This is a genomic window from Brenneria roseae subsp. americana (assembly GCF_003115815.1).
GTDB lineage: Bacteria > Pseudomonadota > Gammaproteobacteria > Enterobacterales > Enterobacteriaceae > Brenneria > Brenneria roseae.
Map to the genome: position 1 here is coordinate 1 of NZ_QDKJ01000019.1, position 53,976 is coordinate 53,976.

A 53,976-nucleotide genomic window follows, 5' to 3' on the forward strand; every position below is an offset into this window, starting at 1 on the left:
TAACGAACGGTTCATCATCGTCTGGAATTGCAAGTTCATTATTACAGTCTACAGCTGTAGTAAGCGCGCCGTTCAGGTTAAGAGTCGCCTAATCTGTGGCCCTGCCAGGCCACAATTAAATACATCGGCGCAATCAGCTATAGACCGCCGAATACACAGAAATCAATCACTGTCGCATCTGCATAAACATCAGTATTATTATCAAGCAATATGATATCAAATCCCAACTCCGTGCCTATTTTTGTTCCGAAAACGCGAGCTAGCGCTGCACCATCAGCCTGATCATTAAATGCTGTGCCTATTACAATGTATTTATTGCTATTCATAGGGCTTGAAAATTTCACACTGTACCGCCCAGCCGCAGATTTTGTAATGCTGCCAATATTAAACGACGATATTATCGTGGGCGCTGATGGCGCTCCATTAAACCGCCCCCAGGCCGCACTAATGCGTTCTGTAAAACCGAGGTTTTTAGTGGTGTTGGTTGTTGTTAATTTTGTCAAAATCGCCATTTTACTATGACTAGGAACGCAGCAAAAATGGCAAAAATTGGTTACATGAGGGTGTCAACAAATGACCAAAACAGCGATTTACAACGGAACGCGTTAATTAGCGCAGAATGTGAGCAAATTTTTGATGATAAAATGAGCGGGAAAATAGCAAATCGTCCAGGTTTAAAACGAGCCTTAAAAATCATGAATAAGGGCGATACTCTTGTTGTGTGGAAATTGGATCGGCTTGGTCGAAGCGTAAAAAATCTGGTTACGCTAATAGCAGAACTACATGAACGTGGCGTTAATTTTCGCTCCCTGACAGATAGTATTGATACAGGAACGGCGATGGGGAGGTTCTTTTTTCATGTTATGTCTGCACTTGCTGAAATGGAGCGCGAGTTGATAGTAGAACGAACATTGGCAGGCTTGGAAGCCGCCAGAAAAAAAGGCCGCATAGGCGGAAGGCCCAGGGCCCTAACACTGGAAGACAGGGAGATGATCAGCAAGTTACTGAATAACGGGCACAGCAGGCGCCATCTGGCAATCATTTATGATGTTGGTATATCGACCATCTACAAGTATTTCCCTGCCGTGTCGCATGAGTGAAGCAACGCGGCATAGATAGATTCATCTATCTCAGCTGTGTCGTCAGTAATCAGGGAAACAGCCCGCCAACCGCAGTGCTGACCGAGTTAAATGCCTCTGTCGCACTGCTGCGGATGTTCGTCAGCATGTCGCTGAATGACGATGATTGCAACCGTTCGCGGTAGTCCTCGTCAACACGTTGCAGACTGATAGAAAACTCTATCTTTTTCGGGTTGCCGTAGCGGTCAAGTTCCTCATTGGTGCGCTGCAAGCCGGTTAAAACATACATCCCGTAAATTTTCCCCGTCCCTTCAATCAGCGGCCAGGGGCGCCCCATATACCCCATAGTCGTTAATGCCGAGAGCGCCAGGTTGCCGCCGGTAATTTCCGGGTAGAGAACGCCGCTAAGCGTGATCTGAGACTCACCGGCGCCGATATATTGCCAGCTTGCTGATTTGTTAATACGATCATTCTTGACGTGGCGCCATTGTTGGGAATGCTGCAATTGCTGGTACGGTACGGTTTTGAGGGCAAACACAAACATGCCGAATACCATCATCATAATATTTTCTCCTTAATCCTGGTCGCGGAATGAGCCGCGATTATTGCGATCTCTTTCGTTGAGGATTTGTCTTATTTTCTGTTCAATAAGTTGCGCAAGTTCACGCGGATCTTGTTTGCCAACATCGTTAAACACCAGGTTGAACGATGGCGCCGCGCCAGGCGAGGCGGAAACGGGGGCCACTGACCCCTGGCGGATGGGCTGCGTAGTAATGTCCTGCATTTGCTGAGAAACAACGCGCGGCACCTTCTGTGCGGAAACGCGCGTTTCCTGCCAGGCACCTTGCACGGTAAAAGCGCGGGGAAGGTTTTTGAAAACGATATCCCCCGGCCCTATCCGCTTTTTGGTTTCATCCAGCAACCCGCCGGTGTTGTCGGCGATTTTCTGTAGGCGCCGTTGTGTGCCTGTCTCCCCTGTTAATACCGGCGCCGGGGTTGTCACTGCTGGGGGGTTGTGGCTACCGTCGCTTTTAGGTGCCCAATCCCATCCCTTTTTAACCATCTTTCCTTGCTTTTCGTCCCATTCCCACATCACGGGATCTTTCTTGAGGCTTTCGGCTTTGAGGCGCGCGGCTTCCAACCCGGAGGGGATAAGATCAAGTTTTTCCAGTACCCAGCCGATCCCCTCCATCAGTTTTTGCAGCGGCCAGAGAAGCACATTAAGCGCCGTACCCAGCACGCGCCCAAAGGTTTCCCCTGCACTGGTACATTTTTCAAGAGATTCGCGGGAAGATTCTATCGGGGTAAATAGTTGCTTAAACCAATCCCAGACGCGGGAAACAGCGGCGCCGATGGCATCAAAAACAGGTGATAGCGAAGCGAAAGTGTCACGGAGTGGTTGCAGCGCCTGCATCACCCCGGAAAAGAACCCGCTGAAAAACGCCTTGATCGGCTCCCAATACTTCCAAATAAGCACACCGGCAGCGACAAAGGCCGCGCCAATCAGGCCGATAGGGCTAAGGAGCAATGATAGCGCCCCGCCTAAGATGGATGCCGCGCCGCTAATCAGCCCCCATAACGCCGGGAGGCCGGTTAACCGCAACAACAACATGCCGATGCTCTTACCCAGCGCCATGAGAGACGATAGCGGAGACGTGAAAGCAGCAAACAGTATGCCGCGCAACGGCGTTAACAGCGCAGGCAACCGGCCAAATCCTGCGGACAGTGACTTCATAACCTGCGACCAGCCGCCGATACGCGTCATAGAACTGCCAGCCACGCCGCCGAGCGTTCGGAACATGGCGATCGTGCCGCCAATACCACGCCCGCCGGTTAACAAAGTAAAGCCAAGTTGCAGTTTTGCCAGCGGCCCCATCAGGATTCCCAGCGCCAGCGAAGTCGCGCCGATTACTGCCGTGAGCGCCAGGGCGCCGCCGCCGACTAGTAGCAATGTTTGCGTGAGTTCGGGGTTTTCCTTTGCCCACTCCATCATGCTGTTAATTACGTTACTGAGACTTTGTGTCAGTGATCGCAATGGGCCGTCGATAGTTTCTTCAATCTGTATGCGAAATCCTTCCCAAGCGCTATCCAGCTCTTTCAGATCGCCGCTCAGGTTATCGGCCATTTTTTTAGCGACGGCGGTTGCCTCGCCGTTGGCATTTTTCAATTCACCGGCAAGTTTTCCTAATGCGCCGCTGCCCGCCGCCTGGACTAAGGTTTGCAGGCCAACGAATGCTTGTCCTCCGGCAATATCTTTGAAAAAGGATACTTGATCGGCTTCCCCGTATTTCGTGGTCGTTTTATACAGATCCAGTAACACGTCCTGCATTGGGCGCATTTTCCCGTGTGCGTCTGCAACAGATACACCAAGTTCTTTCAATGCGTCAGCAGCGGCCTTGGGGGGAGATGCCAACCGGGAAAGGCTGGCGCGCATTGCCGTGCCTGCATCACTACCGCGTATCCCATTATTAGCCAGCATGCCAGCCATTGCCGCCGCATCTTCAAGACTAATACCCAACGTGGATGCAACAGGGCCCGCATACTTCATTGTCTCGCCCAGACTGCGTAAATCGGTGTTGGTGCGGGTGAAAGCAGCGGTCAGAGTGTCACTGACGCGATCCATTTGGCTGGCGTCAAGTGAAAACTGAGACAAAACGTTAGATCCAATGTCAGCGGATTCACCCAATTCCATGCCGCCCGCCAATGCCATGCTCAGAACGCCGGGTAACGCTGCCTGAATGGATTGCGGTGTAAAACCTGCCATCGCTAAAAACGCCTGACCGCTTGCGGCATCCTGCGTAGTAAATGCCGTCTCGGCGCCGAGTTTTTTAGCTTGGGCGCGTAATGCGCCCATTTGCTGATCGCCTTTATCAAGTCGGGTTAGTGCCTGAACGCGCGACATTTCCTCATCAAAGCCAACGGCGGGCGCCAGAAATCGCCCGCTGGCATAACCCGCCGCCGCCGCGCCAAATACGGCGCCGGTGCCGGTGCTGCGCAAGTTACCGGCGGTCTGCTGCATCTTGTCGTAACGGGATCGCGCCTGGGTGACAGCGGCAAGTTGCCGCCGTTCTCGTTCAAGCGTCTGGTTATACTGCTCTGTGCGCCGGATTGCGCTTTGAATCGCACCGCTGCCGCTGGTCAGCGTGATGCCGTGTTGGCGTAATACCTGTGCACCCTCTCGGAGTTTGGCTGTTTGCGCGCTGTAGGCGGTGGAAAGCGTGGTTATTTTTGTGCGCAAGCTGTCAAGTTTTGCACGCTGCGCATCAGACAATGTGCCAGTTTCTTTAAGTCGCTGGCTTAGCCCTGCTGCTTCACGCTGGGCCTTATTGAGTTTCTGTGCTGTGTCGTTGGTGCTGTTGCGCAGTTTTTGAAAAGAGGTGCTTTGCGACTCAAGGCTTTTGATCGCGGCCTGGGTTTTTTTGATGGATTCGGAAAGACCACCCGCGCTATTGCGGGCGGCATTGACGGGGCGGGTAAATTTATCAATAGCGCTGAATGCGACACGGATATCAAGGCTCGTCATTCTTAGTAGCTCCACTTCTGACAGCCGCCCGCTCACGCCAGGCTATCAGCTCGCAAAGCTCCATGCCGTACATTTCCGAGAGCGGCCAGTGAAAAATTGTGGCGATATCTGCAATCAGATCCTCCACGCGGTCAAATAGCAGGACGGTTACTGATTCTCCGTCGCCGCCTCGCTCTGTTCGGCAGGCGCCTGCGGCGCTAAAAAAGGCACTAACGCCTCATTCAGTCGAACAAAATCGGAAGTCGGCAGGCTGGCGATTTCGGGCAGGGTAAGCGCTGGCGCAGTGACGCGGGTTAGCAGCGTTGACACTGCGTCAAAGTCCAGATTGATTACGTCACTCAAACGCAGGCCGCGCAGCGATCCGGCCTGCTTGATGGCGTCGGTAATTTCAACCTGATTAACGTCGCCGCTTTTGCGCTTAATTGGCGCCGACAGAACGATTGTTTTTGCAGTCATGTTTTTCTCTCCTGGCGGTTATCGCCGCCATTTAAATATTGAAAGTTGGCCGGAATAGTCAGCAATGACTATATTTGCCGGCGTTATGGGTTAGCTACCGAGGCCCAGCGCGGAACGGACGCGATCCGGGTAAAGGTTTTCACCGTTGCGCTTGTAGATGAAATTGAGCAGGTCAAATTCCAGCAGCGGCTGATCGTCAATAGACAGCTTGTAATAGGTGTTTTTAATGGCGTAAGTCTGGTTGGTGTCATCGCCCTGCTTTGAGTCGCCGCCGTCGATTTCCGTAATGCGACCGCGCATCTCAACCTCAACGATGGAACTGGTGCCGTCGGTATAAAACTCGCCGACAAAGCGCAATTTCAGCTCGTCAATATCGCCGCCGTATTTTAGGATCAGTTGTTCCTCAAATCCGCCAACCTGCATCGACGCATCAAGCGCGCCAGATTCAAGGCTGAGATCGACGGCTGCGGCGCCAATCATCCCGCCACCCTGGAAATCTTCCGTTTTGCGCGTCAATTTCGGCAACGTCACGCTGGGGATCTTCCCAATATAATTGTCGCCATCCACGAAACAAGTGAACAGCCGGAGCTTTTTAGGTACGGCCATTTACGCGCCCCCCAATGAAGAAAAAGCGGTTTCAAAATACTGATCGGTAAAGGTCTGATACAGGCTCAGATCTTCCAGCGGCGGGACTGGCGTATAGTTGTAACGCACAATGCACTTGCCCTGGCGTAACCCGGTTGTTGGGTTATCAACGATATCGAACCAGCACGCCGCACCGATCAGTTTCCCGGCAGTGACCAGCGCCTGCAATTTGGCGTTGATGCCGCTCACTACGTCTTTAACGTTGGCCGGCGTCAGCGGCTTATCAACGGTAGTGAATTGCGCCTCTGCGATACTGTCGGCCAGGATCTGCGCGGTGCGTGTGTACACTTCAAAGATGTACTCTTCATCGGGATCGGTGGTGCGGTTGCCCCAGAACCGGAAACCGTCGCGCTTAATCAGCGTGGTGATTTCGTGCGCGTTCAGTTCGTTGGCGTCGGAATCTTCCGCCTGTAGCGCCCAGAACACATCTTTTGCAATCCCTAGCACATTGTTGACAGCAACGTTAGACAGTGATTTGTGCCAACCCTGCGTGTTATCAATCGACGCACGCAGGCCGCAGGCATATGCCACGGCGGGGAATTCCTCGTTTTGCCCGGTCAGCGAGTTATACGCGATGAAGTTGGGCCAAATAGGCATCACTTCCCTGTAGTTCAGCGTCGTGCGGTATTCTTTCGCCTCCGAGATGGTTTCGCAGCCGTGACAATATGCATAAACGAATGCCCGCAGCTTCTGTGCGATGACACAAAGCTGGGTGGCAACCTCGATCGTATCGTGGTCGGGAACGGCTAAGATACGCGGACGGTAGCCGGTTTTCTGTTCTGCCGTCAAAAACGCATACATACCGGTATAACTGCCATCGGCAGCGGTGCCGCCGATCACCAGCTGTGATTGCGTTTGATTGCCTTCACCCTCAACCGCCGCCGCCACGCGCACCACGATTACTTTAGGGCTGCATTGGTCGGAAATGGCTTTCAGGCTTTTGTAAAGCGAGCCGGTTTTCCCCGCTTTACCCAGCACGTTATTTACGCGCGTGATAAGTACGGGGGTATTAAGCGGGAACGCGTCCGGGTCTGCATCGTCAGCAACGCCCACAATGCCAATGACCGTTGAGTCAATGTCATTGATGGCCGTTACCAGATCAGTGTTTTCCCGAACACGCACGCCGTGAAAAAAAGCGTCAGTCATGTTTGCAACCTCATAGTGAGTTCGGGGTGATGTTCCACGAAAACAGCAAGGCAGACACGCGCTTACGGTTGTTACAGGCAGGCGACAACAAACGCCTGTTTGACACCTCACGCGCGCATGAAACTATCAGCGCCGGGGGTGAAAAATGGCATTCAGTAATTTGACGGATATTCAGCAAACGCTGAAATCGGGGCTTTCAGATCTTGATAACGCACTGACGGAAGCCGTTAAGGTTCCAGGCTTTAACATCACAATGGGAGGGAAAACGCTGCTGTTGCTTGATGAGCGACTGATTTCGCTTTCAATGACGGACAATCGAGGATTTGAGGCCGATCAGATCACGCTTTCCGTTGACGATACGGACGGGCGCATTAATCTGCCGCCGCGTGGCGCCGAGTTATCCGTATCAATGGGATGGAAAGGCGAAGCGCTGGTCTATAAAGGGCTTTTTATTGTTGATGAGGTGGCGCATTCTGGCCCGCCGGACACCATCGAGATCACCGCGAGAAGTGCTGATTTTCGCGACGAGTTTAACGTCAAGCGTGAGGTGTCATGGCATGACGTGACAGTAGAGCGCGTGGTATCAGTAATCGCCCATCGTTACAGCCTTAAGCCCTACATCAGCACGCAACTGATGGATTTAGAGATCGATCACGCCGATCAGACACAAGAAAGCGATATGTCATTCTTAACCCGCATGGCGGAAATGCTGGGCGCTATCGCCACGGTGAAAAATGGGTGTCTGCTGTTTATCCTGCCTGGCGGCGGCGTGAGCGCATCAGGTAAGCCATTGCCGACCGCTGAAATCACCCGTTCAAGCGGTGACCGTCACAGCTTCCGCATTGCGGATCGTGATGCTTATACCGGCGTGCGGGCGTACTGGCTGGATCTGAATTTTGGGAAAAAGAAAAAGGTCAGTGTAAAAAAGAGAACAACCAGGGCAACAAAAAAGAAACAGGAAAAAAGCAGCAGCAGCGAGGGGGATTACATGGAGGGCGCAGACGGGAACGTCTATGTTCTCAGGAAAACATATCAGAACGAAACCGCCGCCAGGCGTGCGGCGGCAGCGAAATGGCAACAGCTTCAACGCGGCGCCGCGCAATTCTCGATCACCCTGGCGCGAGGCCGTGCTGACCTTTACCCGGAAGTGCCGGTCTCTGTCAGTGGATTTAAATCAGACATTGATAATCAGGAATGGATAATATCACGTATAGAACATGTCATTGATGGGAGCGGTTTTACTTCCCGTCTGGAACTGGAGGCAAAGATTGCTGACTGGATAGCAGAAAGTGACTAGAATGGAATTAAGTCAAACCCCGCCGGGGATTCAGTCATGTTTATTTGCCCTCACTGCGGCGCAGTCGCGCGCACGCGCACCAGTCGCCAGCTTAGCGAAATGACCGTGCGTCAATATCATCAATGTCAAAATCTGGAATGCAGTATAACGTTCACCACGCTTAACAGCGTTGAACGCCTGGTTACAGCCCGCACCAAATGCGAGGATGTACCGCCAGACTTTGTACCGAAAGATGCATTTCCTTCATCACATTATGGTCGTGATCAGCTTAATTTGTCGTTGTAATCTTCTGCCCCGCAACTATAAATTGTGGGGTATTTGTTTTCGGCCCAAAGACTTTGTTTACCATTGATAATGGTAAGGAAGCTATGAAGAAACTGATATTTTATTCTTTGATTATTTACTGTTTCTCTCCTTTCGTACACGCTATTAGCTTGAAGGGAGAGTACCCCGTTTGCGTCTCAAAAAGTGCCTTTGATAGATTGTCGGCTATGGCAGAACATAACGATATTGAATCTATAGAAAAGATACTTAAGACGGAGTGCTTTATGCCTCAGAAAGGGCAGGAGGTAGATAAAATAGTGTCACGTGAATCTGGCGGTGTCACGCAGATAAGAATATATCATAAAGGTGATCTTTATGACTTATGGACAAGCAAATACAACCTTAGCGCAAATTAGCCAATTTAATTAAAAGCCCGCCGAGGCGGGCTTGTTTGTTCGATGTGGTCAACGTGTGGACATTGAAAGAAATAAATCCTTTTATTTCATATCGATACAGGGATAAATTCTACACCATCCCTGTCTTTTCGCCCTCCATGATGGAGGGCTTTTTTTTGGGGATTCTCAGGTAAATGGGTTGAGTGTAATAGCATTTTGCAAGTAATCCGGTGCAAGGTGCGCATAAATCATGGTCTACCCGCCAGAAATGTACGATCGCATGCTGCCTGGATGGCGGTGATGAGTGAGCTAACCAAAATAGATAGCACACTTTGACTTCATAATTTGATGTCACATAAAGAATATATATAATGACTTCAAAAGATGACTTCATGGAACCGGCAATGCAGGGAAAAATAGCCAGTCTGAGAAAAAAACAGCGGGAAACGCTGAATCAGATTTTCAAAACGCCGGTACTTTCTGGTGTTAAATGGTCGAATATTGAGTCACTTATCATTGCGTTAGGTGGTGAGATTAAGGAAGGAAGCGGCTCAAGAGTACGATTTTTACTGAACGGGAGCATTGCCCGATTCCATCGTCCTCATCCGTCACCGGATACTGATAAAGGCGCGTTGGTCAGCCTGCGTGAATGGTTGGAAAGTATAGGGGTAAAACCATGACTAAAGCACTTAATACACCAAATACGATGGTTGTTGCCGGGCAACCGGCCATCATTAGTTATGTGCCTGAAATTGGCATGTTTCGTGGTAAGTTTATTGGTTTATCAGGCTATTGTGACTTTGTCGCCGATAGCATTGATGGGCTAAGGAGTGAGGGAGAAATCTCACTACGTGAATATCTGGCAGATTGTCAGGAAAGCGGAATCGATCCCTATGCGCGTGAAGAGAAAGTGAAAACGTTCACCCTCCGCTACCCTGAATCGTTCGGAGAACGGCTGACCATTGCCGCCGCTGAACGCCAGGTTTCAGTGAATGCGTTTATCGTCGAAACGCTTAACGAACGAATGAAGCTCACTTAACGATCTCCCGCTCCGGCGCTGAGGGATCCCTCAGCGCCGGAGCGGGCTTTTTTTACTCAGTGCTCATTATTCAACGGTTACTTTTGAGTTAAGTCGGAAGTGATTTTCTCAAACGCGCTGAACGAACAGAATCCGTCGGCATTAACCGGGCAATCTTGCAGGGCCAGCGTAACCCGCTGTGGTGGATTGTTGCGATTCAGTGGAGCCAGCGTTTTGATTTGATCGGTGGATTGATAAACATATTCCATTTTCAGGAAAGACTCACCGCTGGTTTTATTCTTCCAGCGCTCAAAGACAACTTTGCCGCCAATGGGGGTGGTTTCAAACTGGTTCGGCAATTTATAGGGCTTCACACCCAATGCGGAGAACAGTGAGGCGACGTTTGAGTCATGCCCGACGAGGAAAGTGAATTTGGGTTTATCTTGCCCGAATGAGTTTTTCAGTTCCTTGACCAGATTCCCGGAGACTTCCCTGGCGATGACCGGCGCGCTGAATACGACGCTGTTGTAATACTCTTTTATCGCGACCAATGACTCGAACTGCTTATCATCTTTGATTCGTCCCCAGCCGACATTTTCAATCGGCGCGCCTTCATAATATTGCAGAATAAACGCATCTGAAATTGAGGTGCCGGTTCTCAGCGGACCCGAAACGCCGGGTTCCTGATCGGCAACGATGTTCACTGACGTCGGGATGGCGGTGAGATCACATTGTTTGTCTTCTTTGCAGGTTGCCGATTCGGTATAGCGAATGATCTGCGCCATTTGCTGATAGGTCGGTTTCAAACGTTCGTTCAGCCCCTCAAGGCCGTTTTCTCCCGCGGTTTGATTAATGGATTCAATGGCGCGTTGTTTAAACGCCGGGCTGCCGTCGCGGATGATAGGGTTAAAAGTGGCGTCCATGGTGCCCAGTTTTTCTTTATGGACCACGGGTACGATACAACCCGGAAACGCGCCTACAGAGAAATACTGTGCGGTTGCAATCGTGCGTTGCAGGCTGTTGGCGTAGAAATAGACATCTTTGTCGGTAGGGCAGGTGTCAGCGGCAAGCAGATGGTTATCTACCAGCCATTCACTGAAATAGTGACCAAAATAGGCTTCCAGTACGCCGCCCCGGGTGGTCAGCCAACTGCTGGGCGTATCCCACTGTGGCCAGGCATCGGGCGTCAGCTTGCCTAATGCGCTGCTGGGGCTTGCAAGTGGCGCTCTCAATCCATGACGGCTAAATACGACGACTTGCTCCAATGCCAATTCATCATTACTGCTGGCGAAGGTCTCCGTCGAAAACGGCAACAGTAGCGGCAGGCAAAACAGTGCTTTCATTTTCAGGGACATCATGCACTCTCCTCGTTGGTTGGAGTTATTTCTTTCATAAAAAAAAGAAAAAACTGAAAAATTTATCCGATATTTTGGTTGTGAGCATCCGTTACAGCTTGTGCTTAATGCTTCATTAATTACAGCTTGATGTAAAAAGAATAGTCAAAATGTGATTCAAGCCACGTAACTCCCTGCCGAGGGTGGCCTCTATTTTTACGATAGTGGATGGATTTTACGATGGTTTGCTCATTTTTTATGCTTTTAAAGTGATGTTATTTTTCTTTGAAAATTATGTTTTTTGTCTTGTTTTCATAAAAAATTAATTTAAATCATAATATGGCGCTTGAATTTTGAGCTAAATAGAGAGGCGATACTTATTACTACAACATCATTCATTCTGGCGGAAAATATGAGCATAAATGTCAAACGTGCGTTGGTATTGGTACTGACTTTGTTCCCTGCGCTGGTGTTCGCACACACCGGCAACGATGGCGGTACACATCATGTGCTGGGCTTTACGGAAGGATTCACCCATCCCCTTACGGGCCTGGACCACTTGTTTGCAATGACGCTGGTTGGCGTATGGAGCGCAATGAATACCCGCAAGTGGTGGGTGGCCCCGCTGTCGTTTGCATCCTTGCTGTTAGTGGGCGCGCTGATTGGCATGGCGGGTGTGACCATCCCTGCGACGGAGCATATCGTTGCGGCCTCGTTACTGGGCATTGGTCTGATGGTGGCGATGCAATTGAAGCTGTCTTCGGCGGTGGGCGCATTGAGTATCGGCGCCTTTGCGATATTTCACGGTCTGGCTCATGGGGCGGAACTTTCCCATTCGGTGGGGGCATTATCAGGGATGGTGATCGCGACCGCATTGCTGCACGTATTGGGATTAGGCATTGGATTTTTGCTGATCTCTTCAAAAAAATCGACGGTGTGGTGGCCACGTTTGATCGGCGGCTGTTCCTCCGTACTGGGTCTTGGTTTACTGGGTGGTTTGATTTAGTCCATTCCCGTGGTCTGCGAGACGGTCGGTTTACCGTGAAACCCGTCTGTGCAGGCGAAATTTAAGGTTAGCGATACCTCGGGCGGCGACCGCGGCGCGAGGTATCCCCTGCGAGAACCTCATCGCCGTGTTTTCCCCTTGTAAAACGCTCCCGTTGTTGTTGTATCGTGCCGTCGTCAAGGGCGAAACAGGCGATACGCAAGTTTGAAATTATTGATAAAATGGCACGAAAAAAAGACAGCGCAGGAGAGCGGTAAAGCGTAGAATGCGATCATCAAAAAATGATGCTCATGAGTGTTCCCTCACCTGTCCTCAGGCTTCTGGCTGACATCCTCATAAAAGCACGCTGAAACACCGTTGACCGCAGGTCTTACACGGTGATGTCATACTTTCTCTGTATCATCGCTCCACCGCGCAGGCCTTGCCAGAACAAGGCGGTGCACTTTTTTATTTTAACTTTTGATATCAATACCATGACCCGTTCTCCCAGATCGACCGCTTGGTTGAGAGTGATTAGTCTCTCTCTCGCTGCTTTTATTTTTAATACCGCTGAATTTGCTCCGGTTGCTTTGCTTTCTGATATCGCAGCCAGTTTTTCAATGAGTGCCGCGCAAGTTGGACTGATCATTACCATCTATGCCTGGGTTGTCGGGGTGATGTCGTTACCCTGCATGTTGCTGTCCAGTGATATGGAGCGGCGTAGCCTGCTGATCAAAATCTTTATTCTATTCACCGTCAGCAACATATTGTCCGGTATGGCCTGGAATTATTGGGTTCTGGTGCTGGCCCGCATCGGCGTGGCGCTGTCCCACGCGATTTTTTGGTCGATAACCGCCTCTCTGGCGGTGCGTCTGGCGCCGGCGGATAAAAAGGCGCAGGCGTTGAGCCTGCTGGCGACGGGCACGGCTCTGGCGATGGTGCTGGGACTGCCGCTGGGGCGTCTGGTGGGCCAATATCTGGGCTGGCGTGTCACGTTCGTGATTATTGGCGTGCTGGCCTCCGCGATTATGCTGGTGATGATGAAGCTGCTGCCGGAATTGCCCAGCAGTAATTCCGGTTCGCTGAAAAGTTTGCCGTTGCTGCTTAAACGGCCCGCATTGCTGTGTATTTACGGCCTGACCGTGATGATTGTCACCGCGCATTTTACGGCTTACAGTTACATAGAGCCGTTTGTTCAAAAAGTGGCTCTGCTGAGTGAGAATTTCACCACTATGCTGCTGCTGATCTTCGGCGGCGCCGGCATTATCGGCAGCATGCTGTTTAGCCGCTACAGCAACAGATATCCTTCCGGCTTCCTGGTGACGTCATTTGCTTTCCTGACGATGTGTCTGCTGCTGTTGCTGCCGCTGTCATTCAGCGGTTGGAGCATTTCGCTGTTATGCGTCGCCTGGGGGATCGCCATTATGGCATTGAGCCTGGCGATGCAGGTCAAAGTGCTGACGCTGGCTTCGGATGCGACGGATGTCGCGATGTCGCTCTATTCCGGCATTTATAATCTTGGTATTGGCGGCGGCGCTTTATTGGGCAATCAGGTGATTACGCACCTGGGGCTGGCTGACGTCGGCTTTATTGGCGCGGCGCTGGGATTGATGGCGTTGGCATGCTGTATTTTTACACTTATCCGTTATGTCCGTGAGTTAAGTAATGTGTCGATGAACTAATACGGGTATCCACCAAGCGTTTCTGTCCTGAGTGAGGGCGTTATGAATTCACACTATGCCCGTCTGGTTACGCTGGCGGCATTGAGTGCGACCGCCGTTGCAGTAATATTGTTCGTCATGAAGGTCTTCGCCTGGTGGCATACCGGTTCGGTGAGTCTGCTGGCCTCATTGGTGGATTCTCTGGTTGATATCGCCGCCTCGCTGGTTAACCTGCTGGTGGTTCGCTATTCGCTTCAGCCTGCGGATTTTGAGCATACTTTCGGCCATGGCAAAGCCGAATCTCTGGCTGCGCTGGCGCAGAGTATGTTTATTTCCGGTTCTGCGTTGTTTCTGATATTGACGGGGTTGCAGCATACATTGGAACCCCAGACGCTGCGCGCCCCGGAGGTGGGGATATGGGTAACGGTGATTGCGTTGCTGTCAACGTTGCTGCTGGTGTCATTCCAGCGCTGGGTGGTCAAGCGCACGCATAGTCAGGCGGTGCGCGCGGATATGCTGCACTATCAGTCTGATGTGCTGATGAACGGTGCGATTCTGGTTGCGCTGGGATTGAGCTGGAAAGGCATCACCCGTGCCGATGCGCTGTTTGCGCTGGGCATCGGTGTCTATATTCTATACAGTGCCCTACGTATGGGTTATGAAGCCGTACAATCGTTATTGGATCGCGCCTTGCCAGACGAAGAACGGAACATGATCGTCGGGATTATCTCCAACTGGCCGGGCATTCGCGGCGCTCACGATTTACGAACCCGGCGTTCCGGGCCGACCCGCTTCATTCAACTGCATCTGGAGATGGATGACGCTTTGCCGCTGCTGCAATCGCATCAAATTGCCGATGACATAGAGCAGGCGCTGCTGAAGCAATTTCCAGACTCCGATATTATTATCCACCAGGATCCGGTTTCGGCTGTGCCGGAAGAGCAGAAAGGGCAACTCAAGGAGCGGTAACATCCTGAGTCCGGTGTTGTTTGTTGCCTGTTTATGTTTAAAACGTGATATGTCGTGAAAATTTATGCACAATCTAGCCTGACCTGAATCAATTCAGCTACGGGTATTTGTTATAATATGCTAATAAAAGATGAGAGGTCGCTGTCGTTGTAAAACCGACAGTGAATTTACGATAGAAGAATCCTGCAAATTTACATCTACAAGTCCAGAGGTTGTCATGATTAAAAGAATCGGAGTATTGACGAGCGGTGGTGATGCGCCCGGAATGAATGCGGCAATTCGTGGCGTGGTGCGTGCCGCACTGACAGAAGGGCTGGAAGTGTTCGGCATTTATGATGGCTATCTGGGCTTGTATGAGAATCGGATGGTGCAATTAGACCGCTACAGCGTGTCAGATATGATCAACCGCGGGGGGACGTTTCTGGGCTCGGCGCGTTTTCCTGAATTCCGTGATGAGAAAGTACGTGAAGTCGCCATTCAAAACATGAAAGCGCAAGGACTGGATGCGCTGGTGGTGATCGGCGGTGACGGTTCCTACATGGGAGCCAAGCGTCTGACGGAAATGGGTTTCCCCTGTATCGGGCTGCCCGGCACCATCGATAACGACGTTGCGGGTACGGACTATACCATCGGTTATTTTACGGCGTTGGAGACGGTGCTGGAAGCCATTGACCGTCTGCGCGACACATCCTCTTCCCACCAGCGTATCTCCATTGTGGAAGTGATGGGACGTCACTGCGGCGACCTGACGCTGGCGGCGGCGATCGCCGGCGGCTGTGAGTTTATCGTTTTGCCGGAAGTGCCGTTCAGCCCGGAAGATCTGGTGAACGAAATCAAAGGCGGTATCGAAAAAGGCAAAAAACACGCGATTGTGGCGATTACCGAACACATTTGTGACATCAATGAACTGTCGAAATATATCCAGAAAGAAACAGGCCGCGACACGCGCGCCACCGTTCTGGGCCATATTCAGCGCGGCGGTTCTCCGGTGGCTTATGACCGTATTTTGGCTTCCCGTATGGGCGCGTATTCCATTGAACTGTTGTTGCAAGGCTATGGTGGCCGTTGCGTCGGTATCCAGAACGAAAAACTGGTTCATCACGATATCATTGATGCCATTGAGAACATGAAGCGTCCGTTTAAAGGCGACTGGCTGGAAACGGCGAAAAAATTGTTCTGATCCCCGCCACCGCATCGTCAATCCCGCTGTCAAAGCAGGGTTGCCGCTTATTGACCCCCCGTTTTTCGGGGGTTTTGTTTTTTAGCGGCCCAGACAGGGAACGCTCATGCCTTTTCTGACACTTACCCTATAGGTATTTACCGCGCGTAATCCCGGTGCGTTTTATCATGTTAAGGAGGGGGAGATGTCAGAGCCGAACTATGCCAAAACGTTATTGCTACGTTGGGTCGAGAAACAGGCGGAGGGAGACGGAACGTTCAATGTCGAGGCCGGCGTTCAGGTCGTGTTGAACGGACAAGCGCTTTTTTTAAGATTGCCCGAATCACGGGAAACCCTGTTTGTTTTTATGCCGGTTTATATGCTGGATTTTGAGCGGGACGGCGATCTGCTTGCGTTGGGCATGATGCTGAATCTTGAACCTGGCCTGATGTGCGGTGCGGCAATCGGGCTGGAAACACAACAGCGTAATCTGATGCTGACGGCACATCAGAATGTCTTGTCTTTTGATGAGCGTGCGTTGAGCGCGTGGATAGAAAATGTGGTAAGCCTCGGTCTGCGCATACGAGAAGAGTTTGCTTCGGTTGTGGCTGGCCGAAAGACATCGGCCGACGCGAAAACGTTGCCATTATCCGGGCTTAACCGGTATCGGGCACACGCGTTTCATTCTCAACTGTCCCGGTAGTAAAACCCCACTCTGCCCAGCATCACGGTGCATCCATTTAACATCACGAGATCGTTGCTATGCGTATTCATCAAACTGTTTTACCTGAGATGACAACTTCACTGCCGCCCGCCGGAAACGCCATGCCGGAGCCGCCCCGATGGCGTGTGATGCAGGAGCAGGCGGCATTTACGCCACTGAGCCAAAAAGAAGGACATGCCAGTTTTTCGTTGCGCGGGTTGCTGAATACGCTGCCATCCATGCCGGTTTCCATTTTGCCGCCTTCCATGAGCCACCTTTTCTCAAGCAGGAAAGATGCGGATATGGATGCGTTGGGCAAGAAACCGCGAGTTTATGAATCGAATCTGGCGATCTCCTGTAATGAGAACGCAGGGCAAACCACGCTAATGGAGCAGAGTGACTATCTTCAAACGTTGAAAACGCAACTGCCCGATATGAAGAAAAAGGTACAAAGCGTGGAAGACGGGGCCTGTCTGGGGTTATCGACCCTCTGGTTGCTGGGGCGTCACAGTGGTTTGGATGACAAAACGGTGATCGGTAATTTGCTGGGGTATGATGCGGATAAAGACGAGGTGATTTCGGCAGCCAGAGCGAAAATCGGGTTCGATAAAATCCATGTTGTGCAGGAAAAGTTTCAAAATAGCGCCCGTATTGACGGTCAATTTAAAGACAGGCGATTTGATGGCGCCGCTCCGGTGGTGAAACGTTATGATTTGATGCAGCGTATTGCGAATTTGGCGAAGATGTCCGTTATTCCGGTGAGAGGGGAAACGCCGTTTGTGTTGCTCAATCGCAGAGAGGGATTTGGTGATGGGCTGGTAAGCGATGTGCTGCGCGCAGGACGGGAGCAACTTCTGGCGGTTCACTCTGACGGTCATGCAATGGCGATCTACAGCAATGGTCACGATCAATATGCGTTTTACGATCCCAATAACGGTATGTTCAGTTTTCAGAATAAAGAAAACCTTGCCTCCTTTATGAACCGGATAGGAAAAATGTTGAACGTTGCATCCAACACGTTGGGGAACGGGGATCCGGATCAATTGATGATTATGGAGATGAAGGTTCATTGACGCGATGAGAAAGCCGCTACAACCGAAGTAAACCTCTTATCCCATTTTCAGGACGATGACCTTTTCATCACCTTTTATCCCTCATAGTGAATTATTGTCATTAGCTGGCATAATAGTCCTGCCATGTTCGGTGAATGTCTGCTTCAGGCATGATGGGTCAGGCAGTGGGAGATTTGTTGACCTAAACTCGATGGGCAAGCCCCGCTGAGCGAACGCGGGTCGTATTGTTCATTGTTGGCATATATAGAAAATATTATTGAGGTTTTCGCATGACAAAAGTTACCGTTGCCGCAACACAAATGGCGTGTTCCTGGGATCTGCCCAGAAACATTGAGAATGCCGAGAAGCTGGTGCGACAAGCGCATGCAAAAGGGGCGCAGATCATCCTGATTCAGGAGTTGTTTGCCGCGCCTTATTTCTGTATCGATCAGAGCCCGGAACACTATGCTTTGGCACAGGAACTGGAAACCAGCCCGCTGATTAAACACTTTTCTGCGTTGGCGGCCGAGTTGGAAGTGGTGTTGCCACTGAGCTTTTTTGAGCGAGCCAACAATGCGTACTACAACTCGCTGGTGATGATCGATGCGGATGGCGCCGTACTCGATATCTACCGTAAAACCCATATCCCGAATGGCCCGGCGTATCAGGAAAAGCAGTTTTTTATTCCGGGCGATACCGGCTTCAAAGTCTGGCAAACCCGCTACGCAAAAATTGGCGTTGGCATCTGCTGGGATCAATGGTTCCCGGAAACCGCTCGCAGCTTGGCATTGCAGGGCGCGGAACTGATTTTCTATCCGACAGCCATTGGTTCAGAACCGGCTTATCCGGAGATCGACAGCCAGCCGCATTGGACTCGTGTCCAGCAAGGTCATGCCGCCGCGAATCTGGTGCCGGTAATTGCCTCCAACCGCATTGGCACCGAAGCCAGCAAGTATATCGACGGCCTGGAAATGACCTTCTACGGCTCCTCTTTCATTGCCGATCAAACGGGTGCGCTGGTGGCGCAGGCCAACAAAACGGATGAAACCGTTCTGGTGCATGCATTTGATTTGGCCGCCATTGCCGCACAGCGTGCATCATGGGGACTGTTCCGCGATCGTCGTCCGGAAATGTATGGTGTGATTGCCAGTTCCGACGGCAAAACCCGGAGATAAGTTGATGTCACAGTTAACCACGCCGCATCAGGACGGCTTTACGATGCCTGCCGAGTGGGCGCCACAGGAAGCCGTGTGGATGATTTGGCCCTATCGACGGGATAACTGGCGTGAAGAGGGCGTTCCTGCCCAGCAAACCTTCGCGCAGGTGGCAAAAACCATTGCGCAGACGACGCCGGTGATCATGGGCGTGCCCGCGCGCTGCATGGCTGACGCGAAGCGTGTAATGCCCGCCGATGTCACACTGGTTGAGATGGAAAGTGACGATGCTTGGATGCGTGATACCGGGCCGACGATGGTACTGAATCAGGCCGGGGAACGTCGTGGTATCGACTGGCAGTTTAACGCCTGGGGCGGTGAACTCGGCGGTCTGTATGACGACTGGCGACAGGATGAAAAGGTCGCGGCGCAGGTGTTGGCTTACCACCAGAATGCGCGCTATGCCGCTCCTCTGATTCTGGAAGGCGGCTCGATTCATACCGATGGTGAAGGGACATTGCTGACCACGGCAGAATGCCTGCTGAATCCCAATCGTAACCCGCATCTGAGCAAAGCGCAGATCGAGCAGCTGATGCGCGATTATCTGGGCATATCGACGATTATCTGGTTGGAAGAGGGCGTGTATAACGACGAAACCGACGGACACATCGACAATATGTGCTGCTTTGTGCGTCCCGGCGAAGTGGCGCTGCACTGGACGGATGACGAAAGCGATCCGCAATATGCGCGCTCAATGGCGGCATATCGGGTGCTATCCACCGCTAAAGACGCACAGGGCCGTCAGCTGAAAATCTGGAAGCTGCCGGCACCGGGGCCGCTGTATGCGACGCCGGAAGAAGCCGCGGGCGTGGATGGGGGAAATGCGGTGGAGCGTAATGCCGGATCGCGTTTGGCGGGATCGTACGTGAACTTCCTGATCAGCAATCAGCAGATTATTTTCCCGCTGCTGGATGCGCGAACGGATGATATCGCCCGCGATCGGTTGCAGCAGATGTTTCCGGACTATCAGGTAAGCGGCGTCCCGGCCCGGGAAATTCTGCTGGGTGGCGGCAATATTCACTGTATTACGCAGCAGATCCCCGTCAAAAGATAAGGCATGGTCTGAAATATTCAGGCCGTTGGCAAAATTGAAATGTTCGCTGTTATTCCCCCTCCCCGGTAAAAGGGGAGGTTGGCTTGGGGGATAAAAAGGCTGTCATCAAGCTGAAAAAACGCCGCCATTTCTTATAAAGAAATGGCGGCGTTTGTTAATAACGACGTTAGCGTATCTTAGCCGCGTTTTGCTTCAGCGGCAGCTTTGACGATTACGGCAAAAGCGTCAGCCTTCAGTGAAGCCCCGCCGACCAGCGCGCCATCGATGTCAGGCTGAGTAAATAGCTCTGCGGCGTTGGATGCGTTAACAGAACCGCCGTACTGGATGATAACCTGCTCGGCAACCGCGGCGTCCTGTTTGGCGATATGATCGCGAATGAATTTGTGAACGGCCTGAGCCTGTGCCGGGGTCGCTGATTTGCCAGTACCGATAGCCCATACCGGTTCGTAGGCGATGACGGTGTTTTCAAATGCTTTGGCGCCCAGCGTATTCAGCACGGCGTCCAATTGACGGGCGCATACGGCCTCTGTCTGTCCTGCTTCGTTTTCTGCTTCGGTTTCACCGATACACAGAACCGGGATCAGACCTGCATCTTTCAATACGCTAAATTTTTTGGCAATGAATTCATCGCTTTCTTTGTGGTAGGTACGACGTTCTGAGTGACCGATGATGATGTATTTCGCACCAATATCTTTCAGCATGTCGGCGGACGTTTCACCAGTAAAAGCACCAGACAGGTTCACGTCAACGTTCTGCGCGCCCAGTGCAATACGGCTACCTGCCAGTTGATGATTAGCCTGATCCAGATAGATAGCGGGTGGCGCGATAGCAATACCACAACCGTCGACGGTGCTTAATTCTTTACGCAGACCAGCGATCAGTTCGTTGACCATGTGGGTGCTGCCATTCAGCTTCCAGTTACCCATAACTAATGGATGACGCATCTTTTTTCCTCCAGACGGGATCGCAAATAATCAATACATAACTGCCAGTCGGCAGTTTGACCTGCCAACAGTATAAAGACGAAATGATACCGTGGCTCTGTTTTTCGTCATTAATTGTCCTGTTGATCACGGTTCAGATAGCGTTAGCTTAATCGGTTCAACAGCAAAAGTTAGCCCTTTTTCAGCGTTATCTGCAACAACATAGCGCATGGCCCCTTCCGTTTGCTGGTAAAAGCGCTGGCCCTTGCCTTTTTCCAGTAGTTCGGTGACTTTTTTAATACTTTGTTCTTCCGTCAATGACGGGGAAAAAGCGCGTGACAGGGCCGCCATATAATTAATGGCCTGTGTACGCCTTGCTTCGGTGTCGGTATCTTCCTGTTGTGGTAGCCAGGTAATTTGCAGCGTTTTGATCTTCCCTGTGCCTTTTCCCAACGCGGTTGACGCGTACAGATGATCGTTGATTTTGCTGGCGGCGCGCGTCAGCAGACTGGATATGTTGCCGGTGTCGATAACCCGGAATTCCCCAATTGGCAGCGCCGGATTACTCAGGTTATAACGTGTACGGAACTGGACGATGGTTTGGTCAAATGTTGGCGCGCCAGCCAGCAGATAAGGGGCCGTTGCTGTCGTTTTTGATGGCGAAACGGGATCGGACCACGCACTGGACTGGTAGAACATCAGGGCGGAAAACGTACAAATTGCAGCGATATATTGTCGTGTCATAAGGATTTTATCAGGCGAGCCATGGTAATCAGTTTAGGCCAAAGGCGGCGATAGCGATGCTATGTTTGATTAAAGCGGCATTCATGAGTGATTGTCAAAAGTCGCGTAAAGATTACGGGCGCGTAGCCCATCCGGTTAATGGTAAACTCGGCGGGAGACGTTTGCGGGTGAGGGGGTTTTGACGTCGCGCCTGTTTCGTTATTTAACCGATCAATATTTTTCCCGTTGCGCTTGATGGGATTGGCTCTGTAATTCAGGATTCTGTATTTGATGACGCTACAGCAATGGTGTTTCTCGTTTAAAGGGCGTATCGGCCGCCGTGATTTTTGGGTCTGGATCGTCCTCTGGCTGGTGTTGATGGCGCTGCTGTTCACCTTGTCTGGTCAGAACTGGCTGGATGTTCAATCCACGGCATTCATTCTTGTTGCATTGCTGTGGCCAACGGCGGCAATCGTGGTAAAACGCCTGCATGACCGTAATAAAAGCGGCTGGTGGGCGTTACTGATTATCGTTGCCTGGGTCTTGGCCGCCGGTCATTGGTTTATGTTGCCCGCGATTTGGCAATGGGGCATTGGCCGGTTTATTCCAACGCTGATTAGCGTCATGGTGATACTCGACTGCGGTGTTTTTTCGGGCACGAAAGGCGAGAACCGATTTGGGCCCGAAGCGGAACCCTTGAAATTTCGCTCCTGAGTCCCTCATTCCCGGCGCCAGGAAGGATTACCAATAATGCTCACTGGTCATGTGACCGGGTCTGCGACGCAGATGCTTGGTCATTTGCCGTTCGTCCTTCAGTATCTGCTGCGTATCACGCACCATCTGGGGATTGCCGCACAGCATGACATGGCTGGTCGCCGCATCGATTGGCAAGCCTACTGCTGCTTCCAGCGTACCGTTGCTGATGAGCGCCGGGATCCGACCTGTCAATGAGCCCGTTTCCTCTTCACGACTGACCACCGTCTGAATACGCAGCTTGCCGTTATAGCGTTGCTGTAACTGCTGCATCAGCGGCAGATAGCTTAAATCACGGGCGAAACGGGCGGCGTGAACCAGTACGATGTCCTTGAAGCGTTCCAGATCCTTGCCTTCCTGAAGAATGGAAAGATAAGGCCCGATCGCGGTGCCGGTCGCCAGCATCCACAGTGTTTCACAAGGTGGAATTTCTTCCAGTACGAAAAAGCCCGCGGCGTCTTTGGTGATCATGATTTCCGCACCAGGTTGCATCGCGTGTAAATGAGGGCTGAGTTTCCCCTCCGGCACGTTCACCAGATAGAACTCAAGATTGTGGTCGCTGGGGGCATTGACATAGGAATAGGCGCGTTGGACTTTTTCACCATTAAATTCCAGCGCCAGTTTGGCATATTGCCCGGCCGTGAACGGATCGGTGGGGGCATTTACCCGGATGCTGAATAAACTTTCTGTCCAGTGCTCCACCTGAATAACTTTGCCTGTTACCCATTCAGCCATAGTGCTGTGCTCCTGTTTCTGTCAATAGCCGTTGCTTTCGTCGTACGACGGCAGGCGGCGTCCGCATTGTCTCATGCTGGTCAAGTGTGCCATGGCGGCCTTCAATGAGCCGCCTTTAAGATACGCTATTTATTAACAACTGTGAAACAATCAGTCAGTAAAAACCGGACGTCGGGTTGCCGGTTACAGCAGGAAATCATGCAGCGTCCGATCTTTGCGGTCGAGGTAATGCGTGGACTTGATCCGACGGATCGTCCTCGATTTGCCGCGGATCAGCAGTGTTTCGGTAGTCGCGATATTTCCCTTACGTGAAATACCGTCCAGCAAGTCGCCTTTGGTAATACCGGTGGCCGAAAAAATCACATTATCATTCCGCGCCATATCGTCGAGTTGCAGCACTTTACCGGCTTCAATCCCCATTTGTTGACAGCGGGCCAGCTCATCTTCACCGATACGGCGGTTTTCCGCACTATCACCTTTCACCTGATGACGCGCCAGCAGCCGGCCCTGCATGTCACCATCAAGCGCACGAATGACGGCGGCGGAAATGACGCCCTCTGGCGCGCCGCCAATGCCGTATAGCACATCGACTTCGCTGTCTGGCATACAGGTAAGAATGGAAGCGGCGACATCGCCATCAGGGATCGCGAACACCTTCACGCCCAACCGCTGCATTTCGGCAATGCAGGCGTCGTGACGCGGTTTGGCCAGTGTAATCACGGTTAGCTGGTCGAGTGACTTATGCAGCGTTCTGGCGATATTGTGCAAGTTGTCCGCCAGCGGAAGCGCCAGATCAATCGCGCCTTTCGCGCCAGGTCCGACAATCAGTTTTTCCATATACATATCGGGTGCGTGCAGAAACGTCCCTTTTTCACCGACGGCCAGTACGGCTAATGCATTGGCCTGACCCATGGCGGTCATCCGTGTGCCTTCAATGGGATCGACGGCGATATCCACGGCGGACCCCTGACCGGTTCCCACGTGCTCACCGATGAAAAGCATCGGCGCTTCGTCGATTTCTCCTTCACCAATCACAATCTGACCATTGATATTGACCTGATTGAGCATAATGCGCATGGCCTGTACTGCCGCGTTATCGGCGGCATTCTTGTCGCCACGGCCTAACCATTTATAGCCTGCCAGCGCGGCCGCTTCAGTGACGCGCGAGAATTCGATGGCTAATTCACGTTTCATGGATACCTGTCTGTTGTCGATCGAGGGGGGAATAGTCAATAGGCGGGATTTTATCACAACGGATAGCGGGTGGAGTAAATGCGGATGCAAGTGAGTTTCGGCAGGCGAGACTTTTAGCCGAAACCTGCGTAGCACGGTTTGTGACCGGCGTTGTGGGGAATGTGCCGCCTGAGCGGCACATCATTGGATGATTAACGTTGAGGCACACTTTTTCCTGGTTGAGGAATCGCGGGTTTTTCCTGCTCCGGCGCCCGGACTTTGATCATGATGACGACGGAAAGGAGGAGCGCGATGGCCATAAAGCTGTATGACACGCTGGGGTTGCCCGTAATACCGTTCAGATAACCGACCAGCCAGGCGCCGAGGAACGCGCCCAGCGCGCCAAAGCTATTGATTAATCCAATGGATACACCAGAGACATTCTTCGGCAGTAACTCGGGAATCAGGGCAAAGAACGGTCCATAAGGCGCATACATACAGGCGGCAGCAATAACCAGCAGCGCATAGGAAATCCAGAAATGATGATTACCGATGGTGTAAGACGTAAAGAACGCCGCGGAGGCAATCAGCAGTAATGGCCAGATATAGAGTTTCCGGTTCTGCATTTTATCGGACAGCCAGGAGACGCTGAGCATCGTAACGATAGCAGCAAAATACGGCAGCGCCGACAGCCAGCCAACGGAAACAATGTCCATTGAGGCGGCAGATTTAATAATGGATGGCATCCACATCATGAAACCATAGACGCCGATACTCCATAAAGCATGCACGGCGCAGAGCATAATCACATTACGAGAGCGCAATGCTTCGCCATAGTTACGCACGGGTTTGATATTTTTCTGCTCATTGTCCATGACCGCCTGTAAGTCAGCTTTTTCCTGTGCGCTTAACCATGACACTTCAGACGGTTTGTCACGCACCAGAATCCACCAGCAGAACGCCCAGATAATGGCGGGGGCGCCTTCAAGGATGAACATTTCACGCCAGCCGTAAGCATTGATCAGGTAGCCGGAAACAATCGACATCCACAGGACGGTGACCGGATTTCCCAACACAAGAAAGGTATTGGCACGCGAGCGCTCTTCTTTGGTAAACCAGGTACTGATGTAAATCAGCATGGAAGGCATGACCGCCGCTTCCACAACGCCGAGTATAAAACGGATCACCATAAGCGTGGGGATATTGCTGACCATCCCGGTCGCCGCCGCGCAAAAGCCCCATAAAATAAGGCTGACAAAAATCAATTTACGCACGCTGCGCTTTACTGCATAGATTGCGCCGGGCACCTGAAAGAAGAAATAGCCAAGGAAAAAAAGCGCCCCGATTAAAGAAGAAACGCCTTTTGTTATACCTAAATCGACTTCAATACCTGATGCGGCGGCAAATCCATAGTTGGCTCGATCAAGATAAGCCAAACTATAAGTAATAAAGATGATGGGCATTAAATACCACCAACGTTTAACAGCCAGTTTCTTAATTGTCATCATGGTTACCTGTTTTATTTTTCTAAAGTAATATCTTAACGATCCGATAAATTCAGGAATGTTTTTCCCGTTTTTCGGATGTAAGAAAAGCGATCTTTTTAAATAAAAAATCGATGGTTTTTTTATTTAAAATAAATTTATTTTTGAAGCATTCAGGATGTTGATGTCATCTTCTCTTTCTCACCTGTGCCTGTTTGATTCCCAAGAGTATGCCCTTCATTTTTCAAATTGCCGGTACGTTGGTTTCCCTCCGCTACCCGAATCATTTTTTCTTCGCCCCTTCGGCGTTGCTGCACGTGGCGTTGAGATACGCTTAATACTTCAATCGTTATACTTCAATCGTTCACCCGTATAAGCTTCAGGAAATTTATTGGGCATAACGGCATATACAATTTTTATTTGATGCTGGTATGAGACCTGTTTTTAGATTTTATTTTTGTGATGAAAGTCACTGTAAATCATGTTAAAAAAAGATGTTACAGGCAACGTGATCGGCCTTGCATTTAACCCTGACAGCAATGCTTTCAGGCAGGAAAATACAGAGGAAATGGCATGAAAAGGCACAGCGCTTGTTCACTATGCCTCCCCGGGATAGAAAAGCTGTTACCAAAGGAGCTCAAGGTAACATACACCGCAGGATGAATAATCGCCGCTATTATTAATCATGTTATTTTTCTTTTCGTTGGCGTGATATTGCGAGTAATAATTATGCTTAATAAGGTCGTATCGACGCGATTCCGATCACGGAAGTGGTAACACCTTATCGTAACATGCTCTTGAGTGATATTTGTCACGGTTTTAACGTGAGTAAAACGGTTTGATAATATTACCTTTCAAATAAGCATCTCCGGATGTTTTGGTTTAATGAGTGTTTCACCATCCTCATTTAATAGAAACGTAGCGTAATGTGTGAGTTTTGTATATATGGCCGTCTGAGTTTGCATATAAAGACGGGTGTAAAGTAATTCAGTTCGGCTATCAGGATATTATTATGAAAAACTTATTTTCATTGGAAAAAAGAAAAGTGCTTATTACCGGTTCTGCACAAGGAATTGGTTTTTTGCTGGCGAGAGGGTTGGCAGAGTATGGCGCGGAAATTATTATTAATGACATTACCGATGAGCGGGCTGAACATGCCGCCGGCCAACTGCGGGATTTAGGTTATACGGCTTACGCTTGCGCTTTTGATGTGACTAATCATCAGGCTGTCAGTCGCGCGGTTCAGTTTATCGAGGAAAAAATTGGAGAAATTGATGTATTAATTAATAACGCGGGTATTCAGCGTCGTCATCCCTTCAATGATTTTCCGGAAAAGGATTGGGACGATGTGATTAATGTGAATCAAAAATCCGTCTTTCTGGTTTCGCAGGCGGTTTCTCGCTATATGGTGGAACGCCAGCGCGGAAAAATTATTAATATCTGTTCTATGCAAAGCGAACTGGGGCGGGACACGATTACGCCTTATGCGGCCTCAAAGGGGGCGGTAAAAATGCTGACGCGTGGGATGTGTGTCGAATTGGCGCGCTATAATATCCAGGTTAATGGCATCGCTCCCGGCTATTTTAAAACGGACATGACCAAGGCGTTGGTCGAGGATGAAGCGTTTACAAATTGGTTGTGCAAGCGCACTCCCGCCGCCCGCTGGGGGGACCCGGAGGAGTTGGTTGGCGCTGCCGTTTATCTGTCGTCAAAAGCGTCTGATTTTGTCAACGGTCATCTGTTGTTTGTGGATGGCGGCATGCTGGTTGCGGTGTAAGCTTGCTGCGCTGAAAATGGGCGCGCGACAGGCGCGCCCGGAGAAACATCATGCGTCGTGCTCTTCCCAGTCACGGGCGCGGGCAACGGCTTTCTGCCAACCGCTGTAACGGTAGTTACGCTCCACGGTTTCAATGCTGGGGCGGAATTCACGCTCAATAGTGGCTTTGCTTTTCACTTCATCCAGATCGTTCCAGAATCCGGTTGCCAGACCAGCCAGGAAGGCGGCGCCCAACGCGGTGACTTCACGCACTTCGGGACGTTCAACGCGGGTGCCGAGAATATCGGACTGGAATTGCATCAGGAAGTTGTTAGCGACGGCCCCACCGTCTACACGCAGTGCTTTCAGGCGGGTATCCGCGTCTGCCTGCATGGCATCCAGTACATCGCGGGTTTGGAACGCGATAGACTCCAGCGTGGCGCGGATAATGTGATTAGCGTTGACGCCACGGGTCAGACCGAAGATCGCGCCGCGTGCATACGGGTCCCAATAAGGGGCGCCCAGGCCAGTGAAGGCGGGAACGACGTAGACGCCGTTGGTGTCCTTCACCTTGGTGGCGAAATATTCTGAGTCCATGGATTCGCCAATCAGCTTCAGCTCATCGCGCAGCCACTGAATTGATGCGCCACCGACGAAAACGGATCCTTCCAGCGCGTAATTGACTTCACCGCGTGGGCCACAGGCAATGGTGGTGAGCAGGCCATGTTTGGACAACACCGCTTCGGTACCGGTATTCATCAGCAGGAAGCAACCCGTGCCGTAGGTGTTTTTCGCCATACCGGGATGGACACAAAGCTGACCATACAGGGCCGCCTGCTGGTCGCCCGCAATACCGGCAATCGGAATACGTGTGCCGCCCTTGCCGCCAATGTTGGTTTGTCCATAAACCTCGGAGGAGGCACGCACTTCCGGCAGCATTGCGCGGGGAATATCCAGTGCCTGCAACATACGTTCATCCCACTCAAGCGTATGGATATTGAACAGCATGGTGCGGGAGGCGTTGGTGTAATCCGTGACGTGAACGCGCCCTTGCGTCATTTTCCAGATTAACCACGTATCAACCGTACCAAACAGTAGTTCTCCACGCTGGGCGCGTTCACGGGCGCCCTCAACGTGATCCAGAATCCATTTCACCTTTGTTCCGGAGAAGTAAGGGTCGACGACCAGCCCGGTGGTGTTACGAACGTATTCTTCCAGACCGCTTTTCTTGAGCTGTTCACAGATCTCCGCCGTTCGGCGACATTGCCAGACGATAGCGTTATAAATTGGCTTGCCGGTCTCTTTTTCCCACACAATGGTGGTTTCGCGCTGGTTGGTGATGCCGATACCCGCCACTTCATCTGCGTTGATACCCGCTTTGGCCAGTACTTCTACCAACGTCGAACTTTGTGATGCCCAAATTTCCATGGGGTCGTGTTCTACCCAGCCCGCTTTCGGATAAATTTGGCTGAATTCACGCTGTGAGACGCTGATAATGTTGGCATCGTGGTCCAGAACAACGGCACGAGAACTGGTGGTTCCTTGATCGAGCGCGACAATGTATTTTTTTTCCGGGTTCATAAATCCAATCCTGTAATGGTTAACCGCAAAAGGGTAATTGCTGTAGCACTAAATGTTAGTGGGTTTCTGTACCCGCCGTTGTGTCGGCTTCACACACATCGCACGGCAGGTGACGGCCAATCAATGCACGGTAGCCTACCGCACCCAGACAAGCACCGACCAGTGGACCAAAAATGGGTACCAGGAAGTACGGAATATCACGTCCACCGGTGAGGGCAATCTCTCCCCATCCTGCCAGAGAGGCAAATAGTTTTGGCCCAAAGTCACGCGCCGGGTTCAATGCAAAGCCGGTGAGCGGTCCCATTGAGGCGCCGATGACGGCGATCAAAATACCGATCAGCAGCGGTGCCAGTGGCCCGCGAGGGATACCGTTACCGTCGTCGGTCAGCGCCAGAATCAGACACATCAGGATCGCGGTAATCACCATTTCAATCAGAAATGCCTGTATGACTGAAATATGTGCATTGGGATATGTCGAGAAGACACCGGCGAGATTCAGGCTCTCCGCGCTACCGCGCACCATATTGTGTGCCAGTTCAAAATCCACGAACAAATTGTGATACAGGCCGTAGACCAGTGCGGCGGCGCAGAAGGCTCCCGCGAATTGAGAGAGGATATAGGGAATGACTTTCTTGCCATCGAAACAGGCAAACAGCCATAGGGCGATAGTGACGGCGGAGTTAAGATGTGCACCGGAAATGGCGGCTGTCAGATAGATAGCCATCGCCACTCCCAGGCCCCAGATAACGCTGATTTCCCATTGGCCGAAGCTGGCTCCGGTCAGATTTGCGGCTGCGACACAACCCACGCCAAAGAAAACCAACAGGCCAGTACCCAGAAACTCGGCGATACACTGGCCTTTTAAGGTTGAACGTTCTGATTTGCTCATATTGTTTTCCTGCTGTTAGGGGACAGAAATGGTAGGGATCGTAAGGTCACCGTAAACGGCAACTTCTGCTTTAAAAGTTTTTATAATGTGAATTTATCGTTAATGTTCGAAAACGAGAAATATCGAAATCAAAATGTGTGTTGTATGTCAAAAAATGTGCGCATTCGCTTAAGTTTTTGTGATTTGACGGTTGGTAACGCCCGTCTTATGTTAAATCGTCGATACAATGATTAACATTCGCTACCCGGTGCAAGGTCATTAATCCGTTTTTTCAGTTTGTGCTGATAGTGGTAATAAATAAAAGCTGTCACACTCTGCGTTGTGTGGGATGCCTGCTAGACAGAGATTCATTGGCTACATACAATTCAGCTACGGCCAGTCTCGCCATCAGGTTATGTCCAGAGGCGTATTAAACGGGCATCGTATTAGGGTGTGCTGTCGTGTTGCGGTCATGCGGACGTGATGGCGCAGCGTTAACCGATTTATGCCTTGTGATTAAAAGGGGTTTGAAGAATGTCATTTGAAGTGTTTGAAAAGCTGGAAGCAAAAGTTCAGCAGGCGATTGATACGATCACGCTGTTGCAAATGGAAATCGAAGAGCTGAAGGAGCAAAACAGCGCTTTGTCACAAGACGTTCAGGCAGCGGCGGGTTCTCGTGAAGCGCTGGTGCGCGAGAACGAACAACTGAAAGAAGAGCAGCAGGTATGGCAAGATCGTTTGCGTGCGCTGCTAGGCAAGATGGAAGAAGTTTAATCTTCCAGCAAGGCAGAAGCTCACTTTTTCTGAGCTTTTGCCGACGCCATATAACGTAATCCTGCGTAGGCGGAGATTGCGCTATATGGCAGTGAGCACCGGTTTGCTGATGCCGTGAGGATTATTCAATATCCAGCGGGTCTTCCGCCAGAATAATCCCTGTGTTGTCGGCATACAAATGATCGCCAGAGAAAAAGGTCACCCCGCCAAAATTCACGCGGATATCGCTTTCCCCAATTCCTTCGCTGGTTGCGCCAACCGGAATAGCCGCCATGGCCTGGATGCCAATATCCAGTTCAGCCAGATCGTCCACCTGACGCACGGCGCCATAGATGACAATACCTTCCCATTCATTCTGGGTCGCCAATCTGGCCAGTTCTGCGTTGAGCAAGGCACGACGTACCGAGCCACCGCCATCAATCAGGAGTACGCGCCCAATGCCATTTTCTTCTAACAGATCATACAGCAGGCCGTTATCCTCAAAACATTTCACCGTGGTGATTTTGCCACCAAATGAAGTACGCCCGCCAAAATTAGAGAACAGAGGCTCAACAACGTTAACCTCTTCGTGATAAATATCGCACAGTTCGGAAGTATCGTATTTCATAGGATTGATGTCAGTTTGCCCGCAGGGATAGTGAGTATATCCCTTTCTGGCGGGTGTTGGCAAAATCATCAAATGTTAACTTGATGCGTATCAGTAAATTGCCGCCGCGTTTTGTCCCGGTTATTCATCAGGTCATCGTCTGCTGCCGGGGAGCGATCCGCGTGTCTGGGAATGCGTTCCGGTGATCGTTAGCTGAGCATAACCCCGACAGCAAACAGAAGATTGGTCAACAGCGCGCCCTTGACGGTTTTTTCCAGCATTGGGCGCATGCTGAACGCGCTGGTTTCGCGCAGAACGTAAATGGCCTGCTTGAGCAGCAGTGGTAGCGTCAGGAGAAAGAGCCAGCCCGCCAGGCTATGCAGGTAAAGCATGGCGAACAGGCCGAGACAGAACGGCGCCAGCATCAACAGCAGGGTGTGATAGCAGCGGGCTTTCTGCGCGCCGAGGCGAACGGCCAGCGTGTTTTTTCCACTGAGGCGGTCATTGTCGATATCACGCAGGTTGTTAATGTTCAATACGGCGGTAGCAAGCAGACCGCAAGCGGTAGCCGGCAACATGACGATACTGTCGAAATGGCCGGTTTGCAGGTAATAAGAACCTGCAACGCTGAGCCAGCCGAAAAATATCAATACCGAGATATCACCCAGCCCGATATAGCCGTAAGGGCGATTGCCGACGGTATAGGTGATGGCGGCGAGAATGGCCAGTAATCCCAGGACCAGAAAACCAATGATATCGCTTGGTTTTTCACAGGCGAGAATCACCAGCGATACGCCTGAAATAACGGTGAGGACAACGGTTGCAATTAGCGCATTTCTCAACTGAGACAGCGTAATGGCACCGGTTTGAATACCCCGTAATGGCCCGATGCGATCTTTGGTGTCGCTGCCTTTTACCGCATCCCCATAGTCATTTGCCAGATTGGAAAGAATCTGCAGTAATCCCGCGGTGAGTAACGCCAGTAATGCGACACCCGGTTTAAAACTGCTATGCCAGCTTGCAATCGCCGAGCCGGTGACGATAGAAGCGAAAGCTAATGGCAGCGTTTTTGGACGCAGACTATCCAGCCAGGCTTTGGTTTTACTGCTATGGGTTGATAAAGTCATGGTGTGCTTCAATTTTTATTGTTTATGAGTAAATAATATCTTTAACGACAGAACCATAAACACAAGCGGGAGGCCGAGGCCTCCCGCTTAATAGTTAACAGGACGATCCGTAAAACGGATTATAAGATAAATCGGCTCAGATCTTCATCTGCTACTAATTCATCCAAGTGACCACGTACGTAATCTGCGTCAATAGTAACGTTTTGACCACTCATTTCGCTGGCATCGTAAGAAATATCTTCAATCAGACGCTCCAATACGGTATGCAAACGACGCGCGCCGATGTTTTCGGTCCGTTCGTTAACCTGCCATGCGGCCTCTGCGATACGGCGAATACCCTCCGCGGAAAACTCAATGTTGACGCCTTCCGTTGCCATTAGCGCTTTATACTGTTCGGTCAGGGATGCGCTCGGTTCCGTCAGAATACGCTCAAAATCTTCCGTCGTCAGCGCCTGCAATTCAACACGAATCGGCAGACGTCCCTGTAATTCCGGGATCAGATCGGACGGGCTGGCAACCTGGAAAGCGCCCGATGCGATAAACAGGATGTGGTCGGTTTTGACCATGCCATGTTTGGTCGAGACGGTACAACCTTCAACCAGAGGCAACAGATCGCGCTGAACGCCTTCACGGGATACGTCCGGACCAGAACTTTCGCCGCGTTTACAAATTTTATCGATCTCATCAATAAACACGATGCCATGCTGCTCGACGGCTTCGATAGCCTGCTGCTTCAGTTCTTCCGGATTGACCAGCTTGGCGGCTTCTTCTTCCACCAACAGCTTAAAGGCTTCCTTGATTTTTACCTTACGGGCTTTCTGTTTCTGACCCGCCAGATTCTGAAACATGGATTGCAGCTGGTTGGTCATCTCTTCCATGCCTGGAGGCGCCATGATTTCAACGCCAACGGGTGTAGCGGCCAGATCGATTTCAATTTCTTTATCGTCCAACTGGCCTTCGCGTAATTTCTTGCGGAACGCCTGACGCGCAGCAGAAGGTTCAGCCGCTTCTTCTGGCTGGCCCCAGTTGTTCTTCGCTGGTGGGATCAGGACATCCAGAATACGTTCTTCCGCCAGTTCCTCTGCGCGGTAGCGGTTTTTCTCAATGGACTGTTGACGCACCATTTTTATCGCTGAATCAGTCAGATCGCGGATAATCGAATCGACTTCTTTACCCACATAGCCGACTTCGGTGAATTTGGTGGCTTCAACCTTGATGAAGGGGGCATTGGCCAGTTTGGCCAGACGACGGGCAATTTCGGTTTTACCGACGCCGGTCGGGCCAATCATCAGAATGTTTTTAGGGGTGACTTCATGGCGCAGCGTTTCTTCCAGCTGCATCCGGCGCCAGCGGTTACGCAGGGCAATCGCTACGGCGCGTTTGGCGTTGTGCTGGCCGATGATATAACTATCAAGTTCGCTGACTATTTCGCGCGGGGTCATTTCAGACATAGTTGATCCTTACGCCTTCGAGGCTAATTCTTCAATCGTGTGGAACTGGTTGGTGTAGATACAGATATCGCCAGCAATACTTAACGACTTCTCGACAATATCCCGTGCGCTCAATTCCGTGTTTTCGAGTAAGGCGCGAGCGGCGGCCTGCGCATACGGACCACCGGATCCGATAGCAATCAGATCGTTTTCCGGCTGCACGACATCGCCATTACCGGTAATAATCAGTGAAGCATTTTCATCAGCAACGGCAAGTAAGGCTTCCAGTCGGCGCAACATGCGATCGGTACGCCAGTCCTTCGCCAGTTCTACGGCTGCTTTCACCAGATGTCCCTGATGCATTTCCAGTTTGCGCTCAAAAAGCTCGAACAGGGTGAATGCATCCGCTGTACCACCAGCAAAACCAGCAATAACGCGATCGTTGTAGAGGCGGCGTACTTTACGCACGTTGCCTTTCATGACGGTGTTGCCCAGCGTGGCTTGCCCATCACCGCCAATGACCACGTGGCCGTTGCGGCGTACACTTACGATAGTTGTCACGAGTAAATCCCCGTTACTGAAGAAAAAGACCCCCGCCACGACGGCGGGGCATATTGATTTCATAAATGGGGGAAAGCGTGGGTTTTTTCAACCCCCACTGGCGAGAGGGATACAGTTTGATGCGCCCGCGCCTTTGAGACGTTGCAACATGCTGTCCGCTGCGGCGCGGTTATTGTATGGCCCCAACATGATGCGGTTCCATCCACCGTTAGAGGTGATTCGGCTTTCGATACCGGCAAACGCCAGTTGCGCTCTCACCGATTCGGCAGGCTCCATGGTTTTGAATGAGCCACATTGAACAATCCAACGCTGTGTTTTCTCTTTTTCTGGCTTCGGCTCTTGCTTAACGACGTCCTGTTTTGGTGCGGCCGGCACCGCCGGCGTCGTAGCAACCGGAGCGCGCGTTACCGGCGGCGGTGTCGTGACCACCGGGGGTTGCTGCGCCGGTGGTTTGATCGTCACCTGTGAGCGCGGAACCTGAGTCTGATCGTTATACGGCACTTCCGAGAGTTGAGTTGGCTGGCGGCGCATATCCGATTGCATTTGTTCCAGCAACTGGCGTTGTTCATCCGTCAGCTGTACCGGTGACTGAATCTCCCCGCCGGCGGAAGGCTCGGTAGGCGATGTGACGCCTAACTGCCGATTTTCCAGTTCCTTAATGTAACGCCAACGCTCCTCTGGCTTGGGCGGTAACCCATTGCCTTTGCCTGCTGCGTTTTGATGTGGCAGTACTGGCGACTCTTCCGGCTTATTATGGGCGATGAAATACAGCCCACCCGCAAAAGTGACCAAAACGGCAACAGCCAGAGCCACCATGGTTTTGGACGTTCCTGAAGCGCTGCTTTTCCTTCGGCTGGTTGTCTTTTTCCGGCGCGTATTTGAACGGCCCCGGCTGACATAGTCTCTTTGTGCCACTGTCGTTTCGCTGTGAATTGAATAAAGGTATTAGGGGGCCATGTTACTGAACCCTAAAATATTTGACCAGCACCTGAATTCTTAAAGCCTGTTGCGTGAATAATTCAGGGCTGCCGAGCTTTCCCGTATCACCAGTTCACTGGCCAGCAGTCGCGAGCCGCTGCGTACGGTATTACCATGTAGCTGCTCTAATAGTAGCAGCATTGCCTCGCGGCCGATCCGATAACGCGGCTGTGCCACCGTTGTCAGCGGTGGCCAACAATACTGTGCCTGATCGATGTCGTCAAAGCCGACCACGGAAATATCGCGTGGTATATCCAGCCCCATCTTTTTTGCCTGCGACAGCACGCCCAGCGCGATGATGTCGTTATGACAAAAAATCGCGCTGGGCGGCAGCGGATGTTTCATTAACGCAATCAGACCGTTTACGCCGGTTTCATACGTGAAATCGCCCCGGATAATGTACTGGTTATCGACGGCGATGCCACTGCGGCGTAGCGCTTGTACATAACCCTGTAGCCGATATTGGCTCAGATGCATGCGTTCGGGGCCGGCAATACAGGCGATCCGTTGGTGGCCGAGCTGGTGCAAATAGTGTACGGCATCGAATGCGGCGGTCAGATTATCGATATGGACCGTCGGCAGTTCCAACTCCGGTGCAAATTCATTAGCCATAACCATCGGAGGCAGATTGCGCTGCTCTTCTTTTCCGGCATCGAACGGCAGGTCCGAGCCCAGCAGCAACATGCCATCAATTTGCTTGGTGATAATCAAATCAATGAAAGTTTTTTCTTTCCGGTGCTGATGAGCGCAATCGCCAATCAGGACCAGATAACCATGCTCCGCCGCGGTTTCTTCAATCCCTCTGAATATTTCAGAAAAGTAGGGATCGCAGATGTCCGGTACGATGGCCAGAATGGTTCGCGATTCATTACGCTTAAGGTTTCTGGCCAGCGCATGGGGAGAGTATCCTACAGTAATAACCGCCTGCTCTACTTTTTTTCGTGTGGCCGCAGAGACTTTTTCTGGATTCATCAACGTACGGGAAACCGTGGCGGTGGATACACCGGCTTCGTCCGCGACGTCTTTCATCGTCGCCGTAGTCACTTCTTTCTTCTGTTCCAACGCTTTTCTCCTTGCGTCAGCCTGAGCTGGCGCTACCGGCCTGGATGTTATTGCTTCCCCCTTCTGACTGTAATGACTGCTCGCCATTGCTCAATGACAGTGCCAGGGTGTTGTCAAATTTCGTGTTGTCATCGTTTCCAGAATACTGCCTTCGCGAACACACTTAACAGATTGAACGCAATTTTTGTTGCTTAATTTGCATGTAAAACGTGATGAATTTCAGTTTTTCGATGCGATTCGCAAGAATTTGTCATCGGCATGCCGGGCATGAAAATGCTAGCTGTCTATCGGGTCGACATCTAACACCCACTTCACTTTGCGCGCTTGCGGTAGCGTGTTAATCAGCGTCACGGAAGTTTTGACCAACCGTTGCAACAGCGCCCGGGAAGGGTGTTGTAACAACAATTGCCAGCGGAAGCGGCCTGCCCGTTTGGGTTGCAGGGCGGGAACGGGTCCCAGCAGCCAGAGCGATTCATCGCGCAGGGGGCTGGCTTCCAACAGATTGCGCAACTGCTGGAGGAAGAGCGGCGCCTGCTGATTATCATGGTCGTCGGCGCGGAACAGAATATGGTTGGTGAAAGGCGGGAGAAAAACGCTTTTTCGCTCGTTCAGGGTCTGACTGGCAAAAGCGTCGTAGCCCTGTTGCAGCAGAATTTGCAGCAAAGGATGCTCCGGGTGGTGTGTTTGCAAGATGACTTCCCCCGCTTTACCGGCGCGTCCGGCCCGGCCTGATACCTGTGTATAGAGCTGGGCGAAGCGCTCGGCCGCGCGAAAATCCGCAGAGAACAGTGAACTGTCGACGTCCAGCAGGGCGACCAGCGTGACATCGGGAAAATGGTGTCCTTTTGCCAGCATTTGTGTGCCGATCAGAATGCGGGCGCCGCCTTGCCTCACCTGTGACAGCTGATGTTCGAGCGTGCCTTTGCGGCTGGTCGTGTCCCGGTCGATACGGGTAATCGGCGTGTCAGGAAATAACGGCGCCAACGCTTGTTCCAACTGTTCTGTCCCGAGGCCGATAGGCACCAGATTGGTGGAGCCACAGCCGGGGCACTGATGCGGCACCGGACGCTGACTGTCGCAGTGGTGGCAGCGCAGCATCTGCTGGTGTTGATGCAGGGTATAATAGTGATCGCAGCGCTGGCATTCGGCAATCCAGCCGCATTCATGACACATGACTACCGGAGCGAAACCCCGGCGGTTAAGGAACAGGATCACCTGATTATCCTGCGTCAGATGGTGTCGGATACGGGTAATGAGCGGCTGTGATAATCCGGTTGTGAGGGGGAGCCCCTTTAAATCGAGAATGTGCTGGCGGGCCAGCATCGCGTTGCCGGGGCGTTTGGTGAGCCGCAACTGACGGTATTTGCCGATTTGTACGTTATAGAGCGTTTCCAGTGCGGGCGTCGCGGTGCCCATCACAATGGGGATATCTTCTTCTCTGGCGCGGAACACCGCCAGATCGCGGGCATGATAGCGCCAGCCATCCTGCTGTTTGTATGAGCTGTCATGTTCTTCATCAATCACGATCAGTCCCAGTCGGGCAAACGGTGTAAACAGGGCCGAGCGCGTGCCGATGACAATCGCCGCTTCGCCGCTACGGGCACGCAGCCAGACAGCAAGACGTTCACTGTCATTCAGACCGGAGTGCAGCACATCAACGGGCGCGTTGAAGCGCTCGCGGAAACGGGCGATCGTCTGCGGCGTCAGACCTATCTCCGGCACCAGCACCAGAGCCTGTTTCCCCTGCGCCAGCACATTTTCCAGCACGCTGAGATAGACTTCCGTTTTGCCCGAGCCGGTGATGCCGGCCAGCAGCCAGGCGGCAAAATGATTATCTTCACTACGAATGGCGCCGACGGCGGTAGCCTGCTCGGTGTTCAGCCGCAGACGCTCAGTCGCAGTACTGAAATCTTTACGCCAGTCATGAGTGGCCCGTTCGGCAGCTTTCAGATCGCACAATCCTTTACCGCGCAAGGCCTGGAACGCGGTTTCCGTTAGTTCGGTTTCGCTGACCTGGTGGCGATACACCGGCGCCTGAAGAAGCGCAGCCAGCGCCTGCTGCTGTTTGGGGGCGCGTTTTAGCGAACTCAGGGGGGTTGCCCGCCCTTGTTCGGTGGCGAACCATTGCCAGAGTGGCGCGCGATGGGCCGGTTTTCCCTGACGCAGTAATATCGGCAGAGCATGGAACAGGACTTCGCCGATTGGATAGTGGTAATAATCTACTGCCCACATTAAAATGCGCCACAGGCCGGCGGGAAACAGCGGTTGATCATCCAATACGGCATGCACGGGCTTTAACTGATCCAGCGGGAGTTCGCTCGACTCGCTTAACGCGGTAACAATGCCAATTGTTTTGCGGTTGCCAAAGGACACGCTGACGCGGACACCGACTTGCGGCTGAACGCCAGCAGCGGGGAACAAATAATCGAATGTACGTGCCAATGGCACGGGCAATGCGACCTGGGCGACAGACATGACATCTCCGGTTGGAACAGGCGTGAAATAATGTAAGCCGCTAGTGTACATGCTGTGAGTGATAATGTGTGGATGCGATTGCATCGGGTGGTCAGTTTCTGTATGATCCGCCGCCATTGTGCCGTTTGCATAATGAACTTACTTACTCAACTTTCGTGTGGTGTCTGGCGGAACAGGGCTGGATAGCGACACGGCCTTAACAGAGGTTTCCCATGAAAAAAGGTATTCACCCGAATTACGTTGAAATTACGGCAACTTGCTCTTGCGGTAATGTTATCAAAACCCATTCTACCGTGGGTCACGACCTGAGCCTGGACGTTTGTGGCGCATGCCACCCGTTCTACACGGGTAAACAACGTGTTGTTGATACTGGTGGTCGTGTTGAGCGCTTCAACAAGCGTTTCAGCGTGCCGGGCAGCAAAAAATAAGCTATTCCGGTTAGCTGTAAAAGCAAGGGCGCCCACGGGCGCCCTTGCTGTTTCCGATATCTGATGCGGTGGTGGTCATTCCGGGCGGGTTATCTGCACACGTCAGAAAACCGCAAGATCACGTTAACCCAACCGCAGATTCCGACGGCTTAATTGCTTAATATTCCCAGGTGTCGGGATCAATGCCCATTTCCCGCATGATGATTTTCGCTGCTTCAGGAATTTCATCACTGCGTTCCTTACGCAAATCTTCATCATTCGGCAGAGGCTGTCCGGTGAAAGCATGCAGAAACGCCTCACACAGGAGTTCGCTGTTTGTTGCATGCCGCAGGTTGTTCACCTGGCGTCTCGTTCGCTCATCCGTCAGGATTTTCAGGACTTTCAGCGGAATAGACACCGTGATCTTTTTAACCTGTTCGCTTTTTTTACCGTGTTCAGCGTAAGGGCTGACATACTCGCCGTTCCACTCAGCCATGGGATTACCTTAAAAATTAATCGTAATGAAGACAGCATCTGTCATGAAATACCACGATTCTAGCGGTTATTATGCTTATGCTCAATCTATACGCAAAGAAGTTTAGAAGTCTAGATGTATTGACGTCTATTAAAACTGGGTTTACTCTTTAACCTCTTATGTTTCAGCCTCCAGCCAGGAAAAAGCCGATGACGCGTAAACAGGCAACGATCGCAGTTCGCAGCGGGTTAAATGATGACGAACAATATGGTTGTGTCGTCCCCCCCATTCACCTTTCCAGCACCTATAACTTTACCGGATTCAACCAGCCAAGAGCCCATGATTATTCACGTCGCGGTAACCCGACGCGTGATGTGGTGCAGCGTGCGCTGGCTGAGCTGGAAGGTGGTGCGGGTGCGGTGATGACCAGCAGCGGAATGTCGGCCATTATGCTGGTTTGCACGGTATTTCTGCGTCCGGGTGATTTGCTGGTTGCGCCTCATGACTGCTACGGCGGCAGCTACCGTCTGTTCGATAGCCTGAGTAAACGCGGTGCGTTTCGCGTGAAGTTTGTCGATCAGGGCGATGAAGCGGCGCTCAATGCCGCGCTGGAAGAGAAACCCAGTCTGGTGCTGATAGAAAGCCCCAGCAATCCTTTATTGCGCGTGGTGGATATCGCGGCGATTTGCCGTGCCGTTCGCGCGGCAGGGGCCATCAGCGTGGTGGATAACACCTTCCTGAGCCCCGCTTTGCAGCAGCCGCTGGCGCTGGGCGCGGATCTGGTCATCCATTCCTGTACGAAATACCTGAACGGTCATTCCGATGTGGTGGCCGGCGCCGTGATCGCCAACGATCCGGAAACCGTGACGGAACTGGCCTGGTGGGCCAACAACATTGGCGTAACGGGTGCGGCGTTTGACAGCTATCTGCTATTGCGCGGTTTGCGCACGCTGGCTCCTCGTATGGCCGCCGCACAGCGTAATGCGCTGCAACTGGTTGAATACCTGCAACAACAGCCGCTAGTGAAAAAATTGTATCACCCTTCATTACCGCAGAATTCTGGTCATGAAATTGCTCGTCGTCAGCAATCCGGATTTGGCGCCATGCTAAGCTTTGAACTGGATGGTGATGAAGAGACGCTGCGGCGTTTCCTGGAGCCGTTGGAGTTGTTCACGCTGGCAGAATCTTTGGGTGGTGTGGAAAGCCTGATTTCTCATGCCGCAACCATGACTCATGCCGGCATGGCGCCCGAAGCGCGCGCCGCGGCCGGGATTTCTGAAACGTTATTGCGTATTTCAACCGGTATTGAAGACGGTGATGATCTTGTTGCCGATCTGGATCGTGCATTTCAGGCTGCAGCGAAGAGGTAAGAATGAGTGCATCAGGAGTAGCGGGAGCGGTGACAGGCCGGCAACTGCATAAATTTGGCGGCAGCAGTCTGGCTGATGTGAAGTGCTATCTGCGAGTCGCCGACATCATGGCTGAGTACAGTCATCCCGGCGATTTAATGGTGGTTTCCGCCGCGGGCGGCACGACCAACCAACTGATTAGCTGGTTAAAGCTGAGTCAAAGCGATCGTCTTTCCGCTCATCAGGTTCAGCAGGCGTTGCGTCGCTATCAGAGCGATCTGATCGCCGGATTGCTCCCCCCTGAAACGGCTGAGCCGTTGACTTCCCTGTTTATTCGCGATCTGGAGCGTTTAGCGGCGCTGCTGGATGGCAAAATTACCGATGCCGTATACGCCGAAGTGGTGGGGCACGGCGAAATCTGGTCTGCCCGGCTGATGTCCGCCTTGCTTAACCATCTGGATATGCAAGCTTCCTGGCTGGACGCGCGTGATTTCCTGCGGGCGGAGCGGGCGGCGCAGCCTCAGGTTGATGAAGGGCGTTCCTGGCCGCTGCTGCAACAGTGCCTGACGCAACATGCGGGACACCGTCTGGTGGTGACCGGGTTTATCTGCCGTAATGACGCCGGTGAAACGGTGCTGCTGGGGCGCAATGGGAGTGACTATTCCGCGACGCAAATCGGGGCGCTGGCAGGCGTAGAACGCGTGACAATCTGGAGTGACGTTGCCGGTGTCTACAGCGCTGACCCGCGCAAAGTAAAAGACGCCTGCCTGTTGCCTTTGTTGCGGTTGGACGAAGCCAGTGAACTGGCGCGACTGGCTGCGCCAGTGTTACATACGCGCACGCTACAGCCCGTTTCCGGCAGCGATATCGATTTGCAACTGCGTTGCAGTTATCAGCCGGAACAGGGATCGACGCGCATTGAACGCGTACTGGCTTCCGGGACTGGCGCCAAAATTGTCACCAGCCATGATGATGTTTGTCTGATTGAAATTCAGCTGCCGACGGAACATGAGTTCTCTCTGGTACAGCGGGAAATGGAGCAGTTACTGAATCGGGCGCAGCTAAAGCCGCTGGCGACGGGGATTCATCAGGATCGTAACCTGCTGCAACTCTGCTACACCTCTGAAGTCGTGGATAGTGCCTGGGCACGTCTGGAACAGGCGGCGTTGCCCGTCAGCTTGCACAAGCGGGAGGGATTGGTGCTGGTGGCCATGGTGGGGGCCGGCGTGAGCAAGAATCCGTTGCACAGCCATCGTTTTTATCAACAGTTGAAAGACCAGCCAATCGAGTTTATCTGGCAATCGGAAGATGGGATCAGCCTGGTCGCCGTGCTGCGCGTCGGGCCGACGGAACATCTGATACGCGGCCTTCATCATTCCCTGTTCCGCGCGGAGAAACGCATTGGCCTGGTGCTGTTTGGTAAAGGGAATATTGGTTCCCGCTGGCTTGAGCTGTTTGCCCGTGAGCAAAGTAATATCTCTGCCCGTACCGGTTTTGAGTTTGTGCTGGCGGGGGTAGTGGACAGCACCCGTAGCCTGCTGAATTACGACGGTCTGGATGCCAGCCGGGTGTTGGCCTTCTTTGAGAACGAAGCGCAGGAGCGGAATGGCGAAGATCTGTTCCTGTGGATGCGTGCGCATCCGTTTGACGATTTAGTGGTGCTGGATGTCACCGCCAGTGAATCGGTTGCCGATCTGTATCTTGACTTCGCCAGCTATGGTTTCCATGTCATCAGTGCGAACAAACTGGCGGGGGCGTCCGGCGGCAATAATTATCGCCAGATTCGGGATGCCTTTGCCAAGACGGGCCGCCACTGGCTCTATAACGCCACGGTGGGGGCCGGGTTGCCGGTGAACTTCGCCGTCAGGGATCTGCGTGAAAGCGGTGACAGTATTCTTGCTATCAGCGGTATTTTCTCCGGCACGCTTTCCTGGTTATTCCTGCAATTCGATGGCTCGGTGCCGTTCATCGATCTGGTGGATCAGGCTTGCCAGCAGGGGCTGACCGAACCCGATCCGCGTGTGGATCTGTCCGGACAGGATGTGATGCGCAAGTTGGTGATTCTGGCCCGTGAAGCCGGGTATGAAATCGAACCCAGTCAGGTTCGGGTCGAATCGCTGGTGCCGCCAGGTTGTGAGGAAGGGTCTGTCGATCACTTCTTTGAGAATGGCGAATCGCTTAACGAGCAGATGATCCAACGTCTGGAAGCCGCTCAGGAGATGGGGCTGGTGCTGCGCCACATTGCCCGCTTTGACAACAATGGTAAAGCCCGGGTGGGGGTGGAAGCCGTGAGGCCGGATCATCCGTTGGCATCGTTGTTGCCATGCGACAACGTGTTTGCCATTGAAAGCCGCTGGTATCGGGATAACCCTTTGGTGATCCGTGGTCCGGGGGCGGGACGTGATGTGACTGCCGGCGCCATTCAATCGGATTTGAACCGTTTGGCGCAGCTGCTTTAAGCCAGAGATAAAAGCGCCGGGCCTGTTAAGTCCCGGCGTATCCTGTTTTCTTACGCTGACGAACCTTAAGGTTCTCTCTCAGGGGCTCCCCTCAGCGTTGCTGCAAACAACCTCCCGATCTATTCGTCACCCAAATCACTTAATTGAGTAAACTCATTGGCTCGATTATTTGCTGCATCGTTACTTCGGATAGTAACAATGAAACCGTGCCGATAAAAAAGGAATAATGTCACTCTTTAATAATAAATATTAGTGCATTGTTGCTATCAGCATTCTTTTATTATATTTCCTTCTTACGGTAGGCGGTGCAAGTACAAGATGTTACGCCAAGGCAATATTCATGATGCCAATCTGGTAGTTCAGTTGGGTATTCAGTGACCATATCACAGGTTATTACGATACTGGTGATGGCAACATTTATAAAGAAATATGGGGAGTGGTAAACGGGAGTCAGAGTGGTTGGCCTGGTTAACTCGGCGTCCAGCTTTGGGAGTAAGGTCGGCGCCGGTATCGGTGGCGCCATGATGGGATGGGCTTTATCCATGGGCGGATATAAAGCGGAACTTGATAGTCAACCTGCATCGAGCATTATGACGATACACTCTTTATATATCTATATACCGCTAATTGTCAGTATTATTGTTCTGATTATGACTTTTTTTATAAGTTGGATAAGGAATACCCGGAAATTATTAAAGTAAAAATTGCCTGTGTGGCTCAAACAGTGAATGTGCTGAATTCACTGTTTCTCACCTAGTGTGTCAGGTTGAGACAGAGACGCTTTCTCGTGATCTATTGGCGCAATCTTGTTGAGCAGATGGGATATCATGAATTTTCTTCATGTAGCTTGAGTAATCATCACCGCGTATCCTGATGAAAAGCGTTGACTCTTTAAGTGGATTACGTCATTTTCTATATAGACGTCTAAACGTATAGACGGTTATGAAAATGATAATAACAGTAACGGTGAATGGAGTAGCAGGGTATGAGTTTTTTTCACGCAAACCAGCGGGAAGCGCTGAATCAAAGTCTGGCGGAGTTGCAAGGGCAGATTAATGTTTCATTTGAATTTTTTCCGCCGCGCACCAGCGATATGGAAGAAACACTGTGGAACTCCATTGATCGTCTGAGCAATCTGAAGCCGAAGTTTGTTTCTGTTACCTATGGTGCCAACTCTGGCGAGCGCGATCGGACTCACAGCATTATTAAAACCATTAAAGAGCGCACCGGTCTGGAAGCGGCCCCGCATCTCACCTGCATCGATGCTTCCCGTGAACAGTTACGTGAAATTGCCCAGGATTACTGGCAGAGCGGTATTCGTCATATTGTGGCGTTACGTGGTGATTTACCGCCGGGCGGCGGTAAACCGGAAATGTATGCTTCCGATCTGGTTGCGTTGCTGAAAGAGGTGGGGGACTTTGATATTTCTGTTGCCGCCTATCCTGAGGTGCATCCGGAAGCGAAAAGTGCTCAGGCTGATCTGATCAATCTGAAGCACAAGATTGACGCCGGAGCGAGTCGTGCAATCACCCAGTTCTTTTTTGATGTAGAAAGCTATCTGCGTTTTCGCGATCGCTGTGTGGCGACGGGGATCGATGTCGAGATCGTGCCGGGTATTCTGCCCGTCTCCAACTTCAAACAATTGCAGCGTTTTGCCACCATGACGAATGTTCGTGTGCCGAACTGGATGACATCCATGTTTGAAGGGCTGGATAATGATCCGGAAACCCGCAAGATGGTGGGCGCATCCATTGCGATGGACATGGTGAAAATCCTGAGTCGTGAAGGGGTGAAAGATTTCCACTTCTATACGCTGAACCGTGCTGACTTAAGCTATGCGATTTGCCATACGCTGGGAGTGCGACCAGCGGCAACCTTATAAGATACTATCTCGCATCATATACGTGCATCAGCCCGTTATCACGCAGCACAACGCGTGAACGTTCCTGATTCTCCAAAGAAACCCTGTTGGTTTCAAAATCCCCGCATGCATTTAATTGCTGGCTGAACTTGCGATGGGAGAGCTTCCCATCGTAATAAGGCTAAACGCACAAAATGCTATCAACGCCAAATTGCTTGAACACGCCCGCCAACTCATTATAGCGTGGCAGGTAGCTGGAAGAGCAGGTTGGCGTAAAAGCCCCTGGTAAAGTAAATACAACGACAGTTTTATTATGGAATAATTCGTCTGTTGTCACATCACGCCATTGATCGTCCTGACGTATGTGGAAAGTGATCTGTGGGATTTTTTTGCCTTCCGGCTAGTGGACATGGCTTAGCCTCATAATGATGAAATTTATGTAGGAATAAAATAGATATTCTGCGATGGGATGTTTTATTCATTTTGTGTATTGATAGGAATAATCGTTCATTGCTATTCTATCTATCGCCATTTGCTATCGTGATAAGGAGAATAATAAATGAATATTCGGGATTTAGAGTATCTTGTGGCGCTGGCGGAGCATCGCCATTTTCGGCGCGCCGCGGACTCTTGCCACGTTAGTCAGCCAACTCTCAGTGGACAAATTCGTAAGTTAGAAGATGAACTCGGTGTTATGTTGCTGGAGAGGACCAGTCGCAAGGTACTGTTTACTCAGGCCGGACTGCTACTGGTTGAACAGGCGCGAACCGTACTGCGTGAAGTGAAGGTATTGAAAGAAATGGCAAGCCAGCAGGGGGAGACGATGTCAGGCCCTTTGCATATTGGCCTGATTCCGACGGTTGGCCCCTACCTGCTTCCGCAAATCATTCCGATGTTGCACCGCACATTCCCCAAGCTGGAAATGTACCTGCACGAAGCACAAACTCATCAACTTTTAGCACAGCTGGATAGTGGAAAACTGGATTGCGCCATCCTGGCGATGGTGAAAGAGTCCGAAGCCTTTATCGAAGTTCCTTTATTCGACGAGCCGATGAAACTGGCGATTTATCAGGATCATCCGTGGGCAAATCGTGAACGAGTCGCCATGGCCGATCTGGCCGGTGAGAAGTTGCTCATGCTGGAAGATGGGCACTGTTTGCGCGATCAGGCGATGGGATTCTGTTTTCAGGCTGGTGCGGATGAAGATACCCATTTCCGGGCCACCAGTCTGGAAACGCTGCGTAATATGGTGGCGGCGGGAAGTGGTATTACGCTGCTGCCGTCACTGGCGGTACCGCATGAGCGTGAACGTGATGGTGTCTGCTATTTGACCTGCTACAAACCGGAGCCAAAGCGTACCATCGCACTGGTTTATCGCCCCGGTTCACCGCTGCGCGGACGTTATGAGCAACTTGCCGATACCATCCGCGAGCATATGCAGGACTATCTGGAAAATCAGTCAAAACAGACGGTTTAAACCATTTAATGCCGCAACCCGATAGGCTTCAGCCATCGTTGGGTAATTGAAGGTAGTATTGACGAAATATTCAATAGTATTACCTTCGCCTTTTTGCTCCATGATGGCTTGGCCGATATGAATAATCTCTGCCGCGCGCTCACCAAAACAGTGAATACCCAGAATCTGTTTTGTTTCACGATGGAAGAGAATTTTCAGACTTCCCACATTCATTCCCACGATTTGTGCACGAGCCAGATGTTTGAACTGTGCTCTTCCCACTTCGTAGGGCACTTTCATCGCGGTGAGCTCCTGCTCGGTTTTACCGACAGAACTGATTTCAGGGATCGTGTAAATCCCGGTGGGAATGTCTTCGATCAGATGTGCGGTCGCATCGCCTTTCGTAATGGCCTGTGCGGCAATGCGCCCCTGATCGTACGCCGCGGAGGCCAGACTGGGGTAGCCGATGACATCACCCACGGCATAAATGTGCGCCAAACCGGTCTGATACATGCTGTTGACCTTTATCTGCCCACGGTTATCGGTACTCAGACCGATCTTGTCCAAACCCAGCGTTTCAGTGTTGCCGGTTCGACCATTGGCATAGAGCAGACAGTCCGCTTTCATCTTCTTACCGGACTTCAGATTGACGATGACACCGTCGGGTACCCCTTCAATACTTTCAAATTCTTCATTGTGACGGATAACCACGCCATTGTTCCAGAAGTGATAGGACAGCGCGTCCGACATTTCCTGATCGAGGAAAGCCAGTAGACGATCGCGGGTATTGATCAGGTCAACCTTGACGCTTAGCCCGCGAAAGATGGACGCGTATTCACAGCCAATAACGCCGGCGCCGTAAATGATGACGTGCTGTGGTTCATGATCCAGTTGCAGGATGGAATCGCTGTCATAGATACGAGGGTCGGAGAAATCCACTTCCGCCGGATGGTAAGGCCGGGAGCCTGTAGCGATAATGACATTCGCGGCGGTCAGCGTGTCGTGAGTATCGTCCGGATAGTGTACGGCAATCGTATGTTGATCAATAAACCGCGCTTCGCCAGAGAATAGATCACACTGATTACGTTCATAAAATCCCTGACGCATCTGGGTTTGCTGGCCAATAACACTATCAGCGTGGCGCAGAATGTCAGAAAAAGAAGAGCGGATAATGCGGGAATTATCACTGTACAGTGGGTTTTGGTTGAACTCGATAATACGGCTGACAGCATGGCGTAGCGCTTTGGAAGGAATGGTTCCCCAGTGGGTACAGCCGCCGCCAACGTTATAGTGCCGTTCAATCACGGCAATCCTGGCGCCCTGTTTGGACAATCCCATGGCAGCGCCTTCACCGCCGGGGCCTGAACCGATCACTATCGCATCATAATCGAACTGCTTTTGTATGGTCATGGTAGGCTAAACCTGTTTTTATACAAAAATATAACGCGATTGTAACATCGGCTGAGGCAGAACCCAATCATCCCTGTTTTTATTATGGGAAATGGTGGTCACATTTTTAATATGACAAACTTTGTCTCAGCATGCTGAGATTAAAGTTTGCTATAGTGCCTCTCTGGAAAGGAGAGCAAATGATTTGGGCAGGATAATGGGTGTCAGAGCACAACAAAAAGAACGGACGCGTCGCTCCCTGATTGAGGCGGCGTTTAGCCAATTAAGCGCTGAACGTAGTTTCGCCAGCCTGAGCTTGCGTGAAGTGGCACGTGAAGCCGGCATTGCTCCAACCTCTTTCTATCGCCATTTTCGTGACGTGGATGAATTGGGGTTGACGATGGTGGATGAGAGCGGGCTGATGTTGCGCCAGTTAATGCGTCAGGCCCGGCAGCGCATTGCCAAAAGTGGCAGCGTAATCAAAACCTCCGTCTCCACCTTTATGGAGTTTATTGGTAATAACCCTAACGCTTTCAGGTTGTTATTACGAGAACGTTCGGGGACGTCTGCCGCATTTCGTGCGGCCGTCGCTCGTGAGATACAGCATTTCATCGCAGAGCTGGCAGATTATCTAGAAGTCGAAAATCACATTCCTCGTAGTTTTGCGGAGGCGCAATCAGAAGCAATGGTTACCATTGTTTTCAGCGCCGGAGCGGAAGCATTGGATGTCGATCTGGGACAGCGCAGGCAACTGGAAGAGCGTCTGGTGCTGCAACTGCGTATGATCTCCAAAGGAGCCTATTATTGGTACAGAAAGGAACAGGACAATAGCGCCAGTGCTTCGTGAGTTTTACGTATACACATGAGAAGGGAGAAACCATGACAGAACAACAACCTCAACAAGAAAAGGGGACGCTGCTCCTGGCGTTAGTCGCCGGCCTGTCGGTCAATGGCGCGTTTGCCGCTTTGTTCAGCTCGGTAGTGCCATTTTCCATTTTCCCTTTGATTGCACTGGTTTTATCTATCTATTGTCTGCATCAGCGTTATATGAATCACAGCATGCAAGAAGGGACGCCGATGCTGGTTGCCGCCTGTTTTCTGTTAGGACTGTTGCTCTACAGTGCGATTGTCCGCGTTGAATACCCCGTCATCGGTTCAAACTTTGTACCTTCTCTGCTTTGTGTCGCGTTGGTGTTCTGGATTGGTCTTAAGCTGCGAGCCAGAAAGCCGGCAAAAGAGATTGATACGCCATAGGAACACCGAATCTGGCGGTCGTGGTGCCGCCGGTTGGGTGCGTGAATTACGGCCGTTTTTCTGACTATCGTTTTTCTGACTATCGTTTTTCTAACTATCGTTTTTCTAACAACACGCCGCATTCCATGTGGTGGGTATAAGGGAATTGATCAAACAGCGCCAGACGGCGAATTCGATGTGTTTCGTTCAGCGTTTCCAGATTGCGGCACAGCGTTTCCGGGTTGCAGGAAATATAGAGTATGCGCGGATAGGCCTGCACGAGCTTGACCGTTTCCGAATCCAGTCCGCTACGCGGCGGATCGACGAAAATGGTTTCACACTGATAGCTTGTCAGATCGATACCCTCTAATCGATTAAACTTTCGTACGCCTTGCATCGCCTGCGTAAACTCTTCTGCCGCCATACGGATAATCTGTACGTTATCAATCTGGTTTGCCGCAATGTTATATTGTGCTGCTGCGACGGAAGGTTTGGCGATTTCAGTGGCCAGGACCCGGTTAAAATTTCGGGCCAGCGCCAGCGAAAAATTTCCGTTGCCGCAGTAAAGTTCCAGCAAGTCACCCTCTGAGCCTTCAGTCGCCTCCAGCGCCCATTCCAGCATCTGAATATTCATTGCCGCGTTAGGCTGAGTAAAGCTGTTCTCTACCTGACGATAAATCATATCCCGACCGGCGACGGGCAAACATTCATCAACGTAATCCCGCTCGAGGCAAATTTTGGTTTTTGTCGCACGCCCAATGAGCTGTAGACGGAAACCCTGTGCGTTCAGACTATCGCGCAGCGTGCGCGCATGCTGTTGCCATGATTCATCCAGCGCACGGTGATACAGCAGCGATACCACCACTTCACCGCTCAGCGTGGATAAATAATCGATCTGGAACAGCTTGCGGCGAAGGATCGGGTTTGGCTGGAGTGCGCTAATCAGCGCGGGCATCAGGCGGTTAATCAACTCACTGGCTGCCGGAAATTGGTCAACCCGGATACGTTGCTTTGTCTGCTGATCAAACATGATGTGGTAGAGCTCGTCGCCGTCATGCCAGATACGAAATTCGGCACGCATCCGATAGTGACTCACGGGTGAACGAAAAACCGCAGGCGCCGGGGCATTGAAGGGGGCCATCATCCCGCGAAGACGTTCAGTTTTTTGTGCAAGCTGGTCGTCATATTGATCAATAGGCAGGATTTCTGGCGTCATGGTTTTCTCGTCTGAACGGCGTCTAAAAGGAGCTTATTGGCGGGGAATTGTAGGGAATCCCGCCGGGAAGTCCAGTTTTGTTACGTTATTATTCTGTAATGAAATAGCAGTCTAGACATCTGCATGGCGCGATCGTAGCATGTGCGTCCGGCCTTGTATCACGAGTTAAAAGGGAATCCAGTGTAAATCTGGAGCTGACGCGCAGCGGTAAGGGAAAGCGCGAGCGATAGCATGATTGCAGACACTGTCTTTTAAAGATGGGAAGTCATCGCTCTTTGTTGTTAACCAGACCTTCGCTTTGAGTCATGGTAACAATGGCACCCAAGCCCGAAGACCTGCCGGTATACGTCGCAATGACCATGACCATCGCGTGCTATCGGTCGTGGTAATGCGGCATCCTTATATATGGTTTGGGATGCTCGATTCATGTTTAATAAAAAAATAACGCTGCTGACAGCGCTCTCTGTCACGGCTTTTTCCGTCTGGGCGCAAGACAGCAATTTACCGCAAGACTCCTCTGACAACATGGTGGTAACGGCAAACCGTTTCTCCCAACCTGTTTCCTCTGTTCTCGCCCCACTGGATATCGTTACCCGTGACGATATTGAGCGTTGGCAGGCTAAAAATGTATTAGAAGTCATGCGGCGGTTGCCGGGCGTTGATATCGCGCAGAACGGCGGATTGGGGCAAAGCGCGTCGATGTATATCCGCGGTTCGGAAGCGCGTCATACGCTGGTTTTGATTGACGGTGTCCCTGTAGCAAAGCCCGGCATTACCGGCGCGGGTGATTTCAACCAGATACCGATTTCCCTCGTACAACGCATTGAATTTATTCGCGGGCCTCGTTCTGCCGTGTATGGCGCCGATGCAATTGGTGGTGTGATTAACATCATTACTCAGACTGATAGTGACAGTGCCAACCTTCGTGCCGGCGTGGGTTCCAACCATTATCAGGAATATGGTGGCAGTGTCCGTCATACGATAGCTGATAATACAAAAGTCACGCTGGCCGGCGCTTATCAGGACACCAACGGCTTTAATGTCCAGCCCAATTCGACTTATCACGTTGACAGGGATAAAGACGGTTGGCGGAATAAATCATTTTGGGCCGGTATTGAACATCAATTTGATGCGCGTTTTTCAGGGTTCTTGCGCGGCTACGGCTATGGCGCGAATAGTGACTATGATGCGGGATCCTCCGGCGGGGGAGATGAGCAACAGATTTATAATCATACCTACAGTACTGGTTTGCGTTTTTCCCAGGGAATTTATGCCTCTCAATTGATTGCCAGCTATCAAAAATACAGCGTACTTAACTATGTCAGTACCCAGGGACGCTATGGGGCAGATAATTCTCAGGACGACATGGAGCAGCGTAATCTGCAATGGGGAAATACTTTTGCCATTGCTCACGGTACGCTCAGCGCGGGTATTGATTGGAAACGGCAAAAGCTGACTTCCGAAGGTGTGAGTTTTAATTCGGGAGCCCGGGAAACGAACAGCTATAAACAAGATAATACTGGCGCTTATATCACCGCACAGCAGCAGTATGGCGCGGTAACATTAGAAGGATCTGCTCGCGGAGATGATAACGAACAGTTTGGAAACCATGGAACCTGGCAGGTAGCCGCTGGATGGGCATTTATACCCGATTATCGCGTCACGCTTTCCTATGGCACGGGATTTCAGGCGCCAACATTGGGCCAGCTATATGGACAAAAACGTTTTGACATCACCTCGAATGAAAATCTGAAACCAGAAGAATCAAAACAATGGGAGGCTGGGCTTGAGGGGCTGACCGGGCCGCTGAATTGGCGTTTGTCCGCTTACATCAACAAAATTGATAATCTGATCAATTATGAATATGCCTCTGCTACGCAGACAGGAACGTATTACAATGTTAAATCCGCGACGATGAAAGGCCTTGAATGGACGGGGTCATTTAATACCGGCATTTTGAGTCATCAAATAACGTTGGGCTATCTTGATGCTCGCAGTGATGAGGATGATAAAGTATTGGCCCGTCGTGCTAAACAGCAGGCTAAATATCAACTGGATTGGACGTTGTATGACGTCGATTTCGATCTCAGCTATCAGTATGTGGGAAAACGTTTCGACAATGCGCAGAACACCCGCCGACTGCCAAGCTATAGCACCGTTGATCTCGCCGCGTCATATCCGGTCACCTCTCAACTGACAGTTCGTGGTAGAATTGCCAACCTGTTTGATAAAGAGTATGAGACGGCATATGGCTACCGAACGGCAGGGCGGGAATACTATCTCACCGGAAGCTATACCTTCTGACCTGCCATCCCGTCCCACGGTTCTGGTGTTTGACTCCGGCGTGGGCGGGCTGTCTGTTTATGATGAGATCCGGAAATTGTTGCCGGATCTCCACTATATCTATGCATTCGATAATGAAGCGTTTCCCTACGGCGAAAAGCCACAGCAGTTTATTATCGAGCGTGTTGTCGAGATTGTTACCGCCATTCAGCGGCGTCACCAACTGGCGCTGGTTGTGATTGCCTGTAACACCGCCAGTACCATTTCTCTTCCTGCTTTGCGTGCGCGGTTTACCTTTCCTGTTGTGGGCGTGGTGCCTGCGGTTAAACCGGCGGCGAAACTGACGCGTAATGGCGTTGTTGGTCTGCTGGCGACCCGCGCAACGGTACAACGTCCTTATACACACGAACTTATCGCCCGTTTTGCGAATGATTGTCAGATATTATCGCTTGGTTCGTCAGAGCTGGTTGAATTGGCGGAAGCAAAATTGCAGGGAGAGGCTATCTCGATTGCCGATCTGCAAAAGCTTTTGCGTCCCTGGCTACGTTTACCTGAGCCACCGGATACGGTGGTGCTTGGATGTACACATTTCCCGTTACTGGCGGAAGAATTGCAAATGGCGTTACCCGATGGGACGCGATTAGTGGATTCAGGCGCGGCGATCGCCAGAAGAACGGTATGGCTGATTGCCAACCTTGAAAATCCGACATGCTCAACAGAAAAAAATCTGGTTTATTGCCTGACGATTACACCCAAAGTTGCCACCCTATGGCCAGTATTGCAGCGTTATGGCTTCTTTTCGTTGGAAAAACTGCCGCTTTAACGTGCTAATGGGCAAATTGTAGGCGATCGATAATTTTTTTGCATTTAGCGCTTGTCAGCGGCGGAGAAGTCCCTATAATGCG

Annotated in this window: 53 protein-coding genes, 1 pseudogene and 1 riboswitch; of the genes and pseudogenes, 27 read left to right on the forward strand and 27 right to left on the reverse strand. The window is 51.5% G+C overall.

Annotation, left to right across the window (positions count from 1 at the left end; all coding sequences use genetic code 11):
* Positions 1-137: 137 nt before the first annotated feature.
* A complete protein-coding gene (locus tag B4923_RS20815; protein WP_146187271.1) occupies positions 138-512 on the reverse strand; it encodes a hypothetical protein in 375 nt (124 codons plus the stop codon).
* Positions 513-539: 27 nt separating this feature from the next.
* Between B4923_RS20815 and B4923_RS18900 the strand changes: the two genes are divergently transcribed.
* Entirely contained in the window at positions 540-1,100 is a 561-nt protein-coding gene (locus B4923_RS18900) for a recombinase family protein (RefSeq protein WP_109491262.1), read from the forward strand.
* 49 nt (positions 1,101-1,149) lie between these two features.
* Here the strand turns inward: B4923_RS18900 and B4923_RS18905 are convergent, their stop codons facing one another.
* The 6 genes from B4923_RS18905 to B4923_RS18930 form a co-directional block, all read right to left on the reverse strand.
* Positions 1,150-1,641 carry a phage tail protein gene (locus tag B4923_RS18905; RefSeq protein WP_109491263.1) on the reverse strand — a complete coding sequence of 164 codons (492 nt, stop codon included), beginning with the start codon at positions 1,639-1,641 and terminating at the stop codon, positions 1,150-1,152.
* A 12-nt stretch (positions 1,642-1,653) separates the two neighbouring features.
* On the reverse strand, positions 1,654-4,602 hold the full coding sequence (locus tag B4923_RS18910; RefSeq protein ID WP_109491264.1) for a phage tail tape measure protein: 2,949 nt from the start codon (positions 4,600-4,602) through the stop codon (positions 1,654-1,656).
* The gene (locus tag B4923_RS18915) at positions 4,589-4,729 is read right to left on the reverse strand and encodes a GpE family phage tail protein (protein WP_109491265.1); all 141 of its coding nucleotides are present in this window, start codon (positions 4,727-4,729) and stop codon (positions 4,589-4,591) included. Before B4923_RS18915 ends, B4923_RS18910 begins: the two co-directional genes overlap by 14 nt.
* 20 nt (positions 4,730-4,749) lie before the next feature.
* Positions 4,750-5,058, reverse strand: a complete 309-nt coding sequence (locus tag B4923_RS18920; RefSeq protein WP_109491266.1) for a phage tail protein — start codon at positions 5,056-5,058, stop codon at positions 4,750-4,752.
* Positions 5,059-5,148: 90 nt separating this feature from the next.
* Positions 5,149-5,664, reverse strand: coding sequence for a phage major tail tube protein (locus tag B4923_RS18925; protein WP_109491267.1), 516 nt, complete (start codon positions 5,662-5,664; stop codon positions 5,149-5,151).
* Positions 5,665-6,849: a phage tail sheath subtilisin-like domain-containing protein gene (locus tag B4923_RS18930; RefSeq protein ID WP_109491268.1), complete on the reverse strand. Its 1,185-nt coding sequence runs from the start codon at positions 6,847-6,849 to the stop codon at positions 5,665-5,667.
* Positions 6,850-7,102: 253 nt separating this feature from the next.
* On the opposite strand from B4923_RS18930, the gene B4923_RS18935 reads away from it, so the two are divergent.
* From B4923_RS18935 to B4923_RS18960, 5 genes are all read left to right on the forward strand, one after another.
* Entirely contained in the window at positions 7,103-8,146 is a 1,044-nt protein-coding gene (locus B4923_RS18935) for a phage late control D family protein (RefSeq protein WP_245929672.1), read from the forward strand.
* A 36-nt stretch (positions 8,147-8,182) separates the two neighbouring features.
* Positions 8,183-8,431 carry an Ogr/Delta-like zinc finger protein gene (locus B4923_RS18940; RefSeq protein ID WP_109491269.1) on the forward strand — a complete coding sequence of 83 codons (249 nt, stop codon included), beginning with the start codon at positions 8,183-8,185 and terminating at the stop codon, positions 8,429-8,431.
* A gap of 83 nt (positions 8,432-8,514) precedes the next feature.
* Positions 8,515-8,826: a hypothetical protein gene (locus B4923_RS21135; RefSeq protein WP_245929669.1), complete on the forward strand. Its 312-nt coding sequence runs from the start codon at positions 8,515-8,517 to the stop codon at positions 8,824-8,826.
* A 383-nt stretch (positions 8,827-9,209) separates the two neighbouring features.
* Positions 9,210-9,485, forward strand: a complete 276-nt coding sequence (locus tag B4923_RS18955; RefSeq protein WP_109491305.1) for a type II toxin-antitoxin system HicA family toxin — start codon at positions 9,210-9,212, stop codon at positions 9,483-9,485.
* On the forward strand, positions 9,482-9,844 hold the full coding sequence (locus B4923_RS18960) for a type II toxin-antitoxin system HicB family antitoxin (protein ID WP_109491270.1): 363 nt from the start codon (positions 9,482-9,484) through the stop codon (positions 9,842-9,844). The genes B4923_RS18955 and B4923_RS18960 overlap by 4 nt, the downstream gene beginning before the upstream one ends.
* A 77-nt stretch (positions 9,845-9,921) precedes the next feature.
* On the opposite strand, the gene agp is transcribed toward B4923_RS18960, so the two are convergent.
* Entirely contained in the window at positions 9,922-11,178 is a 1,257-nt protein-coding gene (agp, locus tag B4923_RS18965) for a bifunctional glucose-1-phosphatase/inositol phosphatase (RefSeq protein WP_109491306.1), read from the reverse strand.
* Positions 11,179-11,569: 391 nt separating this feature from the next.
* On the opposite strand from agp, the gene B4923_RS18970 reads away from it, so the two are divergent.
* Positions 11,570-12,163, forward strand: a complete 594-nt coding sequence (locus B4923_RS18970) for a HupE/UreJ family protein (RefSeq protein WP_109491271.1) — start codon at positions 11,570-11,572, stop codon at positions 12,161-12,163.
* A 370-nt stretch (positions 12,164-12,533) separates the two neighbouring features.
* On the opposite strand, the gene B4923_RS21140 is transcribed toward B4923_RS18970, so the two are convergent.
* Positions 12,534-12,791: a hypothetical protein gene (locus B4923_RS21140; RefSeq protein WP_245929673.1), complete on the reverse strand. Its 258-nt coding sequence runs from the start codon at positions 12,789-12,791 to the stop codon at positions 12,534-12,536.
* Between B4923_RS21140 and B4923_RS18975 the strand changes: the two genes are divergently transcribed.
* From B4923_RS18975 to aguA, 7 genes are all read left to right on the forward strand, one after another.
* A complete protein-coding gene (locus B4923_RS18975; protein WP_245929671.1) occupies positions 12,673-13,824 on the forward strand; it encodes a sugar transporter in 1,152 nt (383 codons plus the stop codon). The two genes, B4923_RS21140 and B4923_RS18975, sit on opposite strands and share 119 nt — an antisense overlap.
* Before the next feature lie 42 nt (positions 13,825-13,866).
* Complete coding sequence (gene fieF, locus B4923_RS18980; protein ID WP_109491272.1) at positions 13,867-14,772, forward strand: CDF family cation-efflux transporter FieF; 906 nt, start codon at positions 13,867-13,869, stop codon at positions 14,770-14,772.
* Positions 14,773-14,989: 217 nt separating this feature from the next.
* On the forward strand, positions 14,990-15,952 hold the full coding sequence (pfkA, locus tag B4923_RS18985) for a 6-phosphofructokinase (RefSeq protein WP_109491273.1): 963 nt from the start codon (positions 14,990-14,992) through the stop codon (positions 15,950-15,952).
* Between the two features lie 184 nt (positions 15,953-16,136).
* Entirely contained in the window at positions 16,137-16,634 is a 498-nt protein-coding gene (locus B4923_RS18990) for a CesT family type III secretion system chaperone (protein WP_109491274.1), read from the forward strand.
* Between the two features lie 122 nt (positions 16,635-16,756).
* Complete coding sequence (locus B4923_RS18995; RefSeq protein ID WP_170116092.1) at positions 16,757-17,707, forward strand: YopT-type cysteine protease domain-containing protein; 951 nt, start codon at positions 16,757-16,759, stop codon at positions 17,705-17,707.
* Between the two features lie 269 nt (positions 17,708-17,976).
* A complete protein-coding gene (aguB, locus tag B4923_RS19000; protein WP_109491276.1) occupies positions 17,977-18,861 on the forward strand; it encodes an N-carbamoylputrescine amidase in 885 nt (294 codons plus the stop codon).
* Between the two features lie 4 nt (positions 18,862-18,865).
* Entirely contained in the window at positions 18,866-19,954 is a 1,089-nt protein-coding gene (aguA, locus tag B4923_RS19005; protein ID WP_109491277.1) for an agmatine deiminase, read from the forward strand.
* A 176-nt stretch (positions 19,955-20,130) separates the two neighbouring features.
* Here aguA and tpiA read toward each other — a convergent pair whose 3' ends face one another.
* Both tpiA and B4923_RS19015 read right to left on the reverse strand, forming a co-directional pair.
* A complete protein-coding gene (gene tpiA, locus B4923_RS19010) occupies positions 20,131-20,898 on the reverse strand; it encodes a triose-phosphate isomerase (RefSeq protein ID WP_109491278.1) in 768 nt (255 codons plus the stop codon).
* A 126-nt stretch (positions 20,899-21,024) separates the two neighbouring features.
* Entirely contained in the window at positions 21,025-21,621 is a 597-nt protein-coding gene (locus B4923_RS19015; RefSeq protein ID WP_109491279.1) for a DUF1454 family protein, read from the reverse strand.
* Positions 21,622-21,891: 270 nt separating this feature from the next.
* Here B4923_RS19015 and B4923_RS19020 point away from each other — a divergent pair, with 270 nt between their 5' ends.
* The gene (locus B4923_RS19020) at positions 21,892-22,314 is read left to right on the forward strand and encodes a DUF805 domain-containing protein (protein WP_109491280.1); all 423 of its coding nucleotides are present in this window, start codon (positions 21,892-21,894) and stop codon (positions 22,312-22,314) included.
* Positions 22,315-22,341: 27 nt separating this feature from the next.
* On the opposite strand, the gene fpr is transcribed toward B4923_RS19020, so the two are convergent.
* The 3 genes from fpr to B4923_RS19035 form a co-directional block, all read right to left on the reverse strand.
* Positions 22,342-23,088 carry a ferredoxin--NADP(+) reductase gene (fpr, locus tag B4923_RS19025; RefSeq protein WP_109491281.1) on the reverse strand — a complete coding sequence of 249 codons (747 nt, stop codon included), beginning with the start codon at positions 23,086-23,088 and terminating at the stop codon, positions 22,342-22,344.
* Positions 23,089-23,271: 183 nt separating this feature from the next.
* Entirely contained in the window at positions 23,272-24,282 is a 1,011-nt protein-coding gene (gene glpX, locus B4923_RS19030; protein WP_109491282.1) for a class II fructose-bisphosphatase, read from the reverse strand.
* Between the two features lie 191 nt (positions 24,283-24,473).
* A complete protein-coding gene (locus B4923_RS19035) occupies positions 24,474-25,769 on the reverse strand; it encodes an MFS transporter (RefSeq protein ID WP_109491283.1) in 1,296 nt (431 codons plus the stop codon).
* A 988-nt stretch (positions 25,770-26,757) separates the two neighbouring features.
* On the opposite strand from B4923_RS19035, the gene idnO reads away from it, so the two are divergent.
* Positions 26,758-27,522, forward strand: a complete 765-nt coding sequence (gene idnO, locus B4923_RS19040) for a gluconate 5-dehydrogenase (RefSeq protein ID WP_109491308.1) — start codon at positions 26,758-26,760, stop codon at positions 27,520-27,522.
* A 48-nt stretch (positions 27,523-27,570) separates the two neighbouring features.
* On the opposite strand, the gene glpK is transcribed toward idnO, so the two are convergent.
* A complete protein-coding gene (glpK, locus tag B4923_RS19045) occupies positions 27,571-29,082 on the reverse strand; it encodes a glycerol kinase GlpK (protein ID WP_109491284.1) in 1,512 nt (503 codons plus the stop codon).
* A gap of 55 nt (positions 29,083-29,137) precedes the next feature.
* Positions 29,138-29,971, reverse strand: coding sequence for an MIP/aquaporin family protein (locus tag B4923_RS19050; RefSeq protein WP_109491285.1), 834 nt, complete (start codon positions 29,969-29,971; stop codon positions 29,138-29,140).
* Positions 29,972-30,484: 513 nt separating this feature from the next.
* On the opposite strand from B4923_RS19050, the gene zapB reads away from it, so the two are divergent.
* A complete protein-coding gene (gene zapB, locus B4923_RS19055; protein ID WP_109491286.1) occupies positions 30,485-30,724 on the forward strand; it encodes a septal ring assembly protein ZapB in 240 nt (79 codons plus the stop codon).
* A gap of 121 nt (positions 30,725-30,845) precedes the next feature.
* Here zapB and rraA read toward each other — a convergent pair whose 3' ends face one another.
* The 7 genes from rraA to priA form a co-directional block, all read right to left on the reverse strand.
* Complete coding sequence (gene rraA, locus B4923_RS19060; RefSeq protein ID WP_109491287.1) at positions 30,846-31,331, reverse strand: ribonuclease E activity regulator RraA; 486 nt, start codon at positions 31,329-31,331, stop codon at positions 30,846-30,848.
* 188 nt (positions 31,332-31,519) lie between these two features.
* Positions 31,520-32,437: a 1,4-dihydroxy-2-naphthoate polyprenyltransferase gene (locus tag B4923_RS19065; protein ID WP_109491288.1), complete on the reverse strand. Its 918-nt coding sequence runs from the start codon at positions 32,435-32,437 to the stop codon at positions 31,520-31,522.
* A gap of 119 nt (positions 32,438-32,556) precedes the next feature.
* A complete protein-coding gene (gene hslU, locus B4923_RS19070; protein ID WP_109491289.1) occupies positions 32,557-33,888 on the reverse strand; it encodes an ATP-dependent protease ATPase subunit HslU in 1,332 nt (443 codons plus the stop codon).
* 9 nt (positions 33,889-33,897) lie between these two features.
* Positions 33,898-34,428 carry an ATP-dependent protease subunit HslV gene (gene hslV / locus B4923_RS19075; protein WP_109491309.1) on the reverse strand — a complete coding sequence of 177 codons (531 nt, stop codon included), beginning with the start codon at positions 34,426-34,428 and terminating at the stop codon, positions 33,898-33,900.
* Between the two features lie 87 nt (positions 34,429-34,515).
* Positions 34,516-35,343 (reverse strand): cell division protein FtsN, encoded by an 828-nt coding sequence (gene ftsN, locus B4923_RS19080; protein ID WP_109491290.1) that lies wholly within the window; start codon positions 35,341-35,343, stop codon positions 34,516-34,518.
* Positions 35,344-35,424: 81 nt separating this feature from the next.
* Positions 35,425-36,468 (reverse strand): DNA-binding transcriptional regulator CytR, encoded by a 1,044-nt coding sequence (gene cytR, locus B4923_RS19085; RefSeq protein ID WP_109491291.1) that lies wholly within the window; start codon positions 36,466-36,468, stop codon positions 35,425-35,427.
* 276 nt (positions 36,469-36,744) lie between these two features.
* Complete coding sequence (gene priA / locus B4923_RS19090) at positions 36,745-38,943, reverse strand: primosomal protein N' (RefSeq protein ID WP_109491292.1); 2,199 nt, start codon at positions 38,941-38,943, stop codon at positions 36,745-36,747.
* Positions 38,944-39,155: 212 nt separating this feature from the next.
* Here priA and rpmE point away from each other — a divergent pair, with 212 nt between their 5' ends.
* Entirely contained in the window at positions 39,156-39,371 is a 216-nt protein-coding gene (gene rpmE, locus B4923_RS19095; protein ID WP_109491293.1) for a 50S ribosomal protein L31, read from the forward strand.
* 157 nt (positions 39,372-39,528) lie between these two features.
* On the opposite strand, the gene metJ is transcribed toward rpmE, so the two are convergent.
* Positions 39,529-39,846, reverse strand: coding sequence for a met regulon transcriptional regulator MetJ (metJ, locus tag B4923_RS19100; RefSeq protein ID WP_005973355.1), 318 nt, complete (start codon positions 39,844-39,846; stop codon positions 39,529-39,531).
* Between the two features lie 188 nt (positions 39,847-40,034).
* Between metJ and metB the strand changes: the two genes are divergently transcribed.
* The 4 genes from metB to metF all read left to right on the forward strand — a co-directional run bounded on the left by metB (position 40,035) and on the right by metF (position 45,515).
* Positions 40,035-41,195: a cystathionine gamma-synthase gene (gene metB / locus B4923_RS19105; protein ID WP_109491294.1), complete on the forward strand. Its 1,161-nt coding sequence runs from the start codon at positions 40,035-40,037 to the stop codon at positions 41,193-41,195.
* Positions 41,196-41,197: 2 nt separating this feature from the next.
* Positions 41,198-43,633: a bifunctional aspartate kinase/homoserine dehydrogenase II gene (locus tag B4923_RS19110; RefSeq protein WP_109491295.1), complete on the forward strand. Its 2,436-nt coding sequence runs from the start codon at positions 41,198-41,200 to the stop codon at positions 43,631-43,633.
* Positions 43,634-44,088: 455 nt separating this feature from the next.
* Positions 44,089-44,334: an MFS transporter gene (locus B4923_RS21380; RefSeq protein WP_109491296.1), complete on the forward strand. Its 246-nt coding sequence runs from the start codon at positions 44,089-44,091 to the stop codon at positions 44,332-44,334.
* Between the two features lie 284 nt (positions 44,335-44,618).
* Complete coding sequence (gene metF / locus B4923_RS19120) at positions 44,619-45,515, forward strand: methylenetetrahydrofolate reductase (protein ID WP_109491297.1); 897 nt, start codon at positions 44,619-44,621, stop codon at positions 45,513-45,515.
* A gap of 163 nt (positions 45,516-45,678) precedes the next feature.
* Here the strand turns inward: metF and B4923_RS19125 are convergent.
* Positions 45,679-45,879 (reverse strand): annotated as a pseudogene (locus tag B4923_RS19125) (redoxin family protein); the annotation flags it as partial.
* Positions 45,880-46,053: 174 nt separating this feature from the next.
* Here B4923_RS19125 and oxyR point away from each other — a divergent pair.
* A complete protein-coding gene (gene oxyR / locus B4923_RS19130) occupies positions 46,054-46,971 on the forward strand; it encodes a DNA-binding transcriptional regulator OxyR (RefSeq protein ID WP_109491298.1) in 918 nt (305 codons plus the stop codon).
* Here the strand turns inward: oxyR and sthA are convergent.
* Positions 46,954-48,360: a Si-specific NAD(P)(+) transhydrogenase gene (gene sthA, locus B4923_RS19135; protein WP_425428657.1), complete on the reverse strand. Its 1,407-nt coding sequence runs from the start codon at positions 48,358-48,360 to the stop codon at positions 46,954-46,956. The two genes, oxyR and sthA, sit on opposite strands and share 18 nt — an antisense overlap.
* A 196-nt stretch (positions 48,361-48,556) precedes the next feature.
* Between sthA and fabR the strand changes: the two genes are divergently transcribed.
* Both fabR and B4923_RS19145 read left to right on the forward strand, forming a co-directional pair.
* Positions 48,557-49,186, forward strand: a complete 630-nt coding sequence (gene fabR / locus B4923_RS19140; protein ID WP_170116093.1) for an HTH-type transcriptional repressor FabR — start codon at positions 48,557-48,559, stop codon at positions 49,184-49,186.
* 32 nt (positions 49,187-49,218) lie between these two features.
* Positions 49,219-49,593 carry a YijD family membrane protein gene (locus B4923_RS19145; RefSeq protein ID WP_109491300.1) on the forward strand — a complete coding sequence of 125 codons (375 nt, stop codon included), beginning with the start codon at positions 49,219-49,221 and terminating at the stop codon, positions 49,591-49,593.
* 94 nt (positions 49,594-49,687) lie between these two features.
* Here the strand turns inward: B4923_RS19145 and trmA are convergent, their stop codons facing one another.
* A complete protein-coding gene (gene trmA / locus B4923_RS19150; RefSeq protein WP_109491301.1) occupies positions 49,688-50,788 on the reverse strand; it encodes a tRNA (uridine(54)-C5)-methyltransferase TrmA in 1,101 nt (366 codons plus the stop codon).
* 134 nt (positions 50,789-50,922) lie between these two features.
* A riboswitch (cobalamin riboswitch) is annotated at positions 50,923-51,145 on the forward strand.
* Between the two features lie 69 nt (positions 51,146-51,214).
* Here trmA and btuB point away from each other — a divergent pair.
* On the forward strand, positions 51,215-53,092 hold the full coding sequence (btuB, locus tag B4923_RS19155) for a TonB-dependent vitamin B12 receptor BtuB (RefSeq protein ID WP_109491311.1): 1,878 nt from the start codon (positions 51,215-51,217) through the stop codon (positions 53,090-53,092).
* The gene (gene murI, locus B4923_RS19160; protein ID WP_109491302.1) at positions 53,037-53,894 is read left to right on the forward strand and encodes a glutamate racemase; all 858 of its coding nucleotides are present in this window, start codon (positions 53,037-53,039) and stop codon (positions 53,892-53,894) included. Before btuB ends, murI begins: the two co-directional genes overlap by 56 nt.
* Positions 53,895-53,976 lie beyond the last annotated feature (82 nt).

Coding starts and splice junctions, on each gene's coding strand:
- B4923_RS20815 (WP_146187271.1), bottom strand. CDS start 512: ATGGCGATTTTGACAAAATTAACAACAACCAACACCACTAAAAACCTC.
- B4923_RS18900 (WP_109491262.1), top strand. CDS start 540: ATGGCAAAAATTGGTTACATGAGGGTGTCAACAAATGACCAAAACAGC.
- B4923_RS18905 (WP_109491263.1), bottom strand. CDS start 1,641: ATGATGATGGTATTCGGCATGTTTGTGTTTGCCCTCAAAACCGTACCG.
- B4923_RS18910 (WP_109491264.1), bottom strand. CDS start 4,602: ATGACGAGCCTTGATATCCGTGTCGCATTCAGCGCTATTGATAAATTT.
- B4923_RS18920 (WP_109491266.1), bottom strand. CDS start 5,058: ATGACTGCAAAAACAATCGTTCTGTCGGCGCCAATTAAGCGCAAAAGC.
- B4923_RS18925 (WP_109491267.1), bottom strand. CDS start 5,664: ATGGCCGTACCTAAAAAGCTCCGGCTGTTCACTTGTTTCGTGGATGGC.
- B4923_RS18930 (WP_109491268.1), bottom strand. CDS start 6,849: ATGACTGACGCTTTTTTTCACGGCGTGCGTGTTCGGGAAAACACTGAT.
- B4923_RS18935 (WP_245929672.1), top strand. CDS start 7,103: ATGGGAGGGAAAACGCTGCTGTTGCTTGATGAGCGACTGATTTCGCTT.
- B4923_RS18940 (WP_109491269.1), top strand. CDS start 8,183: ATGTTTATTTGCCCTCACTGCGGCGCAGTCGCGCGCACGCGCACCAGT.
- B4923_RS21135 (WP_245929669.1), top strand. CDS start 8,515: ATGAAGAAACTGATATTTTATTCTTTGATTATTTACTGTTTCTCTCCT.
- B4923_RS18955 (WP_109491305.1), top strand. CDS start 9,210: ATGCAGGGAAAAATAGCCAGTCTGAGAAAAAAACAGCGGGAAACGCTG.
- B4923_RS18960 (WP_109491270.1), top strand. CDS start 9,482: ATGACTAAAGCACTTAATACACCAAATACGATGGTTGTTGCCGGGCAA.
- agp (WP_109491306.1), bottom strand. CDS start 11,178: ATGTCCCTGAAAATGAAAGCACTGTTTTGCCTGCCGCTACTGTTGCCG.
- B4923_RS18970 (WP_109491271.1), top strand. CDS start 11,570: ATGAGCATAAATGTCAAACGTGCGTTGGTATTGGTACTGACTTTGTTC.
- B4923_RS21140 (WP_245929673.1), bottom strand. CDS start 12,791: ATGATCAGTCCAACTTGCGCGGCACTCATTGAAAAACTGGCTGCGATA.
- fieF (WP_109491272.1), top strand. CDS start 13,867: ATGAATTCACACTATGCCCGTCTGGTTACGCTGGCGGCATTGAGTGCG.
- pfkA (WP_109491273.1), top strand. CDS start 14,990: ATGATTAAAAGAATCGGAGTATTGACGAGCGGTGGTGATGCGCCCGGA.
- B4923_RS18990 (WP_109491274.1), top strand. CDS start 16,137: ATGTCAGAGCCGAACTATGCCAAAACGTTATTGCTACGTTGGGTCGAG.
- B4923_RS18995 (WP_170116092.1), top strand. CDS start 16,757: ATGCCGGAGCCGCCCCGATGGCGTGTGATGCAGGAGCAGGCGGCATTT.
- aguB (WP_109491276.1), top strand. CDS start 17,977: ATGACAAAAGTTACCGTTGCCGCAACACAAATGGCGTGTTCCTGGGAT.
- aguA (WP_109491277.1), top strand. CDS start 18,866: ATGTCACAGTTAACCACGCCGCATCAGGACGGCTTTACGATGCCTGCC.
- tpiA (WP_109491278.1), bottom strand. CDS start 20,898: ATGCGTCATCCATTAGTTATGGGTAACTGGAAGCTGAATGGCAGCACC.
- B4923_RS19015 (WP_109491279.1), bottom strand. CDS start 21,621: ATGACACGACAATATATCGCTGCAATTTGTACGTTTTCCGCCCTGATG.
- B4923_RS19020 (WP_109491280.1), top strand. CDS start 21,892: ATGACGCTACAGCAATGGTGTTTCTCGTTTAAAGGGCGTATCGGCCGC.
- fpr (WP_109491281.1), bottom strand. CDS start 23,088: ATGGCTGAATGGGTAACAGGCAAAGTTATTCAGGTGGAGCACTGGACA.
- glpX (WP_109491282.1), bottom strand. CDS start 24,282: ATGAAACGTGAATTAGCCATCGAATTCTCGCGCGTCACTGAAGCGGCC.
- B4923_RS19035 (WP_109491283.1), bottom strand. CDS start 25,769: ATGATGACAATTAAGAAACTGGCTGTTAAACGTTGGTGGTATTTAATG.
- idnO (WP_109491308.1), top strand. CDS start 26,758: ATGAAAAACTTATTTTCATTGGAAAAAAGAAAAGTGCTTATTACCGGT.
- glpK (WP_109491284.1), bottom strand. CDS start 29,082: ATGAACCCGGAAAAAAAATACATTGTCGCGCTCGATCAAGGAACCACC.
- B4923_RS19050 (WP_109491285.1), bottom strand. CDS start 29,971: ATGAGCAAATCAGAACGTTCAACCTTAAAAGGCCAGTGTATCGCCGAG.
- zapB (WP_109491286.1), top strand. CDS start 30,485: ATGTCATTTGAAGTGTTTGAAAAGCTGGAAGCAAAAGTTCAGCAGGCG.
- rraA (WP_109491287.1), bottom strand. CDS start 31,331: ATGAAATACGATACTTCCGAACTGTGCGATATTTATCACGAAGAGGTT.
- B4923_RS19065 (WP_109491288.1), bottom strand. CDS start 32,437: ATGACTTTATCAACCCATAGCAGTAAAACCAAAGCCTGGCTGGATAGT.
- hslU (WP_109491289.1), bottom strand. CDS start 33,888: ATGTCTGAAATGACCCCGCGCGAAATAGTCAGCGAACTTGATAGTTAT.
- priA (WP_109491292.1), bottom strand. CDS start 38,943: ATGTCTGTCGCCCAGGTCGCATTGCCCGTGCCATTGGCACGTACATTC.
- rpmE (WP_109491293.1), top strand. CDS start 39,156: ATGAAAAAAGGTATTCACCCGAATTACGTTGAAATTACGGCAACTTGC.
- metJ (WP_005973355.1), bottom strand. CDS start 39,846: ATGGCTGAGTGGAACGGCGAGTATGTCAGCCCTTACGCTGAACACGGT.
- metB (WP_109491294.1), top strand. CDS start 40,035: ATGACGCGTAAACAGGCAACGATCGCAGTTCGCAGCGGGTTAAATGAT.
- B4923_RS19110 (WP_109491295.1), top strand. CDS start 41,198: ATGAGTGCATCAGGAGTAGCGGGAGCGGTGACAGGCCGGCAACTGCAT.
- metF (WP_109491297.1), top strand. CDS start 44,619: ATGAGTTTTTTTCACGCAAACCAGCGGGAAGCGCTGAATCAAAGTCTG.
- oxyR (WP_109491298.1), top strand. CDS start 46,054: ATGAATATTCGGGATTTAGAGTATCTTGTGGCGCTGGCGGAGCATCGC.
- sthA (WP_425428657.1), bottom strand. CDS start 48,360: ATGACCATACAAAAGCAGTTCGATTATGATGCGATAGTGATCGGTTCA.
- fabR (WP_170116093.1), top strand. CDS start 48,557: ATGGGTGTCAGAGCACAACAAAAAGAACGGACGCGTCGCTCCCTGATT.
- B4923_RS19145 (WP_109491300.1), top strand. CDS start 49,219: ATGACAGAACAACAACCTCAACAAGAAAAGGGGACGCTGCTCCTGGCG.
- trmA (WP_109491301.1), bottom strand. CDS start 50,788: ATGACGCCAGAAATCCTGCCTATTGATCAATATGACGACCAGCTTGCA.
- btuB (WP_109491311.1), top strand. CDS start 51,215: ATGTTTAATAAAAAAATAACGCTGCTGACAGCGCTCTCTGTCACGGCT.
- murI (WP_109491302.1), top strand. CDS start 53,037: ATGGCTACCGAACGGCAGGGCGGGAATACTATCTCACCGGAAGCTATA.